The 57,671-nt window shown below is 40.9% G+C and carries 52 protein-coding genes (1 of these 52 running past the window's edge); 40 read left to right on the top strand and 12 right to left on the bottom strand.

Features of this window, described 5'->3' with window-relative positions; translation table 11 throughout:
* The 7 genes from pseC to galU form a co-directional block, all read left to right on the top strand.
* Positions 1-847, top strand: partial view of a UDP-4-amino-4,6-dideoxy-N-acetyl-beta-L-altrosamine transaminase gene (pseC, locus tag HRT96_RS09710; protein WP_293155602.1) — the 3' portion only. 383 nt of this gene lie to the left of the window's left edge; 847 of the gene's 1,230 nt are visible here — the last part of the coding sequence; its start codon lies off the left edge, out of view; it ends in the stop codon at positions 845-847.
* Between the two features lie 9 nt (positions 848-856).
* Positions 857-1,543 (top strand): pseudaminic acid cytidylyltransferase, encoded by a 687-nt coding sequence (gene pseF, locus HRT96_RS09705; RefSeq protein WP_293155599.1) that lies wholly within the window; start codon positions 857-859, stop codon positions 1,541-1,543.
* Between the two features lies 1 nt (position 1,544).
* Complete coding sequence (gene pseG, locus HRT96_RS09700) at positions 1,545-3,128, top strand: UDP-2,4-diacetamido-2,4,6-trideoxy-beta-L-altropyranose hydrolase (RefSeq protein WP_293155596.1); 1,584 nt, start codon at positions 1,545-1,547, stop codon at positions 3,126-3,128.
* A gap of 41 nt (positions 3,129-3,169) precedes the next feature.
* Positions 3,170-4,222: a pseudaminic acid synthase gene (gene pseI / locus HRT96_RS09695; RefSeq protein ID WP_293155593.1), complete on the top strand. Its 1,053-nt coding sequence runs from the start codon at positions 3,170-3,172 to the stop codon at positions 4,220-4,222.
* 118 nt (positions 4,223-4,340) lie between these two features.
* Positions 4,341-5,507: a nucleotide sugar dehydrogenase gene (locus HRT96_RS09690; protein ID WP_293155590.1), complete on the top strand. Its 1,167-nt coding sequence runs from the start codon at positions 4,341-4,343 to the stop codon at positions 5,505-5,507.
* A gap of 56 nt (positions 5,508-5,563) precedes the next feature.
* Complete coding sequence (locus HRT96_RS09685; RefSeq protein WP_293155587.1) at positions 5,564-6,571, top strand: NAD-dependent epimerase; 1,008 nt, start codon at positions 5,564-5,566, stop codon at positions 6,569-6,571.
* A 40-nt stretch (positions 6,572-6,611) separates the two neighbouring features.
* Entirely contained in the window at positions 6,612-7,499 is an 888-nt protein-coding gene (galU, locus tag HRT96_RS09680; RefSeq protein WP_293155584.1) for a UTP--glucose-1-phosphate uridylyltransferase GalU, read from the top strand.
* Positions 7,500-7,572: 73 nt separating this feature from the next.
* Here galU and torD read toward each other — a convergent pair whose 3' ends face one another.
* Entirely contained in the window at positions 7,573-8,226 is a 654-nt protein-coding gene (gene torD, locus HRT96_RS09675) for a molecular chaperone TorD (protein ID WP_293155581.1), read from the bottom strand.
* Between the two features lie 234 nt (positions 8,227-8,460).
* On the opposite strand from torD, the gene glyA reads away from it, so the two are divergent.
* The 11 genes from glyA to HRT96_RS09620 all read left to right on the top strand — a co-directional run bounded on the left by glyA (position 8,461) and on the right by HRT96_RS09620 (position 18,569).
* The gene (glyA, locus tag HRT96_RS09670; protein WP_293155578.1) at positions 8,461-9,714 is read left to right on the top strand and encodes a serine hydroxymethyltransferase; all 1,254 of its coding nucleotides are present in this window, start codon (positions 8,461-8,463) and stop codon (positions 9,712-9,714) included.
* A gap of 288 nt (positions 9,715-10,002) precedes the next feature.
* Positions 10,003-10,296, top strand: coding sequence for a hypothetical protein (locus HRT96_RS09665; RefSeq protein WP_293155575.1), 294 nt, complete (start codon positions 10,003-10,005; stop codon positions 10,294-10,296).
* A 192-nt stretch (positions 10,297-10,488) separates the two neighbouring features.
* Positions 10,489-11,961, top strand: a complete 1,473-nt coding sequence (locus HRT96_RS09660; RefSeq protein ID WP_293155572.1) for a DUF4124 domain-containing protein — start codon at positions 10,489-10,491, stop codon at positions 11,959-11,961.
* A gap of 174 nt (positions 11,962-12,135) precedes the next feature.
* Positions 12,136-12,585 carry a transcriptional regulator NrdR gene (gene nrdR, locus HRT96_RS09655; protein ID WP_293155569.1) on the top strand — a complete coding sequence of 150 codons (450 nt, stop codon included), beginning with the start codon at positions 12,136-12,138 and terminating at the stop codon, positions 12,583-12,585.
* Positions 12,557-13,921, top strand: a complete 1,365-nt coding sequence (ribD, locus tag HRT96_RS09650) for a bifunctional diaminohydroxyphosphoribosylaminopyrimidine deaminase/5-amino-6-(5-phosphoribosylamino)uracil reductase RibD (protein ID WP_293155566.1) — start codon at positions 12,557-12,559, stop codon at positions 13,919-13,921. Before nrdR ends, ribD begins: the two co-directional genes overlap by 29 nt.
* Positions 13,921-14,586 carry a riboflavin synthase gene (locus HRT96_RS09645; protein ID WP_075471982.1) on the top strand — a complete coding sequence of 222 codons (666 nt, stop codon included), beginning with the start codon at positions 13,921-13,923 and terminating at the stop codon, positions 14,584-14,586. Before ribD ends, HRT96_RS09645 begins: the two co-directional genes overlap by 1 nt.
* Positions 14,587-14,634: 48 nt before the next feature.
* Entirely contained in the window at positions 14,635-15,744 is a 1,110-nt protein-coding gene (gene ribBA / locus HRT96_RS09640) for a bifunctional 3,4-dihydroxy-2-butanone-4-phosphate synthase/GTP cyclohydrolase II (protein ID WP_293155556.1), read from the top strand.
* 132 nt (positions 15,745-15,876) lie between these two features.
* Positions 15,877-16,362, top strand: coding sequence for a 6,7-dimethyl-8-ribityllumazine synthase (ribE, locus tag HRT96_RS09635; RefSeq protein ID WP_293155553.1), 486 nt, complete (start codon positions 15,877-15,879; stop codon positions 16,360-16,362).
* Positions 16,359-16,781, top strand: coding sequence for a transcription antitermination factor NusB (gene nusB / locus HRT96_RS09630; RefSeq protein WP_293136909.1), 423 nt, complete (start codon positions 16,359-16,361; stop codon positions 16,779-16,781). The genes ribE and nusB overlap by 4 nt, the downstream gene beginning before the upstream one ends.
* 229 nt (positions 16,782-17,010) lie before the next feature.
* Complete coding sequence (thiL, locus tag HRT96_RS09625; RefSeq protein ID WP_293155550.1) at positions 17,011-18,069, top strand: thiamine-phosphate kinase; 1,059 nt, start codon at positions 17,011-17,013, stop codon at positions 18,067-18,069.
* A complete protein-coding gene (locus HRT96_RS09620) occupies positions 18,066-18,569 on the top strand; it encodes a phosphatidylglycerophosphatase A (protein ID WP_293155548.1) in 504 nt (167 codons plus the stop codon). Before thiL ends, HRT96_RS09620 begins: the two co-directional genes overlap by 4 nt.
* A 230-nt stretch (positions 18,570-18,799) precedes the next feature.
* On the opposite strand, the gene HRT96_RS09615 is transcribed toward HRT96_RS09620, so the two are convergent.
* The 4 genes from HRT96_RS09615 to HRT96_RS09600 form a co-directional block, all read right to left on the bottom strand.
* A complete protein-coding gene (locus HRT96_RS09615; RefSeq protein WP_293155546.1) occupies positions 18,800-20,020 on the bottom strand; it encodes a methyl-accepting chemotaxis protein in 1,221 nt (406 codons plus the stop codon).
* A 164-nt stretch (positions 20,021-20,184) separates the two neighbouring features.
* Positions 20,185-22,050 (bottom strand): 1-deoxy-D-xylulose-5-phosphate synthase, encoded by a 1,866-nt coding sequence (gene dxs / locus HRT96_RS09610; RefSeq protein WP_293155543.1) that lies wholly within the window; start codon positions 22,048-22,050, stop codon positions 20,185-20,187.
* Between the two features lie 33 nt (positions 22,051-22,083).
* Positions 22,084-22,974, bottom strand: a complete 891-nt coding sequence (ispA, locus tag HRT96_RS09605; RefSeq protein WP_293155540.1) for a (2E,6E)-farnesyl diphosphate synthase — start codon at positions 22,972-22,974, stop codon at positions 22,084-22,086.
* Positions 22,975-22,977: 3 nt separating this feature from the next.
* Entirely contained in the window at positions 22,978-23,223 is a 246-nt protein-coding gene (locus tag HRT96_RS09600; RefSeq protein ID WP_293155537.1) for an exodeoxyribonuclease VII small subunit, read from the bottom strand.
* Positions 23,224-23,395: 172 nt separating this feature from the next.
* Between HRT96_RS09600 and pomA the strand changes: the two genes are divergently transcribed.
* Positions 23,396-24,160 (top strand): flagellar motor protein PomA, encoded by a 765-nt coding sequence (pomA, locus tag HRT96_RS09595; protein WP_293155534.1) that lies wholly within the window; start codon positions 23,396-23,398, stop codon positions 24,158-24,160.
* A 27-nt stretch (positions 24,161-24,187) separates the two neighbouring features.
* Positions 24,188-25,105 carry a flagellar motor protein MotB gene (locus HRT96_RS09590; RefSeq protein WP_293155532.1) on the top strand — a complete coding sequence of 306 codons (918 nt, stop codon included), beginning with the start codon at positions 24,188-24,190 and terminating at the stop codon, positions 25,103-25,105.
* A 96-nt stretch (positions 25,106-25,201) separates the two neighbouring features.
* Here HRT96_RS09590 and HRT96_RS09585 read toward each other — a convergent pair whose 3' ends face one another.
* Positions 25,202-26,164, bottom strand: a complete 963-nt coding sequence (locus HRT96_RS09585; RefSeq protein WP_293155530.1) for a lipase secretion chaperone — start codon at positions 26,162-26,164, stop codon at positions 25,202-25,204.
* 67 nt (positions 26,165-26,231) lie between these two features.
* Positions 26,232-27,293: an alpha/beta fold hydrolase gene (locus HRT96_RS09580; protein WP_293155527.1), complete on the bottom strand. Its 1,062-nt coding sequence runs from the start codon at positions 27,291-27,293 to the stop codon at positions 26,232-26,234.
* 455 nt (positions 27,294-27,748) lie between these two features.
* On the opposite strand from HRT96_RS09580, the gene HRT96_RS09575 reads away from it, so the two are divergent.
* From HRT96_RS09575 to aphA, 8 genes are all read left to right on the top strand, one after another.
* Entirely contained in the window at positions 27,749-29,413 is a 1,665-nt protein-coding gene (locus tag HRT96_RS09575) for an ABC transporter substrate-binding protein (protein WP_293155524.1), read from the top strand.
* A gap of 84 nt (positions 29,414-29,497) precedes the next feature.
* Positions 29,498-30,418 (top strand): oligopeptide ABC transporter permease OppB, encoded by a 921-nt coding sequence (gene oppB, locus HRT96_RS09570; RefSeq protein ID WP_293155520.1) that lies wholly within the window; start codon positions 29,498-29,500, stop codon positions 30,416-30,418.
* 10 nt (positions 30,419-30,428) lie between these two features.
* The gene (gene oppC / locus HRT96_RS09565; protein ID WP_293155517.1) at positions 30,429-31,331 is read left to right on the top strand and encodes an oligopeptide ABC transporter permease OppC; all 903 of its coding nucleotides are present in this window, start codon (positions 30,429-30,431) and stop codon (positions 31,329-31,331) included.
* Positions 31,332-31,386: 55 nt separating this feature from the next.
* The gene (oppD, locus tag HRT96_RS09560; RefSeq protein WP_293155514.1) at positions 31,387-32,352 is read left to right on the top strand and encodes an oligopeptide ABC transporter ATP-binding protein OppD; all 966 of its coding nucleotides are present in this window, start codon (positions 31,387-31,389) and stop codon (positions 32,350-32,352) included.
* Positions 32,352-33,395, top strand: coding sequence for a murein tripeptide/oligopeptide ABC transporter ATP binding protein OppF (gene oppF, locus HRT96_RS09555; RefSeq protein WP_293155511.1), 1,044 nt, complete (start codon positions 32,352-32,354; stop codon positions 33,393-33,395). Before oppD ends, oppF begins: the two co-directional genes overlap by 1 nt.
* A gap of 479 nt (positions 33,396-33,874) precedes the next feature.
* Positions 33,875-34,897: a porin gene (locus tag HRT96_RS09550; RefSeq protein WP_293155508.1), complete on the top strand. Its 1,023-nt coding sequence runs from the start codon at positions 33,875-33,877 to the stop codon at positions 34,895-34,897.
* 97 nt (positions 34,898-34,994) lie between these two features.
* A complete protein-coding gene (ushA, locus tag HRT96_RS09545; protein ID WP_293155505.1) occupies positions 34,995-36,644 on the top strand; it encodes a bifunctional UDP-sugar hydrolase/5'-nucleotidase UshA in 1,650 nt (549 codons plus the stop codon).
* 333 nt (positions 36,645-36,977) lie between these two features.
* Complete coding sequence (aphA, locus tag HRT96_RS09540; protein ID WP_293155502.1) at positions 36,978-37,688, top strand: acid phosphatase AphA; 711 nt, start codon at positions 36,978-36,980, stop codon at positions 37,686-37,688.
* Positions 37,689-38,010: 322 nt separating this feature from the next.
* On the opposite strand, the gene HRT96_RS09535 is transcribed toward aphA, so the two are convergent.
* Positions 38,011-41,079: an ExeM/NucH family extracellular endonuclease gene (locus HRT96_RS09535; RefSeq protein WP_293155499.1), complete on the bottom strand. Its 3,069-nt coding sequence runs from the start codon at positions 41,077-41,079 to the stop codon at positions 38,011-38,013.
* Between the two features lie 818 nt (positions 41,080-41,897).
* On the opposite strand from HRT96_RS09535, the gene HRT96_RS09530 reads away from it, so the two are divergent.
* Together HRT96_RS09530 and HRT96_RS09525 are read left to right on the top strand one after the other, a co-directional pair.
* Positions 41,898-42,797: an outer membrane protein OmpK gene (locus HRT96_RS09530; protein ID WP_293155496.1), complete on the top strand. Its 900-nt coding sequence runs from the start codon at positions 41,898-41,900 to the stop codon at positions 42,795-42,797.
* A 308-nt stretch (positions 42,798-43,105) separates the two neighbouring features.
* Positions 43,106-43,966 carry an outer membrane protein OmpK gene (locus HRT96_RS09525; RefSeq protein WP_293155493.1) on the top strand — a complete coding sequence of 287 codons (861 nt, stop codon included), beginning with the start codon at positions 43,106-43,108 and terminating at the stop codon, positions 43,964-43,966.
* Between the two features lie 354 nt (positions 43,967-44,320).
* On the opposite strand, the gene HRT96_RS09520 is transcribed toward HRT96_RS09525, so the two are convergent.
* Complete coding sequence (locus HRT96_RS09520) at positions 44,321-44,785, bottom strand: DUF1097 domain-containing protein (RefSeq protein ID WP_293155490.1); 465 nt, start codon at positions 44,783-44,785, stop codon at positions 44,321-44,323.
* Between the two features lie 476 nt (positions 44,786-45,261).
* Here HRT96_RS09520 and rbsD point away from each other — a divergent pair, with 476 nt between their 5' ends.
* The 8 genes from rbsD (at position 45,262) to HRT96_RS09480 (ending at position 52,983) form a co-directional block, all read left to right on the top strand.
* Positions 45,262-45,681, top strand: coding sequence for a D-ribose pyranase (gene rbsD, locus HRT96_RS09515; RefSeq protein ID WP_006031660.1), 420 nt, complete (start codon positions 45,262-45,264; stop codon positions 45,679-45,681).
* Positions 45,682-45,760: 79 nt separating this feature from the next.
* Positions 45,761-47,266 (top strand): ribose ABC transporter ATP-binding protein RbsA, encoded by a 1,506-nt coding sequence (gene rbsA / locus HRT96_RS09510; RefSeq protein ID WP_293155486.1) that lies wholly within the window; start codon positions 45,761-45,763, stop codon positions 47,264-47,266.
* Between the two features lie 77 nt (positions 47,267-47,343).
* Positions 47,344-48,303 (top strand): ribose ABC transporter permease, encoded by a 960-nt coding sequence (rbsC, locus tag HRT96_RS09505; protein ID WP_293155484.1) that lies wholly within the window; start codon positions 47,344-47,346, stop codon positions 48,301-48,303.
* Between the two features lie 122 nt (positions 48,304-48,425).
* On the top strand, positions 48,426-49,307 hold the full coding sequence (rbsB, locus tag HRT96_RS09500) for a ribose ABC transporter substrate-binding protein RbsB (RefSeq protein ID WP_293155481.1): 882 nt from the start codon (positions 48,426-48,428) through the stop codon (positions 49,305-49,307).
* A gap of 132 nt (positions 49,308-49,439) precedes the next feature.
* Positions 49,440-50,360, top strand: coding sequence for a ribokinase (gene rbsK, locus HRT96_RS09495; protein WP_293155478.1), 921 nt, complete (start codon positions 49,440-49,442; stop codon positions 50,358-50,360).
* Between the two features lie 45 nt (positions 50,361-50,405).
* A complete protein-coding gene (locus HRT96_RS09490; RefSeq protein ID WP_293131464.1) occupies positions 50,406-51,410 on the top strand; it encodes a substrate-binding domain-containing protein in 1,005 nt (334 codons plus the stop codon).
* Positions 51,411-51,581: 171 nt separating this feature from the next.
* Positions 51,582-51,884, top strand: a complete 303-nt coding sequence (locus tag HRT96_RS09485) for a hypothetical protein (protein ID WP_293155475.1) — start codon at positions 51,582-51,584, stop codon at positions 51,882-51,884.
* 154 nt (positions 51,885-52,038) lie between these two features.
* Positions 52,039-52,983, top strand: coding sequence for a porin (locus tag HRT96_RS09480; protein WP_293155473.1), 945 nt, complete (start codon positions 52,039-52,041; stop codon positions 52,981-52,983).
* 815 nt (positions 52,984-53,798) lie between these two features.
* Here the strand turns inward: HRT96_RS09480 and HRT96_RS09475 are convergent.
* Positions 53,799-54,092 carry a hypothetical protein gene (locus HRT96_RS09475; RefSeq protein ID WP_293155471.1) on the bottom strand — a complete coding sequence of 98 codons (294 nt, stop codon included), beginning with the start codon at positions 54,090-54,092 and terminating at the stop codon, positions 53,799-53,801.
* 507 nt (positions 54,093-54,599) lie between these two features.
* Between HRT96_RS09475 and HRT96_RS09470 the strand changes: the two genes are divergently transcribed.
* Complete coding sequence (locus HRT96_RS09470; RefSeq protein WP_293155468.1) at positions 54,600-54,932, top strand: hypothetical protein; 333 nt, start codon at positions 54,600-54,602, stop codon at positions 54,930-54,932.
* 298 nt (positions 54,933-55,230) lie between these two features.
* On the opposite strand, the gene HRT96_RS09465 is transcribed toward HRT96_RS09470, so the two are convergent.
* A complete protein-coding gene (locus HRT96_RS09465) occupies positions 55,231-55,875 on the bottom strand; it encodes a hypothetical protein (protein ID WP_293155465.1) in 645 nt (214 codons plus the stop codon).
* 59 nt (positions 55,876-55,934) lie between these two features.
* Positions 55,935-56,669 carry a tyrosine-type recombinase/integrase gene (locus HRT96_RS09460; protein WP_293155462.1) on the bottom strand — a complete coding sequence of 245 codons (735 nt, stop codon included), beginning with the start codon at positions 56,667-56,669 and terminating at the stop codon, positions 55,935-55,937.
* On the opposite strand from HRT96_RS09460, the gene HRT96_RS09455 reads away from it, so the two are divergent.
* Positions 56,663-57,013 (top strand): hypothetical protein, encoded by a 351-nt coding sequence (locus HRT96_RS09455; RefSeq protein WP_293155459.1) that lies wholly within the window; start codon positions 56,663-56,665, stop codon positions 57,011-57,013. The genes HRT96_RS09460 and HRT96_RS09455 overlap by 7 nt on opposite strands.
* Positions 57,014-57,671 lie beyond the last annotated feature (658 nt).

Here is a 57,671-nt window from a genome sequence, read left to right as displayed (position 1 = left end):
TATTCCTGTGCACTTGTGCGGTCAGTCTTGTGACATGGCTGCTATCTACGCATTATCATTGCAATACGGTTTTAAGATCATTGAAGACGCGGCGCATGCCATTGGTGGGACTTATCAAGATAAACCCATAGGTTGCGGTGAATATGCTGATATTACAGTATTCAGCTTTCACCCGGTGAAAATTGTTACCACAGCAGAAGGTGGTGCGGCATTAACCAACCAACAAGCGTTAGCGGATAAGATGGCGTTATTACGCAGTCATGGTATTACTCGTGATAAAAGCTTAATGACGCCTGTCACTGGACTGCCAATTGAAGTGCAGGGTGATTGGTATTATCAGCAAGTTGAACTTGGTTTTAATTATCGGATGACGGAGTTACAAGCGGCATTAGGGGTGAGTCAAATGCAGCGATTGACGCAGTTTGTGAGTGAACGCCAGCGCCTCGCTTTACGTTATAATCAGTTATTAGCCGATTTACCACTAACCTTACCTAAGCAGTTAGCACAAACTAATTCGGCTTGGCATTTGTATGTTGTCGGGCTGCAGTTAGATAATACGACGTTATCTAAAAAACAGGTATCTCAAAAATACTTGTCTCAGAAACACTTATCTAAGAATGAAGTGTTCAGGCAATTACGCGAGCTGGGTGTTGGTGTTAACGTACACTACATCCCTGTACATACTCAGCCTTATTATCAGGTGATGGGCTTTAACTATGGTGATTTTCCTGCTGCAGAGCATTATTATCAACAGGCACTTTCATTACCACTATTCCACGGCATGACGCATGCACAGCAAGATGAAGTGGTAGCTGCACTTCGTACCGCCTTACTTATCGATGGTTAAACAATTCATATGAAAATAGCGATCATTCCTGCCCGCGGTGGCAGTAAACGTATTCCGGGTAAAAATATCAAGTTATTTCATGGCAAGCCCATGATCGCTTATTCAATTGAAGCGGCGCAAGAATCTGGCTGCTTTGATAAAATAATCGTGTCGACAGATGATCATGAAATTGCCGATATTGCCAGGAGATATGGGGCTGAAGTGCCGTTTATGCGTCCTGCCGATATTGCCGATGACCATGCCACAACCATGGATGTCATGCAACATGCGATAGGCTGGTGTGAGTCGCAAAGTATGACCGTCGATTTACTTTGTTGTATTTATGCAACTGCGCCGTTTATATCACCAAACGACTTATCTAAGGGATTAGCACTTGTATCTGCAGGTGATATTGATTATGCATTCAGTGCTACGTCTTTTGCTTTTCCCATTCAACGGGCTATTTCATTAAACGACAATGGCTCTGTACAAATGTTGCAGCCAGAGCATGTAAATACCCGCTCGCAAGACTTACAAGAAGCGTTCCACGATGCTGGTCAATTCTATTGGGGTAAGGTAGCTGCATTTAAAACCGGGAAACCCTTTTTCTCACTTTGTTCAAAAGCTATCTTGATACCGCGTAAAAGAGTGCAAGATGTAGATACTTTGGAAGATTGGGAATTTGCCGAAGCGTTATATGCGGTCATGAAGGTTTAAGGTGAATATTGTTATTCGTACCGATGCGTCGGTACATATCGGCAGTGGTCATGTGATGCGTTGCTTGGTATTAGCACAAGGATTAACAACGCAAGGACACCGGGTGAGCTTTGTTTGTCGTCCACAAGTGGGCGATTTAATTGCTTTCATTGAAAATAAAGGTTTCTGCGTTTATCAATTAGCGTCACCAAAAACTGAACTGACTCCTGCAACTAGCGCTGATTATGTAGCTTGGTTACAGGTGCCTTGGCAGCAAGATGCGCAAGATTTTTTATCGGCGGTAGACACCGCTGAGCTCGTCATAGTTGATCATTATGCGTTGAATGCAAACTGGCAGCAGCGTATACAGCAAGCATTACATTGTAAGATCATGGTCATTGATGATTTAGTACGTAGTCACCATGCCGATTTGATCTTAGATCAAACCTTATTACGCCGCAGTAATGAATATCAACGAACTTATGACGATACTAAGGTATTAACTGGCTGTGAGTTTGCATTATTAAACCCGCAGTTTAACTATTATCGTGAGCAAGTATTAACAAATGATGAACTCTCCCTCAGACCCACATTATTATTAAGCATGGGCGGCATTGATCAACCTAACGCGACCTTACAGGTTTTAACTGTGCTTGCTGCAATGCCTGTGTTAGCACGACCTTTGGTTACTGTGTTATTGGGGCCTCGTGCACCGCATTACCAACAAGTACAGGCATTCTGTCAGCGGCATAGTGATTGGATCTCCCATTTAGACTTTGTCGATAATATGGCTGAAATAATGCTGCAACATCAAGTGGCTATTGGCGCGCCTGGGACTACCGCTTGGGAACGTGCCTGTTTGGGGTTACCGAGTATTATCATTCCATTGGCAGAAAATCAGCAGACCATAAGTCGTAATCTAGTTGCTGTGGACGCAGCGTACAAAGTTGAACTCGACGATATTAACCAGCAGTTGATGCTAACTTATCAGCGGTTATTGCAGAATTGGTCAGCGTTGAGACAGAATAACCTTAAGTTATGTGATGGGCTGGGATTGAACCGGGTATTACAGGCGGTTGAAAATTTAGATAGTACTGTTCATTTAGATAGTTCTGCACATGTCGATGACACGTTATGTCTACAGTTACGCCGTGCTGTACTGACGGACATTAAACCGGTATTTGATTGGCAATGTCATCCGAACACGCGGCTATATGCGTTAAATAAACAAGTACCGAGCTGGTCTGAACATCAAACTTGGATGGCGAATAAGCTCAGTCAGCAGCAAGATTTTTTTTATATTATTACCATACCAGATACATTTTCTGCATCAAGTCATAAGCAAGTTCGCCATGGTATCAGCGTCGGTGTGGTGCGTTTAGATAGAATGAGTACAGCTGAATACTTGCTGTCTATTTTTATTGATCCTGCTTATTATGGTCAGGGTATTGCCAAGCGAGCACTAGCATACTTGGATGAGCTACACCCACATATCACTATTCATGCTAAAGTGTTAATGGTTAATACCGCTTCACAACGGCTGTTCACTCAGTCTCGTTTCCAACGCTTGGCCATGGAAACCTTTATCCGCTATCCACAGGCTTAAATAGCTATGCCTCCCTTTATCGAAGAGTATTCATTAACATCATGATTGAGCAAACTATTACTATCGATGGTCGTAAAATTGGTCCTAATTATCGCCCTTATATTATCGCCGAGTTATCTGCAAACCATAATGGCGATATCAATCGTGCTTTTGCGATAATGGCAGCGGCGAAAGAAGCGGGTGCTGATGCAATAAAATTACAAACTTATACTCAAGATACCATTACCATGGACTGCGATAGTGACGAATTTCAGATCAAAGGTGGTTTGTGGCATGGACAAAGTTTATACGAGTTGTATAAGGGCGCACATATGCCGTGGGAGTGGCACCAACCTTTATTCGCGAAAGCGAAAGAATTAGGCATTACTATTTTTAGTTCACCGTTTGATTTTTCAGCCGTTGATTTATTAGAAGAGTTGGATGCGCCAGCATACAAAATCGCCTCGTTCGAAGTTATTGATCTGCCTTTAATCAAGCGGGTGGCACAAACCGGTAAACCGATGATTATTTCAACGGGAATGGCGAATAAGGCCGAGATCCAAGACGCGATCACAACAGCAAGAGAAAATGGCTGTGAAGAATTAGTCGTTTTACATTGCGTCAGTAGTTATCCGGCCCCTGCAGAGCAATATAACCTGCGTACTATTGAAGACATCAGTCAACGCTTTGATGTACTTTCTGGTTTATCAGATCATACTATTGATAATGCCACCGCGGTTGTGTCGGTTGCTTTCGGCGCTTGTGTGATTGAAAAACATGTCACTTTAGATCGTAATGGTGGCGGTGCAGATGACAGCTTTTCGCTTGAACCGACGGAACTTGCTCAACTCTGCCGAGATACTCATACTGCTTGGCAAGCGATGGGTAAGGTAAATTATGAACGCACACCAGCAGAGCAAGGTAATGTTCAATTTCGCCGTTCGTTATATGTGGTTAAAGATATCGCTGCGGGTGAGTTATTAACGGCGGAAAATGTCCGCAGTATTCGGCCTGGTTTTGGTTTAGCACCGAAACATTATGACGCCGTATTAGGCAAGGTTGCTAAGGGTATAATTTATCGTGGGGCCGCACTTAGTTTTGACCTCATTGAGTAAGGCGTAAAATAAAAAACGCCGCTCATATAGACTATTTAAATACTAGCATTAACTTGTAGTTATAATTTAATGCTAGAATATCTCTCAAGTTATTTCCACCCATCATCAGGTCAACACCATGAACATTACCATTGCTGGTACAGGTTACGTTGGATTATCAAATGCAGTGTTATTAGCGCAGCATAATAGCGTAATTGCATTAGACATTATCGCTGAAAAAGTCGAACTTATTAACAATAAAAAATCGCCTATCTCTGATAATGAGATTGAAGATTTCCTCGCTAATAAAGCACTTGATCTTATTGCAACCACTGACAAGCAACTTGCTTATGCCAATGCTGATTATGTGATCATCGCGACACCGACTGATTATGATGTGGTGCATAATTATTTTAATACCAAATCAGTAGAAGCGGTGATTAAAGATGTGATGGCGATTAACCCGAGTGCGGTGATGGTGATTAAATCGACGGTACCTGTTGGTTATACTAAAGAAGTCAAACAACGTCTTGGCTGTGATAATATCTTATTTTCACCTGAGTTTTTACGTGAGGGTAGTGCCTTATACGATAACTTACATCCATCACGTATTATAGTCGGTGAGCAGTCTAAGCGTGCCGAAGTCTTTGCTGGCTTGTTAATGCAAGGTGCGATTAAAACTGATATTGAGGTATTGTTTACCGATTCTACCGAAGCTGAAGCGGTTAAACTATTCTCTAATACGTATCTAGCGATGCGGGTGGCTTATTTCAACGAGTTAGATAGCTACGCGGAAACTCATGGTTTAAATACTCGTCAGATCATTCAAGGGGTAGGTTTAGACCCGCGCATTGGCAGTCATTATAATAATCCATCATTTGGTTATGGCGGTTATTGCTTACCGAAAGATACCAAACAATTACGCGCCAACTATGAAAATGTACCTAACAGCTTAATCAGTGCCATTGTTGATGCTAACTCGACACGTAAAGATCATATCGCTGACACTATTATTGCGCGAAACCCGCAGGTTGTCGGTATTTATCGTTTAATTATGAAGTCTGGCTCAGATAATTTCCGAGCCTCATCAATTCAAGGCATCATGAAACGCATTAAAGCCAAAGGCATTAAAGTTGTGGTGTATGAACCGGTATTGACTGAGCGCGAGTTTTTTAAATCTCCGGTGCTTACCGACCTCAATGAATTTAAAGCCCTTGCTGATGTCATAGTATCGAACCGTTTAGCGGACGAACTGCTTGACGTCGCTGATAAAGTTTATACTCGCGACTTATTTGGTAATGATTAGGTTCATACTATATTAATAAAGTGAAAGTATAATTTATAAATATAAGTGAAAGATACATGAAATATTTAATTACTGGCGCAGCAGGCTTCATTGGCTCGCGCTGTGCAGAGTTATTATGCCAACAAGGTCATCAGATTATCGGTGTTGATAATTTAAATGATTATTACGATGTGAATTTAAAACATGCACGTTTAGCGAATACAACAAAATCCGCGCTATTTACGTTTGTTGAACTCGATCTCGCCGATCGTGACGGTGTCGCGACGTTATTTGCAGAACATCAATTTGATCGCGTGATTCATCTTGCTGCTCAAGCGGGTGTGCGTTATTCCATTGATAATCCAATGGCGTATGCTGATAGCAACTTAACTGGCTTCTTAACCGTGTTAGAAGGTTGCCGTAATAATCAGGTTAAGCACTTAGTGTATGCCTCATCTAGCTCGGTTTATGGTTTAAATAACAAAACCCCATTTAGTACCAGTGACAGTGTTGACCACCCGATTTCGTTATATGCAGCATCAAAAAAATCCAATGAATTGATGGCGCATACTTATTCACATTTATATGGTGTACCGACCACCGGTCTACGCTTCTTTACTGTGTATGGCCCTTGGGGTCGTCCGGACATGGCATTATTTAAGTTTACCAAGGCTATCATTGCGGGTGACACCATTGATGTTTATAACAACGGGGACATGTTACGCGACTTTACTTATATCGATGATATCGTGGCTGGGGTATTGCAAATTCAAGATGTAATACCAACACCAGATGCGGATTGGAAAGTTGAAACGGGTAGTCCTGCAACTAGTAGCGCGCCTTATCGCGTGTATAATATCGGTCACGGTAGTCCGGTTAAATTAATGGACTACATTGAAGCATTAGAAGACTCGTTAGGCATTAAAGCCAAGAAAAACTTTATGCCAATGCAGCCGGGTGATGTCTACGCAACCTATGCTGATACCCAAGATTTATTTGCAGTCACTGGTTACACTTCAAAAGTGAAGGTTAAAGAAGGCGTTAAAGCCTTTGTTGATTGGTACCGTGACTTTTATAGCGTATAAATCGTAAATCGTAAAACGGAAAGAATAAAAGGATAAAATCTTGAAGATAACTAAAGCGGTAATTCCAGTAGCTGGTCTCGGTACACGTATGTTACCTGCAACTAAAGCGATCCCGAAAGAGATGTTACCAGTGGCTGATAAGCCGCTTATTCAATATATCGTTAATGAATGTGCAGCAGCAGGTATTACCGAGATCGTACTGGTTACGCATGCCTCTAAAAATGCCATTGAGAACCATTTTGATACCTCATTTGAATTAGAATCAACACTAGAAAAACGCGTTAAGCGCCAGTTATTAGCGGAAGTACAGGCGATTGCACCAAAAGGTGTAACTATCATGCATATCCGTCAAGGTGTCGCCAAAGGTTTGGGCCATGCAGTATTGTGCGCAAAACCAATTATTGGTGATGAACCGTTTGCGGTGGTATTACCTGATGTTCTGATGGATGAAGTCAGTGCCGATCTGAAAACTGAAAACTTAGCCAGCATGATGCGCCGTTTTGATGAAACTGGTTTTAGCCAGATCATGGTTGAACCTGTGCCAATGAATTTAGTGTCTGGTTATGGTGTGGCTGATTGTGGTGGCGTTGAACTTAGCGCGGGCGAATCTACACCTATGACGGCCGTTATTGAAAAACCAACACAAGATAAAGCACCATCAAATCTTGCGGTTGCCGGACGTTATGTTTTACCTGCAGCAATTTGGGACTTACTCGCACGTACAGCACCAGGTGCGGGTGATGAAATTCAGTTAACGGATGCTATTGATGATCTAATGAAGTTAGAAACAGTTGAAGCTTTCCATATTAGCGGCAAGTTACATGACTGTGGTTCGAAATTGGGTTACATGAAAGCATTCATTGAGTATGGCTTGCGTCACCCTGAAGTAGGCGCTGATTTACAAAAATTTATTAGTGGCTTGAAATAACACTTGAGTTTGACGTTATAATGTTATGAAACAAAGGGCAGTTTACTGCCCTTTGTTGTATCTAATATAGATATTAATCCAACTCAGTTTCTAACCAATCCGAATCTAATTGCGCGAATGCTAATAGCAGTGCTACTACCGCCGCATAAAAGCCAAATTTATCACAGGCTTTTACTTTCATTTCAAAATCACCTAACCAGTTAAGTAAGTGCGTTTGTAAGAAGTCGTGCTGTAGTGCAAAGTGAGCGCGGATCGCCTCTTCTGATTCAGAATCTAATGTTTTTAAGATCAAGTTACCCATGAAATCTAACTGGATAGCTATGTGATCAGCTGGCTCGCTGTATTTGTCATTGATATTGATGTTGTGCTCATCTAACAACGCGGTCATCTGCTGATATGCTTCTTGCATCAAGTGACCATTTTCGCTGGTGAATACTGACTCATACGGTGGCGCTGATGATTTACTGTTACCTAAGAATACTTGGGCATAATCGGCACATAATTCTAAACGCGCATCGTTACGTAAATTTGCAGCGGCTAATGAACTGATCAACTTCTCAACTGGCGCTGTTAAGGCTGGTGTTGCGGCTAACCCTTGTAAGAAAGCTTGGATCTCAGCGGACTGGTATTTACCTAGTTGTTCATCAGATAACTCTGTTGCTAATGTTGTTGAAAGCCACCAGTAGATCTCTGAGCGGGTCTGGCATAATTGAGTTAGTTCATCCATTGTGTTCTCCAAAGGGTGAGGGGCTAGTGTAAATGCTATAATTGTGGCGCATTATAGCGAATAAATTGAACCTAGGAGTCAGTTTTGATCAAAGTTAATTTAAAATGCAGTCTTTTCACGCAAAATTGAAATTTTCTCAAGTCTTTCTTATAGGAAGTTACTAACACTCGCGTTACAATATGGCCGAAATTTAGTTTCAAACCAACTTGTATTATCTCAATCAGGAGAAAACGGATGTTTACACGTGATATGAATATAGCTGACTATGATGCAGAATTATGGGCAGCAATGACACAAGAAGTAACTCGTCAGGAAGATCATATCGAGCTTATTGCTTCAGAGAACTATACAAGCCCACGCGTAATGGAAGCTCAAGGCTCTCAGCTTACTAATAAGTATGCTGAAGGCTATCCGGGCAAACGCTACTATGGCGGTTGTGAGTATGTTGATATTGCTGAGTCTTTAGCAATCGAACGTGCTAAGCAATTGTTTGGTGCTGATTATGCGAATGTACAACCACACTCTGGTTCACAAGCCAATGCTGCTGTTTATATGGCATTAGTTAAACCAGGTGATACTGTACTAGGCATGAGCCTTGCTCATGGTGGTCATTTAACACACGGTGCAAGCGTAAGCTTCTCGGGTAAAATCTACAATTCTGTTCAGTACGGCATCAACCCTGAAACGGGTGAACTTGATTACGCTGAAGTTGAAGCGTTAGCAATTGAACATCAACCAAAAATGATTGTTGCTGGTTTTTCTGCATACTCTGGTGTTGTTGATTGGGCTAAATTCCGCGAAATTGCTGATAAAGTAGGTGCTTACCTATTCGTTGATATGGCACACGTTGCAGGCCTAGTTGCTGTTGGTCTATATCCAAACCCAATGAAACATGCACACGTTGTTACAACAACGACGCATAAAACATTAGGTGGTCCACGTGGTGGTCTTATCCTTGCGCAAGCAGACGAAGTGATTGAGAAAAAATTAAACTCAGCAATCTTCCCTGGTGGTCAAGGCGGTCCTTTAATGCACGTTATCGCTGCTAAAGCGGTTGCATTTAAAGAAGCGATGGAACCAGAATTTGCGGTTTACCAACAAAATGTACTTGATTGTGCGAAAAGCATGGTTGCAGTATTACAAGAACGTGGTTTCAAAATCGTGTCTAACGGTACTGAAAACCACCTGTTCTTAGTTGATCTGATTGGCAAAGAATACTCAGGTAAAGACGCCGATGCGGCACTGGGTAATGCACATATCACAGTAAACAAAAACTCTGTACCTAACGATCCGCGTTCACCATTTGTTACATCAGGTCTACGTATCGGTACACCAGCACTGGCTCGCCGTGGTATCCCAGCTGATAAAGCGGGTGAGCTTGCAGGTTGGATGTGTGACGTATTAGATAACATCGGTAATGAAGATGTAGCGGCAACGGTACGTGCTAACGTACAAGCGCTATGTGCCGACTATCCTGTTTATAAATAGCCGGTTTATAAACAGGCTATATACAGGTAATTAAATGTGTAGACCTCAAGGTCTATGAACTTTGATTACAGTATGAACCGTAAATGCTACTTAGCTTGAAGTAAAGTTTTAAGTTGGTCATTTACGGTTTTTTTATGCCTAAAAATCAAGGCATTTACCATGCATAATACCACCTCATACCCAAAATCATGCTATTTTCATGCTTTTTTATTGCCTCAGGATCATATGATCAGCCGTTAGTTTCATGAACAGCTATTAATCTAGTTTCATAGACCAAGGATGGGAAATATGATGAATAAATTGCTACTGATAAATGTATTAAAAGCTATACCCCAGCAACTAGGTAAAAGGATGTGCATTGCAGTATTTACTGTTGTGGTAAGTGGTTGTAGCTCAGTTGACGTATTAACTAAAACTGAAAATGGTGCTTCTTATGAATATCAGCTTGGTCAGTTTGAAACGATAGAAGTAGTTGATATGGCAAAGGAACATTGTGGTAAATATGGTAAAAATGCAGAACTAACTAATCGTTATTCTGATGCTAATCGTGTATATAGTACACTTATATTTAACTGTTCTTAACATTTTTGTAATCTCGAATTCGGATAAATAACTGTGAAGTCCGCAGGGTTAATATAATGTGATAGTTTTAAATAACCCCTGTTGGTGTTAACATGTGTGTAACATTTTGTTCTGTTTTGCGGTTAGGACAATAAATAAATACTTGGGAATGAATGCTCAAGTTTAAGCAATGGATAGGGTGAGGTATAAGGGATGATGCTGAATTCAAAAGGTAATTATAAGCGTTTATTATTAGCGTTAATATGCGGCTCGGTGAGCTTTTCAACAGTTGCTAAAGTATATAGTTGGCGAGATGCCGATGGTGCGATGCATTATAGCCAGTTCCCACGTCAAATAGTGGAAAAAAATGCGGCGCAAAGTCGAGCTAGTCGTAAATACGCTGATATGAATGACGTCGTCAACAATTTATCTCCAGCCAAAAAAGTAAATAATTTACTGGATGGTCTTGATGATATAATTGCCAATGCCAACGTTGAGCGTCAAATTGACAAGGTACTCACGCGTCGAAATCCTCAGCTGGTGTTAATTGAACAACAACTCGCCCGTCAGCAAGCGCAGCAGCAAGCATTACGTGTAGCTAAATACGAAGCGTTTAAAGTACAGCAAGCGCTTGTCGCAGCTGCTAATATTGTTGAAGAAAATAACAAAGTAAAACAAATATTCGCTAAAAATAGCTTTATGGCTGGGATCCACAGGCGTGTTTACGGCAATATCGATACTAAAAGCAATGATGTAGCTCAACCTATCTTGCCTACGCAGTTAGCGTTAACATCATCCCAAGCGTTAAACAGCATTGCAAATGTGGAAATAAAGCAACCGCGTAAAGTGACAAATACATTTTTAGCGGCTATCCAAAACAAGTTAAAGCGTAAGCATTCTTTGGGGCGTAGTGTGGAAGCAATCCAACCTGCAAAGAAACTGCAATCAGCCCCTACTTATATTGTTGAACCTGTTGAAGCTATCACAGTGACTGCATCTATGGTTGCCGTTAAAACGCCATTGATTGAGCAAACTGACGTATTAAAACTTAGAGAGCTAAAATCTGAAGGGCTAAAACCAGTCGTTGCATCGCGATCGATAGCGAAGGTGTCGCGTAAGGCACAATCAAAACCCCACAACGCTTTCCTAGCGGGTATTAAAAAGAAATTAAATCGTAACAATGAAACACATGTTATTGCTGAACCCGTGCTCCTTGCGCGTCAAAATAAATCGTTGGTTGAGAGACAACCTTCTGCTGACAAGTTGAACGTGACACCTGAGCAAGTTCAGAATAAATTCTTGGTCGAAATAAATAAAAAGCTCTTCCGAACGCATTTAGCCATGGATAAGAGTGGGACTGGTATCACTCCAGTAGCTGAATTAGTTAAATCTAATACTGATATTAATGCTAAGCGTCATCGTACCACGACAGTGAAAAATAAAGAGTTAACACAGGGGGCTGATCAGATTAAAGCGATTGAAAATGCAATTAGCAGCCGTAGTGAATCAAACAAAGTAACAACGCCATCAGTAAAGCAAGTTAATTCGGCGTTAATGCTAAGTAGATTAAGCTATAATCACAAGGCGCGTTTACCGCTGTCGGGTGCGGGAACCAACCAACTTGCTCGGCAAGATATTGTAGCCTCAAGTCAGTTTGTCAATGAAGTGAACCGTAACGCTGAGTAAGCGTGAAGTAAATTTAGGTTGGTTTTTATCTCATTAAAGTAGAGATTAAAAACCGACTGATTATTCAACAATTTGTTAACTTATTTATTAATTCCACTAAATTACCTGCACTTTTCTGTACCCGCCAGCTGTTTAACGATAGACTCAGAATAATATTATTCAATAGGATTGTTTATGTTCTGTCCATTTTGTTCAGCGACTGAAACTAAAGTTATCGACTCTCGTCTTGTGGCTGAAGGCCATCAGGTGCGTCGTCGCCGTGAGTGTTCGAAATGTCATGAACGTTATACTACCTTTGAAACTGCAGAGTTAGTGATGCCTCGCATCATTAAAACGGATGATACACGTGAACCTTTTAACGAAGATAAACTCGTTAGTGGTATTTATCGTGCGTTAGAAAAACGTCCGGTTGCCGCAGAGCAGATTGAACTTGGTATTAATCAGATCAAATCGAGTTTAAGAGCCACTGGTGAGCGTGAAATCGAATCAAGTTTTGTGGGTGAATTGGTGATGAACGTATTGAAAAAGCTCGATAAAGTGGCTTATGTTCGGTTCGCTTCTGTTTATCGTTCTTTTGAAGATGTAAAAGAATTTAATGAAGAAATCGCCAAACTCGACAAATAATCTGTTATCTGAGCCCTCATTGATTATGCCAAACAAATCACGTGCTGAGTTAGACCTGCTATTGGAAGAGATAGTTTCAATTAGTCAGTTCAATGATACTGACCATTTACATATGCAACGTGCGATCGCACTTGCACAAAAAGGCCGTTTTACCACGGCACCGAATCCAAATGTTGGTTGTGTGCTCGTTAAAGCTGATAACGTCATCGGAGAAGGTTTTCATTTACGCGCAGGTGAAGCGCATGCAGAAATTCATGCTTTAAATGCCGCAGGTGATGATGCCCAAGGTGCTAGTTGTTATGTGACACTCGAACCATGTAGCCACTATGGGCGTACACCGCCTTGCGCAGCAGCCTTGGTTAATGCGAACGTCAATGAAGTCGTTATTGCCATGGTCGATCCGAATCCGCAAGTGGCGGGTAAGGGCATTGCCATATTAATTGCCGCGGGTATTAAGGTTCGAGTGGGGCTGTTATCAGCGCAATCCCATGCCTTGAATCCTGGATTTATCTTACGAATGCGCGAACAACGTCCTTTTGTACGTCTAAAAATGGCGGCAAGCTTAGACGGGCGTACAGCATTGAAAAACGGTGAGAGCAAATGGATCACCGGTCCTGCTGCACGGTCTGATGTACAAGTATACCGTGCTCAAGCCAGTGCAATTTTATCCACCGCCAGTACGGTTATTATCGACGATGCGTCACTCAATGTCCGTTATAGCGAATTAGGTGCAAGCCAAGCAGACTATCCGTTAGACCATGCAGATAAGCCGTTAGACCATGTAGAGAAGCCATTAATTCAAGCTGCGTGTGCATTAACTCAGTCTCTCCAGTCACAACTTCGTCAGCCAATTCGCGTAGTATTAGATAATCATCGTCGACTAGATACGTATCTTGCTAAAGCTGGTGGTGAATTGAAGCTATTTTCACAGCCTGGTAAGATACTATTAGTTAATGGCGTTAAAGATAGAGTTAATGGCGCGACTAAGCATGCTTCTACAGAACAGTTATTGGTGAATGAATCGGTATCACGAATTGAAATTGAGCAAGATAGTCACCATAACATAGATCTAAACCAGTTAATGACGACGCTAGCCCAGCTGAATATTAATGATCTGTGGGTTGAAGCGGGTGCAACACTCGCTGGTGCGTTACTTGAAAATAAGCTGGTGGATGAAATAATTATTTATCTGGCCCCTAAGCTGATGGGTGATAGTGCCAGAGGACTAGCAGTATTAAGCGAGCTAACTGACATGGCGCAAGTGCCTACATTTAGCTTTACCGATATCACGCAGATTGGTGACGATCTTCGCATTACAGTAAAACCGGAATACTAATGTTTACAGGAATTATAGAAACCGTGGGTACGCTCACAGGTTTAACCCCTAAAGGGGCTGATGTGAGCATCACTGTTGATAGTGGTGATCTTGATTTAAGTGATGTTAAACTTGGCGACAGTATCGCGACCAATGGCGTATGCCTGACTGTTGTTGAATTACTCGGCAATGGTTACCGCGCGGATGTGTCATTAGAAACGATCAAACGCTCTGGTTTTGCGCATTACCGTATTGGTGATAAGGTTAACTTAGAAAAAGCGTTAACCTTAAGCACGCGTTTAGGTGGTCACTTAGTCAGTGGCCATGTCGATGGCGTAGCCGAGATTGTTAAGATCAGTAAACTTGGTCGTGCGACTGAGTATTGGTTACAAGCACCGAATGAACTAGCCCGTTATATTGCCGAAAAAGGCTCAATTACTATTGATGGTATCAGCTTAACTATTAATGAAATTGACGGCGCTAAATTCAAATTGACGATCGTACCGCATACTGCATTAGAAACAACGATAGAAAGTTATGTAGTCGGTCGTAAAGTTAACTTAGAAGTAGATGTGATTGCCCGTTATTTAGAACGGATCATGCTAGGTGATAAAGCGGCTGAATCAAGCCGCCCTGAACAAGGTATCACTATGGATTTTCTTGCGAGTAATGGATTTTTAAAGTAAAACATCTATTCACGATCAGTTTTTAATTGTTATAAAAGGGCTATGAGCATGGCACTAAGTCGTATTGAAGATATTATTGAAGACATCCGCCTAGGTAAAATGGTTATCTTGATGGATGATGAAGATCGCGAGAATGAAGGCGATCTGATCATGGCGGCTGACAAAGTAACGCCAGAAGCGATTAACTTTATGGCGACGCACGGTCGTGGGTTGATTTGTCTGACCTTAACCAAAGACCGTGTAGCGAAACTGCAACTGCCTTTGATGGTTCAAGACAATACGGCGCAATTCTCAACTAACTTCACCGTTTCGATTGAAGCGGCTGAAGGCGTTACCACCGGTATTTCTGCAACCGACCGTGCGGTGACAATTTTATCTGCCGTTGCAGGTGATGCAAAACCTGCTGATATTGTGATGCCGGGGCATATTTTCCCACTGGCAGCGCAAGACGGTGGTGTACTAACACGCGCTGGTCATACTGAAGCGGGTTGCGATCTTGCTCGTCTAGCGGGTTGTGAACCAGCTGGTGTGATTGTTGAGATCTTAAAAGATGACGGTGAAATGGCGCGTCGTCCAGATCTGGAAATCTTTGCTGAAAAACACGGTCTCAAATTAGGCACCGTGGCTGATTTAATTGAATACCGTAATGGCAATGAAACTACCATTGAGCGTGTCGCTGAATGTAAATTACCGACAGAATACGGTGATTTTGATTTGGTGACTTACCGCGATACCATTGATAACCAAGTTCACTATGCCTTACGCAAAGGTGAGGTTGTTGCTGAGCAGCCAACATTGGTACGTGTGCATGTACAAAATACCATGACCGATATTTTGCATACCGACCGAGCGAGCAAGATCTCATGGACATTGGCTGATGCAATGGCGCGTATCGGTGAAGATGGTGGCGTAATGGTTATCTTAGGCAATGAAGAAAACTCCCTTGATATCATTGAAAAAGTGAAACAATTTGCCAAAGAAGATAAAGGCGAAACACAGCCAAAAGCAAAATGGCAGGGTACGTCACGCCGTGTTGGTGTGGGTTCACAAATTTTAGCTGATATGGGCGTGTCTAAGATGAAGCTATTAAGCTCAGACAAACGTTACCATTCACTATCTGGCTTTGGTCTAGAAGTTGTCGAATATATCTCTAAATAAGTTTTAGCGATAGTCGTAGAATAAGTTTGCTTGCTGGCGAAAGCTTGGTACAATCCGAGCCCTTTCGTCAGCCGATTCATAATAATTAAAATTGGCCGTAAAATTACGCGCCGTGATATAGGATTTGTACACATGAAAGTTATCGAAGGAAATATTCCTGCTCCAGAAGCAAAAATTGCAATTGTAATCTCTCGTTTTAACAGCTTCATCAATGAAAGTTTGTTAGCGGGTGCTATCGATTCATTAAAACGTTTTGGCCAAGTTAGCGAAGACAACATCACTATTGTGCGAGTTCCTGGTGCTGTAGAATTACCGCTTATCACTAAGCGTGTAGCTGCGACAAAACAGTTTGATGCAATTATTGCTTTAGGTACGGTAATTCGTGGTGGTACACCACATTTTGAATTCGTAGCTGGCGAATGTAATAAAGGTCTTGCTCAAGTTGCAATGGACTATGATATTCCTGTCGCATTTGGTGTGTTAACTACTGACACCATTGAGCAAGCAATTGAGCGTGCTGGTACCAAGGCTGGTAATAAAGGGTCGGAGGCTGCTCTAAGTGCACTTGAAATGGTCAATGTTTTGCATCAAGTTGATGTATTATTGGAGAAAAAATGAAACCTTCGGAACGTAGTAAGGCACGTCAGTTTGCCACACAAGCAATTTATCAATGGCAAATGACACAAGAAACTGTCGCAAATATTGAACACCAATTTGTAACAGATCAAGATTTTAGTGGCACAGATGCAACTTATTTCCGTGAGTTGATATTAGGCGTAAGCTTACATTCTGCTGAACTTGATGAGTTAATGAGCCCATTCCTATCTCGTCCTTTGAATGATTTAGACTTGGTTGAGAAAGCGATTTTACGTCTTTCTACATTTGAGCTGCTAAAGCGTCAAGATGTACCTTATAAAGTTGTGATCAATGAATCTATCGAATTAGCGAAAGACTTTGGTGCTGAAGATAGCCACAAATTCGTTAACGGCGTATTAGATAAAATTGTAAGTAAATTGCAATTACGTTTGAAAAAATAATTTAATTATTTTCTTCAATACAAAAAAGCTAGCACAGGTTGCTGGCTTTTTTTATGCCTAAAATTCACTCTCTAGGCATTAATTAACAATACAATAAGGTCTTAATTAAACATACAATTAGACCTTAATTAAAAGTACAATAGCCACATTAATGGCAACCTATACCCAAGTTACTTCAAGATGCTATATCAGAGACTAGTTTGGATATAATAATGGAAACAGCAGTACTATGGCGACAGGCGAGTTTGATTTAATTGGACAATATTTTACGGATAGATCGGTTCCTCGTGACGATGTCATAACGGGGATCGGTGATGACTGTGCCATTCTGTCAGTGCCTGCTGGTAAGCAATTAGTGGTGACCACAGATACTATGGTCAGTGGTATTCACTTTCTTAGCGATGCCAACCCTGCGGATATCGCCCATAAGCTGGTAGCCGTGAACATCAGTGATATAGCCGCTATGGGCGGTCAACCCGCTTGGGCCTCATTAGCATTAACCTTACCGAGTTTTGATAGTGCATGGCTAAGCGCATTCAGTGATAGCTTACATCGGCAATTACATCGTTATGGTGTCAGCCTTATCGGCGGAGATACCACTAAAGGTAACATGACCTTGACGCTAACCTTACAAGGCTTTGTTGAGCACGGTAAAGCGCTGCCAAGGCACGGTGCCAAAACCGGTGATTTGATTTACTGCAGTGGCAGTATTGGTGACGCTAATGCAGGATTAAAACTATTAATTGATGCCAATAACCGTACAGACCTTCATCCAGAGAATAGCGATGAAGCATTATTAACGAAGAACGACAAAGATTATTTAATTGCTCGTCATCAACGTCCAACGGCAAGAGTCAGCACCGGCCAAGCCTTGGTTGGTATTGCGAACAGCTGCATCGACCTCTCTGATGGATTGGCGTCAGATTTAAAACATATACTTAACGCATCAAGTCGTGTGTGTGGTGTTGCGCTATCGGCAAATATTGAACTCTCTGCATTACCGCTATCAACCGCATTGCAAACGTATGTAAGTAAAGCGCTATGGCCACAGTATGCACTTGCTGGTGGTGATGATTATGAATTACTATTTACCGTATCGCCAGAACATAAAACACAACTGGAAGAAGTAATGGCTGCGCATTATTTACCTTATACGCATATTGGTGAGATAGTCAGTGCTGGACAATCGGAACAAATAGAAGTAGAAAAAATAGAACAACAAATTAATTATTTTAATGATAAGCAATTAACGACGCTCGCTTTACAAGGATGGGACCACTTCCAATGAAAAAAGATTTTTTATCGCCAGAACTACAAAAATTAAACTACGCTAATCCAGTGCATCTAGCGGCCGTTGGCTTTGGTAGTGGTTTGTTACCGAAAGCGCCTGGCACGATGGGCACGCTTGCGGCTATCCCGCTATATCTACTCATGACCAGTGTATTCGAGTTAGGCTTATGGCAATACATTGCTATTGTTGCGTTAGCATCTGTTATTGGGGTATATATTTGCGCAAGTGCCAGTAAAGCCATGGGCGTGCATGATCACGGTGCCATTGTTTGGGATGAAATAGCCGGTTATGGCATTACTATGATTGCGGCGCCGCAAGGTTGGATGTGGGTTATCCTTGGTTTTGCACTGTTTCGATTTTTTGATATTGTAAAACCGGGCCCGATTGGTTGGTTAGATAAAAATACCCACGGTGGTTTTGGTATCATGATTGATGATGTACTGGCTGGTATCTTTGCTTTGTTAGGTGTTCAGTTGTTAGCGTGCTTAATTCTGTAAAGTATTTTTTGCAGATTTTTTAGCTGTAATTGCGCCAGTGTTGAGTGTTATAACGATTCATTTAAATGATTAAGTGGATATGATGAAGTAATACCCTGAATATTCAGGGTATTACTTCCGTTGTTTTTCAAAAGTTAGAACTGTAAGCCTGTTGTATTTTCGGGCTATTTCTGTAGTCGTTGGTAATCAGCGACTATTTTTGAATTAATAACTTATTTGATAATCATGTACTAACTCTCAAATTGAGAGATAAGTCGTTCCAAATGGAGTGATGATTGTTGTAATCGCTCACAAGCAGCTGCAGTAGTTTGACTATCTTGGGCTGTTTTATCACTAATATCATTAATATCGATGACATTTTGGTTTATCTCACCGATGACAACGGATTGTTCTTCAGTCGCCGTCGCTACTAACGTACTTAAATCAGAAATAGTCGTCATATTTTCAGTGATAAGGTTAAGATGTTCACCCGTATCAGAAATGGATTTAATACTGTCATCACTGCGTTTACTGCCACGGTCGATGGCATTTACAGCTTCTGCTGAATTATTCTGCAGTTGAGTGATCATTTTTTGAATTTCATTCGTCGATTCATTCGTACGTTGTGCCAGCGTGCGTACTTCATCTGCGACAACTGCAAATCCGCGCCCCTGTTCTCCGGCGCGTGCAGCTTCGATTGCTGCATTTAAGGCCAGCAAATTGGTCTGCTCAGAAATACCCTTAATTACTTCAAGGATTGATCCTATTTCCTTGCTACTTTGCGCTAAGCTATTAATCACACTACTGGCATCTTCAATTTCGACAGCAAGTTGCTGCATCGTATTGATGCTGTTGTGAACGACTTGTTGGCCTTGCTGAGTTTCTTGATAGCCCGCCGCGGTCGATGTTGAAACATCATTAGCATTGCTTGCTATCTCTGTAATTGTTACCGTTATTTGTTCGATAGCGGTAACAACTTGTAGTGTGCGTGTGCGTTGTTCTTCTACATTTTTAGCACTGTTTTGGCTTAAGGTTTTAACGGTGTCAATATCGATATGTAATTCACTACTCGACTTTGCTACGTCATTAATAAGACTTTGTATTTTATGAATGAACTTGTTGAATGCTATGGCTAATTCGCCTGCTTCATCGTAATCATTCTCTTCTAAACGTAGTGACAGATTACCGTTACCTTGGGTAAATTGTAGTAATGAATCAGTGACTTGTTGAATTGGACTTAAGAATACACCAACAAAGTACCAAGCAATAATAAGGAGGCAAATAGCCACTGCGATTGTGATTAAGAGTATCTTGGTTAGCATGTCATTGAGTTGGTCTATTTGAGCTGTATTATGACCTATAATATCAGTTGTCATCTGATAACTGAGTGACATGGTAATTATGGCGGTGAGGGCGATGGCAATAATAGTGCCAAGCATTATTCTATATTTAATTTTCGTACGTATGCGCATCTTTATAACTCCATAACTCTAAATTGGTATTTATATGGATTATATTATCAGCTGAAAAACAAATAAAGTAATTACTCTATTTTAGGAAGTGTGGACTACACGAGTTTATTTACATGCATAGCCCACCCTTTATACAAGACTTAGGGTGAGATATGATGTGGGTGTTATAATGTAATGAAAGTTCTTATACTCGCTTCAATACCGACATCATCTAAACCTAATTCAGCATAGATCTCATCTTGGGTACCTTGGTGAATAAACTTATCTGGCAGACCTAAGTTTAATGTTGGTGTCATTAACTTATTTGCCATCAAGTATTCGTTCACACCAGAACCGGCACCGCCCATGATCGCACCATCTTCGATAGTGACTAAGATATCATGGCTATTCGCCATCTTAGTTAACAATGCTTCATCTAATGGTTTGGCAAAGCGCATATCAACAACCGTTGCATTTAAACGTTCAGCGGCTGGCATCGCATTATGCATTAAGGTACCGAAACATAAGATTGCTACTTTCTCACCTTGACGACGAACGATACCTTTACCGATTTCAAATTCTGTAAATGCTTGCTCAACGTCAATACCAGTGCCACTACCACGTGGATAACGTACTGCGGCAGGGCCATTGTACTGGTAACCTGTATGCAGCATTTGACGACATTCATTTTCGTCACTTGGTGTCATTATCACCATTTTAGGAATACAGCGCATAAAGCTAATATCAAACGCACCCTGGTGAGTTTGACCATCTGCACCCACGAGACCTGCACGGTCAATGGCAAATAATACCGGAATGTCCTGAATGGCCACATCGTGGATCAGCTGATCATAACCGCGTTGTAAAAACGTCGAGTAGATAGCAACCACAGGTTTATGACCACCAATGGCAAGACCTGCGGCGAACGTTACACAGTGCTGTTCAGCAATGGCCACATCAAAATATTGTTTTGGATAAGTTTCAGAAAACTTGATCATACCCGAGCCCGCGCCCATTGCTGGTGTGACTGCAGCAAGTTTCTTATCGGTTGCCGCTACATCACATAACCAATTACCAAATATCTTGGAAAAGGTTGGTTTTGATGGGGCCGCTACCGGCAATGTATCTTCTGCTGGGTTAAATTTAGGTACTGCGTGATAGCCAAGCTGATCTTGCTCGGCAGGCGCATAACCTTTGCCTTTTTTGGTGATCACATGTAAGAACTGTGGGCCTTTAAGGTTGCGCATATTACGCAGTGTTTCAACCAAGCCATTGACATCATGGCCGTCAATTGGACCGATATAGTTAAAACCAAACTCTTCAAATAATGTGCTCGGTACGACCATGCCTTTTAAATGTTCTTCGGCGCGACGCGCAAGTTCCTTAATTGGCGGAATACCGGAGAGTACTTTTTTACCGTTTTCACGGAAACTTGAGTAAGCAACACCCGACAATAATTTTGCTAAGTGTTTATTTACCGCGCCGACATTTTCAGAAATAGACATATCGTTATCATTTAAAATAACCAGTACGTCTTTGTCGATATGGCCAGCATGGTTTAACGCTTCAAATGCCATGCCACCCGTGATCGCACCATCACCAATAATAGCGACCGTTTTACGGTTTTTATCTTCTTGGTCGGCTGCAACAGCAAGACCAAGTGCCGCGCTGATTGAGGTTGATGAGTGACCGACATTGAGGTGGTCATATTCACTTTCATCTCGCCAAGGGAACGGGTGTAAACCGCCTTTCTGGCGGATCGTAGACATACGATCACGACGACCGGTTAAAATTTTGTGTGGGTAGGCTTGATGACCCACATCCCATAACAATTTGTCGTATGGGGTATTGTAGACATAATGCAGGGCAACTGTTAGTTCTACAACGCCTAAACCAGAAGCAAAGTGACCGCCACTTTTACCTACCGTGTGTAGTAAATAACTACGCAGTTCATCACATAAGTCATCGAGACGATCTGCTGGTAATTGACGCAACTCTTCTGGGATGTCTGCTAATGCCAATGTAGGGTAATTCGAAATATCTAAGCTCATAATTTTTATAATTTTATACTTTGTTAGAATCAGTTATTTATTTCGCTCGATGATGTACTGCGTAAATAAAGCGAGAACGGTCGTATCATGCGGAATTGTTTCTAAGGCGAATATCGCTTGTTGATACAGGGCTTGGGCTTTTTCTTGCGCCCCAGCTAAACCGAGTAATGCCGGGTATGTTGATTTATTTAATTCAACATCTGAACCTTGAGGTTTACCGAGCGTTTCAGTATCACTGATTATATCGAGAATGTCATCTTGTACTTGGAATGCTAAACCAATGGCATTTGACCATTTATCCAGAGAGGCTAATAATTCAACCGAACAAAGGGGGGATGCGAGGCAACCCAGTCTAGCTGCACAATTGATTAATGCACCGGTTTTATTATTATGGATAGCTTCAAGTTGGGTCAGCGAGATCTGTTTATCGGTCGCGGCTAAATCCATTGCTTGACCCCCACACATACCACTATAGCCACTGGCTTGGGTGAGTGATTTTAACATGGCTAAACGATTTTTTTCTGCTTCTGGGGCAAGCGTGCAATCGAGTAATATTTCAAATGCAAAAGGTTGCAGCGCATCACCGGCTAAGATCGCGGTAGCATGATCGAATTTAATATGACACGTCGGTTGACCACGGCGTAAATCATCATCGTCCATTGCGGGTAAATCATCATGAATTAATGAATACGCATGAATAGATTCGATTGCGGCAGCTGGACCATCCAGATCAGCTAGATCAACCCCCAACATTGCCCCGATAGCATAGACAATTACAGGGCGAACGCGTTTACCACCTTGTAGCAGCCCATACTCCATTGCTGCTGCAAGTTGGGTGTCATGTGTTGGTAGTAAGTTTATTTGCTGTTGCAAATAGTCGTTGATACGACCCTGATAAAGGGCCATCGAGTTAGAAAGCTGCACTATTTAATTACTACTGTCAGAATTGAAGGGGGCAAGTATTTGCTGGTCACCGTTGGCGAGTAATATGGCTACTTGCTGTTCAGCATGCTGAAGCTTTTGTGAGCTAGCGCGTGTTAAGCTAATGCCGCGTTCAAATTGCTTTAACGCATTATCAAGTTCACAATCACCTTGCTCTAAACTGTTCACTATTGCTTCTAGCTCTGTAATAGATGCCTCGAATGTCATGTTTTCTGGTTTTTTTACCGCCATCGGGTGTCCCTCTGATAATATACTCGGTTATTATACCCAAGTTAATAAGGTATATACAGCTTAACTGTGAGATGACGGTAATAAGCAAGGTAAGATTGCTTAAGAATTTTGTTTGCGTGCCGATATATCTGGGAATATGATAGCTAGATAATAACTTGAGATGGGGAATGTTGTGGATTTAGCAACTTTAATAGGATTGGTTGGCTCGTTTGCGTTTATTTTTATGGCGATGCTCATGGGTGGCGAGCTCAGCATGTTTATGGATACGCAATCGGTATTGATTGTATTTGTTGGCTCACTGTTTGTGGTATTGATGCATTTTAATTTTGGTCAGTTTTTAGCAGCGTCTAAAATTGCAGTTAAAGCATTTATGTTCAAAATCGACAGACCGGAAGATTTAATCGAACAAGCTGTAGAAATGGCGGATGCAGCGCGTAAAGGTGGTTTTTTAGCGCTTGAAGAAGCAGACGTAAGTAACGCATTTATGCAAAAAGGCATCGATTTATTAGTGGATGGTCATGATGCTACTGTCGTTAGCCAAACTTTGCAAAAAGATATTAAGCTCACTACTGCACGTCATAAAGCCGGTATTCATATCTTTAGTATGATTGGTGAAGTAGCCCCTGCGATGGGGATGATTGGTACCTTGATTGGTCTGGTGGCGATGTTATCAAACATGGATGACCCGAAATCGATTGGTCCGGCAATGGCGGTTGCCTTGTTAACGACGTTATACGGCGCTGTGTTTGCCAATATGATTGCGATCCCAATTGCGGGTAAATTGAAATTGCGTTCTGAAGAAGAGATGCTGAACAATACCCTGATTATGGATGCAATTTTAGGTATACAAGAAGGTCGAAATCCAAGAGTCATCGAAAGCTTATTAAAGAATTACCTTAATTCATCCAAACGTGCGATAGCAGATACTGACGTTTAGTTAGCTGAATAAGTAGAGAGATAACCTATGTCAGATGAATGTGATTGCCCACCCCCGGGGCTCCCCGCGTGGATGGGAACATTTGCCGATTTAATGAGCCTGTTAATGTGCTTTTTTGTATTACTGTTGTCATTTTCAGAAATGGATGTGGTTAAGTTTAAGCAAATTGCGGGTTCGATGCAGTATGCTTTTGGTGTACAAAATCAGATTGAGGTAAAAAATATACCGAAAGGCACCACCGTCATAGCCCAGGAATTTCGTCCTGGTCGCCCGGACCCAACGCCGATTGAAACGATTATGCAGCACACCATTGATAGTAGCGAAGCTGAGTTAGATTTTAAAGATGGTGAAGATCAAAATGCGGGGGGGAAGAATAAACTCGCCGAGGACAGTAATGGCGGTAAATCACCAGAAACCTCTACCCGTGATAATACCCCAACACAAAATGTAGAAGTGACGGAAGATACCAGTGAATTAGTCAAAGTACTGGCTGAGGCGCTCAAAGAAGAAATCGACAGTGGTGGTGTCGAGGTGGAAAATTTGGGCCAGCAAATCATTATTCGTATTAATGAAAAGGGCTCCTTCCCTTCGGGATCAGCATTTTTACAACCGCGTTTTCGTCCTGTGATCCAAAAAATAGCACAGCTATTAGCGACGATCCCGGGCATTATTACCATTGCCGGACATACGGGTAAAGAGCAATTATACTCTGAACTCTATCGGTCGAAATGGGACCTGTCGAGTCAGCGTGCCGTTTCGGTTGCCCATGAGATGTTAAAGGTTGAAGAATTCACTGAGAATCGCTTAATTGTACAAGGCATGGCAGATACCCAACCGTTAACCGATGACGAAAATGAATTACGCCGTAACCGCCGTGTTGAAATCAGCATCATGCAGGGTAAAGCTAAATTATCAGCGCCGATAAGTGTAATGGCTGATAACTAGTTCACGTATACCCAAGCTAGTCTCTGATAGAGCATCTTAACTAGTTTGGGTATATAACGTCATGTGGTGAGCCTTTTACCAGTTCAATCATCTGACTCAGCTATTTGCTTCATTGCGCGCCAGCCTTTTCCGGGCTAAATCGCATAATGCGCTAATTTGCTGGGTGCTGAAATATTGGTTATTTCCTTGGCATTCACCATTACCGTCAATGCTAAAATTAGGCGGCGAATTTCGCAATATAAACGTTTTCTTACGCGCTTTTCGCTGCGCTTCGGTGAGGTACTGCTCGGCTGTTTGTGCTATTTGTTGTTGACGTTCTGTCGGTGATAAGTCGGCATCGAGTTTTGCTATTGTTAGCATATATCGATCATAATTAATTTCCGGACCAAACATGGCATTCGTTTCTGTTATCGAGAATATTTTTTCTCGCATGTCCTGACGATCTTGCATTAATGTTTCAACGGTTTGTAAGGTATCACTCCTATCTGTATTACTGTCATTATAGTTCAGGGTATCCAGCTCGGGTAAATCTTGCAGTGTCGCGTTCTGCGCATGAAAATCTCTCATCTGTTGCTTATAATCTACGTACTTAGCTAATAACACTAACGCTTGCTGCGCCGCGGGTTGTGGGTAAGCCTGCTGAATATATTGCTGCATGCTGATAAGCAGTTCTTCAGGGCTTAAGTCACCATCAGAACTAAAAAAATAATCAAATAATACTTTGATATCATGATTTAAGAGCAGCTGGTTATCATCATCAGTGTGGATCAAGCTACTTGGGTCAGTATTATGCAGTGATTTTGGCATGTTAATGTTAGCCAAAGGCACTATATCTGTGACTGTAGTATTGGTTTTTTTGCGTAATATAATTGACGATGTGAAGCTTGCTTGCTGCTCTGTATCGATAATATGGTCGGTTATATGGTGTGTTGATTTACCGCTCGATGAATTGTCGCCAGACAATTTGTTATCAGCCTCTTTATTATCAGACAAGTAGATCCCGCTGGCACTGATAATAAAGAGGCTGATAATAGCCGCCGATTTTTTGATGTTATGCATTATTACACCCTGATAAAAGACCAAAACAGCGCTCATTTAAGCTTTGGCCTGTGAAAATAAATAGCCGTTACAAACCTTGCTGTGCAAGCATATTGGCATGTTTGGTGTAAATGGCTGGAATGTTTAATTTCCAACTGCCTAATCCCATTAACTGATTGATCGCATCAAAATGATTAGCGTTATAATCAAGTTTGATGACTTTACCAATCGCTTGACCACAAACGGGTACTAAACCATCCCATTTAAAACCACCTTCTTCTTTGTAATCAGGTACAAACAGCCCAAATATGGGTACTAACATTGAATCAAGCGGATCTAGGACATTAGTGCTGTATTGGTTACCACCCCAAGAGAAAAATTTAATGCCATTTGATTCCGTCTGGCCATAGAATGCCGGGTCTACTTCGCCCTGTTCACCGTTATTAATGGTCATACAGTCCTGAGTCGGCATCACCGCCATGTCGGTATAATCGGCAGCGTATTGCGCTACTTTCTCACGATTTGTCGCTTGGGCAAGGCGTAATAAATCCTGCTGACCACGTGCAGAACTATCATAATCACCGTCAGCTGCATCTTCTTTAGCAGACAATAATTCGAGGGTGTTAAATACAAAATTAATGACTGGTACGCCGAGTTTTTCGATGGTACTGCCTTCTTCAACCGTATCTCTGAACCCTTCAGAAAAGTGCGTGCCTTTATTCATTGCATGAGAGGTTGATACTGATGCAATACGATCGGTAAGGCGCTCGTCATTGGCGGCAAAACGTGAGGCGAGGGCACCTTGACTGTGGGCGATAAGATTGACTTTGTCAGCGCCAGTTAATGCTAATATTTGCTCGATATCATAAACCAACTCTTCACCACGTACTTCGTTAAGCTCGGCACTCGACAGGTTTGTCACATATACCTCGGCACCTTGTTCGCGTAGCGCATCGGTAATGCCGTACCAATAATCAATGCCCATGGCACTATCAAATGCAAACGCGCCACCCACCATCACAATCGGATATTGGGTTTTTGCAAAGGTAGGCTCAGGTTTATCAAACCAACCCGCATTCGCTTGTGTGGTCATTAACATCGTGCTTGAGATAGCGGTTGCAAGCGCTAATTTTTTGAAGTTCCATTTCATTTTTTTATCCTTTGTAAACCAATAGGACAGGTTGTCTCGATTGGTTTGTTGAGCATATAAGTTCATTTTGGAGGTTGTCAATAGTTGTTGACTTTCGTTTCTGAAACAAACCGAAAGCGTGAATCCTCTCACATTAACGTCTGTTTTAGCCATTGATTCAGCAGGTTAGTACTCAGCCATAAGTATTAATACCGTCATATAATTGAGCATATGTTCCAATGGGGGGAGATTAAGTCCATTAGCGTCACATTTAGATACTAAATCTTATGTATTGACGTATTCTAGGTTTTAACGGTTGTCGATTGATGATAGTTTAGAATATATAGCAATTAAATGAATTAATTGTTACTGTGAAGACTACTCCTTTAGAGATGTTTGATATTTTAATGCAACAAAAATTGAAATATAAAACAAATTTAAAGGTTATGGATGTAATTGTCGTACTGGAGTTGTACATGTTAAAAAATAAAATCACCCGCACCTTATTGGTTGCCACTAGTCTATCTCTTACCTTAGCTGCTTGTAGCGATAAGCCCGAAGAAAAAACCGTGGTGAAAAAATCACCGGATGCATCTGCTAGCACTGAAATTAAATTAGCGAAAGTTCAAGAGCTAGTGCGTGGCAATGGTGCCGAAGTATCCTCTTTGGACCCGCATAAATCTGAGGGTGTACCTGAATCACATGTTATTCGTGATCTATTAGAAGGTTTGGTGAACCAAGATCGTGATGGCAATACCATTCCCGGTGTTGCTGAAAGTTGGGAAACCAAAGATAACAAAACATTTACCTTCCATCTGCGTCAAGATGCAAAATGGTCCAATGGTGATCCGGTAACGGCGGATGATTTTGTATATAGCTTCCAGCGCGCTGTTGATCCAAATACGGCATCGCCTTATTCATGGTATCTTGAAATGACAACCATGAAAAATGCGGCAGATATTATTGCGGGCAAGAAAGACAAATCGACTCTGGGCGTGAAAGCGTTAGATACACATACCTTAGAAATTAATCTTGAAAGCCAAATCCCATATTTTGTGATGATGATGGGCCATACCACGATGAAGCCTGTACACAGAGCTACGATTGAAAAATTCGGTGAGAAATGGACTAAACCAGGTAATTTTGTTGGTAATGGTGCATTTGTAGTAAGCAACTGGGTGGTGAATGAGCGTATTGAACTGGTTCGCAATGAACAGTATTGGGATAATGCCAATACCAAGCTAACAAAAGTAACTTTCCTACCGATTGAAAGCCAAATAGCAGAAATGAATCGTTTCCTTTCTGGTGAAATTGATATAACAGATGAACTTCCCAATGAGCATTTCCCTAATCTAAAAAAAGAGCATCCTGAATCTCTGGCAATTAAAGGTAATCTTTGTACTTATTATTATAATTTTAATACCCATAAGCCGCCATTTAATGATGTTCGCGTACGTAAAGCGATTTCATACAGCATTGACCGTGATATCATCGTCAACGCTATTATTGGTCAAGGTCAAAAACCAGCTTATTTCTTGACGCCTGAAATTGTGGCTAACTTTAGTCCTGAACTGCCTGCCTACGGTAAAATGACTCAAGATGAGCGTAATACCAAAGCTAAAGCATTGCTGGAAGACGCGGGTTATAATGCCGAAAACCCATTGAAGTTCAGCCTGCTTTATAATACCGATGATAATCACAAGAAGATTGCTGTGGCAATATCTTCAATGTGGAAGAAGAACTTAGGTGTTGAAGTAACGCTTGAAAACCAAGAATGGAAAACTTACCTAGAATCGAAAAAACAAGGTGACTTTGAAGCCGCTCGTGCAGGTTGGTGTGGTGATTATAATGAAGCGTCGACCTTTACATCGCTGATGGAAGGAAAAAATACCACTGGTGGCATCCACTATAAGAGTGCTGAATACGACAAACTCACAGCAGATGCCCTTCGCGCTACGTCTGAAGAGCAACGTCAGGCACTTTACTACGCACAAGAAGCCCTTCTCGCAAAAGATATGCCAATCGCTCCAATCTATCAGTATGTTAAAGCCCGTCTAGTTAACCCACATGTTGGTGGCTACGCGAAGAACAACGCTGAAGACAAACTTTATTCTAAAGATATGTACATCATCGCAGAATAAATACCTCTTGTAAGATCGTACTGCATGCAGACAGTTGCATGCAGTATTTTGTTACATTGAAATTATCATAGATTGAGTGAGATTATGCTTAAATTCATTTTAAAACGTATTTTGGAAGCAATACCGACTATGTTGGTATTGATCACCATTTCTTTTTTCCTGATGCGTTTCGCCCCTGGGAGTCCATTTTCAAGTGAAAGAACGCTGCCGCCACAAGTCATGGCAAATATTAACGCTAAGTACGGTCTTGATAAACCTGTGCTTGAGCAATACCTGACTTACCTTACCAATGTGATTCAAGGTGACTTGGGTCCTTCTTTTAAATACAAAGATTTTACCGTTAATGAACTGGTTGCTTCGGCATTACCGGTATCAGCAAAAATCGGCGCGTTCGCTTTTATATTCGCACTGATATTCGGTGTTTTCGTTGGTACGATGGCCGCATTGCGGCAAAATACGTGGTTAGACTACAGTATTATGTCAACCGCGATGATCGGGGTGGTACTGCCTTCCTTTGTACTCGCGCCTGGCCTTATTTATCTTTTCTCTATTGATCTTGGCTGGTTCCCTGCTGGTGGTTGGTTAGATGGCTCGCTGAAATATATGGTGTTACCTGTATTGGGTATGTCGATGTTATATGTTGCTACTTTCGCGCGTATTACCCGCGGTAGCATGATTGAAACCATGAACAGTAATTTTATTCGTACTGCGCGTTCTAAGGGGCTAAGTTACCCGCATATCGTGATGAGACATGCATTAAAACCAGCCATGTTACCGGTTGTGTCATATATGGGCCCGGCATTTGTGGGCATTATCACCGGCTCGGTGGTGATTGAAACCATTTTTGGTTTACCAGGTATTGGTAAGTTGTTTGTTAACGCGGCGTTTAACCGTGATTATTCCTTAGTGATGGGCGTGACCATTTTGATTGGTTTCTTATTCATCTTATTTAATGCAATCGTTGATATTTTACTTGCTTATATCGATCCAAAAATTCGCTACTAAGGGACTAGGTATGTTATCTAAAACAGAAAAAATAGAAGCGTTAACCAACTTCTCGACAAATTTGGAAATTGAAGGCCGCAGTTTGTGGCAAGACGCCCGCATTCGTTTTATGCGTAACAAAGCCGCCATGGTGAGTTTATGTATTTTATGCTTAATCACCTTGTCGGTTATTTTTGTACCTATGCTTAGCCAGCATGCTTTTGATTATACCAACTGGTATGCGCTACACCAACCACCTTCCTGGGAGCACCTATTTGGTACCGACAGTCTTGGTCGTGACCTGTTTGTGCGTACCTTTATCGGTGGTCGAATTTCGATGATGGTAGGTGTGATGGGCGCATTAGTCGCGGTCGTCATCGGTACCCTATATGGCGCTGCATCCGGTTTTATCGGCGGTAAAACCGACCGTGTGATGATGCGTATTCTTGAGATCCTGTACGCCATTCCATTTATGTTCCTAGTGATTGTATTAGTGACCTTCTTTGGTCGTAACATTGTCTTAATTTTTGTGGCGATTGGTGCCATTGCCTGGTTAGACATGGCGCGTATTGTTCGTGGTCAAACCTTAAGTTTACGCAATAAAGAGTTTATCGAAGCGGCGCGAGTGTGTGGTGTGAGCCAATGGGGCATTATTACCCGTCATATTGTGCCTAACGTATTAGGTATTGTAGCGGTGTATTCAACGCTGTTGATCCCAAGTATGATCTTAACGGAATCATTTTTAAGTTTCCTCGGTCTTGGCGTGCAAGAGCCAATGACCAGTTGGGGAGCCTTATTACAAGAAGGGGCACAAACCATGGGAATTGCAATTTGGCAATTAGCGTTCCCAGCTGCATTTATGGTGTTAACACTGTTTTGCTTTAACTATGTTGGCGACGGTCTACGTGATGCGTTGGACCCAAAAGATAGATAAATTAAAAAATAGATAGCCCACCAGAAGGCAGATAAATAAAGATTAAGGAAGTCGTATGAGCTTATTAAATGTTACCGATCTACGCGTTGAGTTTAGTACCCCGGATGGTACAGTCACAGCAGTTAATGATTTAAATTTTTCACTGGAACCGGGTGAGACCCTGGGTATTGTCGGCGAGTCAGGTTCAGGTAAATCACAAACCGTATTTGCGATCATGGGATTGTTAGCTAAAAACGGTATTATTTCGGGCAGTGCTAAATTCGAAGGTAAAGAGATCTTAAATTTACCTGAAAAAGAACTTAACCATGTTCGAGCAGAACAGATTGCGATGATATTCCAAGATCCGATGACCTCATTGAACCCTTATATGAAGGTCAGTGAACAGATGATGGAAGTACTAACGCATCATAAAGGTATGTCACGCAAAGAGGCCTTTGAAGAATCGGTATTTATGCTAGAAGCGGTGAAGATCCCTGATGCTCGCGTTCGCATTAATATGTATCCCCATGAATTTTCGGGGGGTATGCGTCAGCGTGTGATGATCGCAATGGCATTGTTATGTCGTCCTAAACTGCTGATTGCAGATGAACCGACAACTGCATTAGACGTAACTATTCAAGCACAGATCATGCAGCTGTTGAATGAATTAAAAGAGAAGTTTAATACTGCGATTATTATGATCACGCATGATTTAGGTGTCGTGGCGGGCAGTTGTGACAAGGTATTGGTGATGTATGCTGGTCGTACCATGGAGTATGGCAAGGTAAATGACATATTCTATACCCCAAGCCACCCTTATACTGAAGGGCTGCTGAAGTCTATTCCACGTTTAGATACCGAACATGATGTTTTACCGACCATACCGGGTAATCCACCTAACTTGTTAGCATTGCCAAAAGGTTGTGCATATCAAGATCGTTGTCATCGTGTGCAAGAACACTGTCAACAAGAACAACCGCAATTAATCCCGTTTGCTGGCGACCGTTTACGTGCCTGCTTCTCAGACCAGGGGACATGGTAATGACTGATGTAGTAAAGCAAGAAGCTGTGGCTGTAAAAACGGCAAAGAAAAATAGAGTCGCCGAAAGAAAACTACTATTAGAAGTGAATGACCTTAAGGTGCAGTTTGATATTCCGTCGAAGTCGTTATGGCCTTGGGCGAAGCCGAGCAAGCTTAAAGCCGTGGACGGTGTCAGTATCAAGTTATACGAAGGTGAAACGCTAGGTATAGTCGGGGAATCGGGTTGTGGTAAATCGACGTTTGCCCGCGCCTTAATTGGGCTGGTGCCAGCCGCTGCTGGTAATGTGGTTTGGTTAGGTCAAGATCTAACGCGGTTACCGTACAAGGAAATGCGTGAAAAGCGTAAAGAAATTCAAATGATTTTTCAAGATCCGCTAGCGTCACTCAATCCACGTATGACAGTGGGTGATATTATTGCCGAGCCGCTACGCACTTTCTTTCCACAGTTGTCTAAAGTGGAAGTGAAAGAGCAGGTGAAGGACATGATGACCAAGGTAGGTTTACTGCCGAACGTGATCAACCGTTACCCGCATGAGTTCTCGGGTGGTCAGTGTCAACGTATTGGTATTGCCCGTGCACTTATTTTAAAACCTAAGATGATTGTCTGTGATGAACCGGTATCGGCATTGGATGTATCGATTCAAGCACAGGTGGTGAACTTATTACAATCACTGCAGAAAGAACTGGGTTTAAGCCTGATTTTTATTGCCCATGATTTATCGATTGTGAAACACATTTCAGATCGTGTTTTAGTGATGTATCTGGGTCATGCTGTCGAAGTGGGTGAGTCAAAAGCCTTGTTTGCAGAGCCAAAACATCCGTACACCAAAGCACTGATGTCGGCCGTACCTATTCCTGATCCGATACTTGAGCGTCAGAAAAAAATTGAAATGCTCGAAGGTGACTTACCGTCACCGTTAAATCCGCCATCAGGCTGTGTATTCCGTACTCGTTGCCCTGTGGCTAAAGCGAGTTGTGCCGAGACCAAACCTACGTTAACAGGCGATGAAGCACATTCAGTGTCTTGCTTGCTGGTGGCTTAATGTCTTTGCTATAAAGGTCTAAGTACAAAATAAAATAGTCATAACACCTAATACCTGTCAGCGAAGAGTTGATAGGTATTTTTTGTAAGTAATTTTTAATACTTTGCCCATAGTATTATTTATATCTTTAAGTGCTGGATGTGTGGTTCAACGTAATGTTTCCCTACCCATAAGATTCACAAGTAGGCTGTATTTAAGTTATGCCCACAATAAAAGTGACACCTAGTCTTGTCTTGGCTTGAAAATTAAAAATCAAATGATACCTTAATTAATAGGTTAAAACTCTATACAAATCACAATATTACAATTTATTTATTAATATCAAGGTAAGATTGTGGAATATGATGCTGCCATAAAATATCAATAACTTACAGCTTGTATCAAAGACTATATTTATATATTTTCATATAGAAATTACATTAATTTTAAATGAAACGCATTTAAAAAAATAATAAATAATAAATATTAGGACGTTAACAATGAAATATTCAACTCTAGCTCTAACTCTGGCATCAATTTTATCCGTAGGGGCTGCAAGCGCAACAACTATTTACAAACATGATAATGGTGATAACCTTAAAATTTACGGTGGCGCAGAGATTGGTGGCACAATCGTTTCAGATACAGATAAAAGTCCTTTTGGTGCAATTCAACATGATGCCGATGGTAATACGTCTTATGATGGTGTAAATGACAAACGTTTTGTTAATGACTCATTTCTTACTCTTGGTATTAAAGGTCAGACGGATGACTTTTACGCGAAATTTGAATTAGATGCTGAACATCAAGATTGGACTGAAACAAACAGTATGCGTGTTGTAATTGATAAAGCGTATGTTGGTTACAAATTACCGATGAAGGGGCATACCATTGAATTTGGCCGTACGGATACTGCGTATGATCATTATGACGCATTTGGTGATTTCGCTAATGAACTATCAGCAGAAGTTTCTGAAGCGGGCGACCAAGATGAAACATTAAAATACCGCGGTCAATTCGACCAGATTAAATTCGGTCTATCTCACTCTTTAGAAGGTTGGGATGTAGAACATAAAGGAAAAACTGACTACGTAACAGATTCTCGTGAAGGTGCTGTAACCAATGGTTATGTAGGGTATTTTGATAACGAATTCACTGTTATTGCCGCAGCTGAAACGGTTGATGATCGAGGTGAAATTTTCTCTGTTCATGCTAAAGTCAATTTAGGTGATCTTGCTGTGGGTGGTTTTGTATCTTACTCAGACCGAGAAGCTGATAACAAAGATTCTTATATCTATGTGGCTTCAGCTAAATACTCATTAACAGATAAGCTGGCATTACTTGTTACAGGTAATATGGTTGATGCTGACAATGATAAGAACGATGCAGAATGGATTGTTGTAGGTGGCGAATATAAATATGCTAAAAATATTAAACTTGCAGCAGAAATTTCAATCGGTGACGTTCTTAAAAATGGTGAAAGTGGTGCGCTAGGTTACGTTAAAGCTTACTACTGGTTCTAAGTCTATTTATCTAATTTAATGGTCTTATCTAAAATAAAGCCTCTTATTTTTAATAGAGGTTTTATTTTTCTCACATCCCTGATTAATTGGAAACTCTATGAAACTTAAAAATATAGCGCTCTCTGCTTTAACAATTGCCATTGCAACAGGTTGCGGTACAACGGACCAACAACCTCAGCATGAGTGGAAGCAAGACAAAGAATATAGCATCACCATCTTACACACCAATGATAACCATGGTAATTTCTGGCAGAATAAATACGGTGAACGCGGTATGGCTGCACGTGCCACACTGATTAATAACATCCGTGCAGAGGTTAAAGCCGAAGGCGGTTCTGTACTATTGTTATCTGGCGGTGATATTAATACCGGCGTACCTGAATCAGATCTGCAAGATGCTGAACCTGATTTTATCGGTATGAACATGATTGGTTACGATGCGATGACATTAGGTAATCATGAATTTGATAACCCGCTTGACGTACTCGCGAAACAAGAAGGTTGGGCAAACTTCCCATTCATCTCTGCCAATATCTATAAAGATGGCAAGCGCATGTTTGATGCTTACAAGATCTTTAACAAAGATGGCATCAAGATTGCCGTTATAGGCCTAACGACGGAAGATACCGCCAAAATTGGTAATCCTGAATTTATCAGCGAATTAGAATTTAGAGATCCAAAAGTTGAAGCCAAAGCGCTAATAGCGGAATTGAAAGAAACTGAAAATCCAGATGTGATTATTGCTGCTACGCACATGGGGCATTACCTTAACGGTGATAATGGCTCAAATGCACCGGGTGATGTGCAATTGGCGCGCTACTTGAACGAAGGTGATCTAGACATGATTGTTGGTGGTCACTCACAAGAGCCTTTGTGTATGGAAGGCGCAGAATACGCGGAATTCAAACCTGGTCAAGACTGTGTACCTGACGTGCAAAATGGAACTGATATCGTACAAGCACATGAATGGGGTAAATACGTAGGCCGTGCTGATTACACCTTTATAAACGGTGAGTTTACACTGCAGTCATACAAGCTTATACCAGTTAACTTAAAGAAAAAAATCAAAGTCGATGGTAAGAAAAAACGTGTATTAATCCAAGATGAGATCGCGCAAGACCCAGCTGTATTCGCAAAACTCCAACCGTTCCAAGAAAAAGGTCAAGCAGCATTAAACATCAAAATTGGTCAGTCTGATGGCCTATTACAAGGTGAGCGTAATGTTGTACGTAACAACCAAACTAACCTTGGTCGTTTAATCGCAACAGCACACATGCAACGTGCAAAAGCAGACTTCGGTGTGATGAATTCAGGTGGTGTACGTGCGTCAATTGAGGCAGGTGTAATCACATATAAAGACGTATTAACCGTACAGCCATTTGGCAACATAGTAACTTATGTAGATATGTCAGGTGCTGAAGTGATGGATTACTTAAATGTAGTCGCCACTAAGACGAAAGACTCAGGTGCGTTCGCACAATTCGCTGGTATTTCGATGACAGTTGCAAACGGCCAAGTGTCTAATGTTGTTATTGCGAATAATGCTATTGACCTGAAGAAAACCTATCGCTTCACTATTCCATCGTTTAATGCGGCAGGCGGTGACGGTTATCCAAAAATTACTACGCACTCTGCGTTTGTCAACACTGGCTATGTGGATGCGGAAGTACTGAAAGAGTATATCGAAGCAAACTCTCCGATAAATGTCGCTGATTTTGAACCAAAAAGTGAAATGGTTTACAACTAAGATTCGTATGCAGCATTGCTACATAGCAAGGTTTATACAAAGATGTAAAAGTAAAAGCCATGGCAATAAGTTGTCATGGCTTTTTTATTACTCACAGATAGTGTTAGCTGAACGCCGCTAATAAACGCCTCGGTGTTCATCTTTAAAGTGTATATCCTACGGGTATACATATCTGGAATGACGAAATATATATAGAAGGCATTTCACGAATTCCTGTCATAACATTTGAACCAAATCACATTTACAGTGTAAATATTTATATATAATCCATCTACTTATTAATGAGTATGCATTTGTTCACAATAAATCCGCTATCTAACTGGAACGTATTCTATGAAAAAATCAGCTATCGCTGCATCTATTCTTCTATCTTTTTTAGTTGCTACATCGGCAAGCGCAGACCCTAAAACACCGGGCACACACCAAGGCTATTCAACCATTAGTATGCTTAAATCGGGCATTCCTTCTGAACTAAATATGGTTTCTGTCGCTGAACTAGCTAAAGAACTGGAGGGTAAACCACCAATGGCAGTAGGCTTCGACATTGATGATACTTCATTATTTAGCTCTCCTGTATTCTTCCGTGGTCAGCAGGAATTTTCACCTGGCGGTTACTCATACCTGAAAAATCAACAGTTCTGGGATAAAGCTAACTGTGGATGGGATGCTTTCAGCATGCCGAAAGAAACCACGGCTAAGATTATTGCGATGCATCAGAAACGCGGTGATTCAATTTATTTCATCACTGGCCGAACGGGTTCTGATTGTAGCTTCACCACTCAATATCTACAGAAAACATTTAATATTAAAAATATGAATAATGTCATCTTTGCTGGTTCGGATAAGGCTGAATACCTGAAGACAAAGCACATCAAAGCTAATAACATCAAGATGTACTACGGTGATGCAGATGGCGACATCATCTCAGCACGTAATGCTGGTGCAGAAGGTATTCGTATTATGCGAGCTGCTAATTCAAGCTATAAGCCTGTACCTAAGAATGGCATTTATGGCGAACGTATTGTGATGGACTCTCAATATTAATCCATCCACCGGATACACAAAGCTTAGGCAATGAGCTTAATACCACTCGTTTAATAGCGAGTGGTTCTCTCTTTGATAATTCTATCTCATGTTTAATCCTTTTAGCACTCTGTTCTCATATTAAATAGATCTATTTGTCTTATTGACGTACTGATGGGATATATAAAATTATCGCTGTTAATCAATACGTCTAAAAGTTAGATCACTGATTGTCAATTGGTTATATCGTTAGTGATAGCGGGGATTGGTGGAGCATTTGTATGCATAGATTAGATCTGATTTTAGCTTATGCGCTAATGGATAACGCATAAGCTAGATGTCGTTATTTAGCTTTACGACGTAAGAATCCCAACCCTAGCAATGACATGATACCGAAGATACCAAATGAACCAGCTGTATTTTCTTCTGTAGGTAAAACAGATTGCACCACCGTAATATCCATACTGACGTCTGAGTTTGCTATCGCAACTTCTTTGTCTTCTTCAACCCGAAGTAACTGCATCTTAATTGTGAAATCGCCAGTCTGAATGTCTTTGAGCTTCATTGGGATGATACTTTGATCCTTATCCTCTAATACAAAGCGTAGATTTTGAATTTTTGTCGCTGTTTTAGATGTGATTTTAACTGTTAAAATATCACCTTTTTTCGTTTCTATACCATTAGGAACCGCATATGTTAGGTTAATCGTATTATCAATAATAGGTAATACCACCGCTTGACCTACATCGGTTTCACCATACTTATAGCTAAGTGACATGAACGCAGGATCGTGATCTGATGAACGGAATGGTGTTGCTTCTCCACCATTATATGCATCATATGCAGTATCACTGATTACAGGGCCATATTTACCCTCTTTATTATATTGGAAATAAGTAGACTCGGTACTGTTGATGTGCCAATCACCCGCATCAATGACACGCGCTTCAAGTGACGCATTAACTAGCATATGATCCAGTGAGCCAATTTCATCATTGTATGAGTAGCTCCAACCTGTTTTACCCTTCACTTTATCCATTTTATCTACAATATTGACGTAGTTAAATGATTTATCAACTGTAAATGGTGTTCCTTCAGGATTGAATTGTGGTGTGCCCAGAGTGTTTTTATTGCCGCCGATATAGGTATTTCGTGCAGTTGTAAGTACTTTGTTTGTAAGGTTTTGAGTTAATACTAATAGTGGGTCTTCAGAACCGTAAGCGTTTAAGTCACCTAGAATGACGCTGTCACCTTTAAGTTTACCGAATTCAGTGCCAAGTTGATAAGCGGCGGCTACACGGAAATTTTCGCAGGAACCTTGTAAATCATTATCGACTTTTTTGCCACTTTTAACATCTTCCCAACACGTTGAGCCTTTTGATTTAAAGTGATTTACAGCAATATTTAGTTTTTTACCTGTTTGATTAACAATAAATGTTGCAGCGAGAGTGTCACGTTGATAATTATCGCCACTTTCAATTTTTTTGCCATCTTCATTAACGACTGCTGGTGCGTGTTGCTGTGGCATTTGGATGATACCAGAGCTATTTAAAGTGACTTTGCTGGGGCGGTACAGCAGTCCTGTTGTAATCGCATCAGTACCAATGGTATCTTCGTTATTTAATTTCCCATCGTTATTGCTGTCTATACCAACGAAAACATAATGATTCTTAGTATCGGCAATATCACTATTAATGCTTTCGACTAAGGCTGTCAGCGCACCATTATCACCAAAGCCATTATTTTCAATTTCCATTAAACCGACAATATCGGTATCTAATGCCAGTATTGCTGTCGTGATTTTAGCTAATTGACGCTCAAATTCAGGCTGTGTTAAGGCGCCACGGTTTTGCCCTGTTGGGTTTTCATCTCCTCCGACAGCCGTGGTAAATAAATTCAGTACATTTTGAGTTGCAATGGTAATAGGGAAACTACCATCAACGGTGTCAGTTTTTAATGATGGCTTGTCTGTTCTTTCGGTGTTATGTACAAAAGTGTCTACAGTTGCTTCATTGGTCACGGTAAGGCTAAAGTTACCATAACTGTGGCCTAATACACCTTCAATACCGACTACACTGTCATTCACTAGAATGTAATTAGTACTGGTGTCGTCGAGGAGAGTAGGGTAATAAGGTATACTCCCATTATTTTCTACTTTTTCGTTACTTTCCAATATCATTCGGTAGTTTTTATTTTCTGCAGTCTGAGCTTTTGCTTCATCACTGCCTGCTACATGTTCTTGGTTCGGTTGCATGTTAGGGCGTTTATAAGCAAGAGATATATTGTCTCTTCTTGCTCCATAATCACGAGAGAAAGTACGTGATACGCGCATGGTTTGCTCGCCATCTACGTTTGCATCCATGTCGGCTGGTAGGCGAACTAACATGCCTTCATAACGCTCAAGTGTTTTCTGGAAATCAAATTTACCGTTCTCATCAACGTCAGTATCTCGAATTTTAATTTCAACTGCTTCCGGTACCGCTGTGTCTGCATCAATAACGTCAAAGTTACTTGTTTTCAATTTAGTAAAGCCATAATCTTCATAAACTTTACTACTTAAACAAACTGTCTTGCCGACAAGATCAGTTGTCGCCACATTCGTTTCGACAAAAATACCGTCTGAGCTGAGTGGGTCAGAGCCTGTTTGCTGAAGGTATAAACCCACTCTCGGTAGGTTAGTGACTGCCGTGACGATCGCTTCAATATAAATACTGTTTGTTGATTCGTATTTACCTTCAGCAATAAGTGGTGATTTCCAACTATCGCCTTGAATGTCTTCAATGGTCGTTTTTATATTATCTTCTGTACAGGTTAATTTAACCGGAGCAGGTGCAAGATCCGCGATAGCAAGACCTGTGTAGTCATCTTTATTTAGTTCTAACCATTCTTTAGGATCGTAAGCTACTTTTTGTACTGGCGTATTATCGCCCTCTAGCAAACGACGGCGTAGTGTGAGATCTTTCCCCCAGTTGTTACTGCTATCAACAACGCCAACTACATCAATTAATACTGGATTTTCAGGATCCGTAATATCGGCAAGAGCCAGGACATCGTTACCATTAGCAAAACTTGCTGTTGCAAGGACTGGGGTACCATCATTCGCCGTAATCGCATCTCTTATAACTTGAGAACGACTGTTTTTTTCAACTAAAATAAATGTGTTACCAGCTGTAATAATGGTACCTTCAAGATCAAATAAAGTACCCCAACCATCAGTCTTGCCATCCCCTTGTTTACTAATACCTATGTTGGCAGGAAACGCGTAGTCAGTATCTCCGAGATTAGTCAGCTCAAGCGCTTTATTGTAGCCCCCTCCTTCTACATACTCAGTAATTAAAATATCTGTTAATGCGGCTTGTACACCGCCTGAGAGAACACCGCCAATGGCAAGAGCTAATATTTTCTTTTTCATCATTTATCCTAAGTTAGTTAGACATTATTATTATGTTAAGGCTTAAATGCATGGACACTTGTATGCCTCGTTAGGGACCGCACACAATAGTGCAGCTTTGTCGTTATAATTTTTATTGATAAGTCATTTAATTTGTTGCACTGGATAAGCGGCTTTGATCGGCGAGTGGTTTGATTGACGTTTGTTCATCGTTAGTATGTTTAACTTTATCATTACCGATGTTCCAACTAATCTGATTGTTATCAATGCTTAATGTAGGGAAACAAACTATACATCAATGTTCAAAATAGATAGGTTCGTAACAGGTAAAATCCTTAAACTGTGATTTAGAGCTATTGCTTCATCATTTTGAGTAAAGAAAATGAAACATTCATCAAACATTTTTAATGCATGATAAATCTGTGTGTGACTTTTATTTTTTAATGTTCAGATTGGAGTATTGTTAGGCTTGTGTTTTTATAAATATTTGATTTTTTAGTTGGTTATTTTTCGTACATGATGAAAATAGACAGTTAGTTTGGATTTAAATTAATAAAAGCAATATAAATCAGTTGCTTAATTAGCATTTATTTATATGGATAAAATCCATATTTAAAAAGCCTTTTATCAACAATAACTTACTTAATACCAACCTATATGTAGTCTAAACGTTTAGCTGTTGTGATTAATCTAGTTAATTATGCTGCTGATCACACTTCGTAACATTTAGTACTGTGTTTGTTACAGATTTATTGAACTTTTTATAAATCGCGATACACTCGCGATATAAAAATAGCGCTGGCTCATACAGAGTTGTGCACCATAAAATGGAAGTAATGATGAAAAACATTAAAAATATAGCATTAGCTGCAACAACGCTTGCTGCTATTTCTTGTAATGCATTCGCGGCTGATTATTCTGATGATATCCACAAGAATGATTACAAATGGGCACAGTTCAACTTAATGTATGCAGAAGGTGAAAAACCAAGCACGCAAGATGGCAAAGGACATGATTACTTAGAACTTGAGTTTGGTGGTCGTTCGGGTGTTATTGACCTATATGGTTATGTTGATGTATTTAATCTTACAAATCGTGACACCGGTGATAAAATTGATGGGGCAAGTAAAATATTTATGAAACTTGCTCCTCGTTTCTCTATCGATGGCATGACTGGTAAAGACTTATCATTTGGCCCAGTGAAAGAGTTATATGTAGCAACATTATTCAACATTGGTGGTGGTGGTATCACTGGTGAGCGTGACCATGATGCTGCATTTGATGGAGTACCAGCATATGACGGTGAAAAGGTAGCGATTACTGGCGATACAAATAACGGTAATATCGGTCTGGGTGCAGATGTAATGGTTCCTTGGTTTGGTAAAATGGGCATGAACCTTTATGCTCAATACGACCTTAATGCCAAAGAATGGAACGGTTTCCAATTTTCTACAAATTGGTTCAAACCTTTCGTGAACTTCGATAATGGTAGCTTCATTGCATACCAAGGTTATATCGATTATCAATTTGCAGCTACTCAAAATGGCAATATATATGTGCCTAAAGTTTCTTCTGGTGGTGCTATGTTTAATGGTATCTACTGGCATTCAGAGCGTTACTCTGTTGGTTACGGCTTAAAGTTGTATAAAGATATTTACGGTGTAGAAAATAATGCTGGTATTGTTGGTTTAGAATCAACAGGTATTTCACATTACTTCGCTGCATCTTACAAATTCTAAGAACCTAATCTTAGTTTGAATTTGTGGAGCCACGTTTAGCGTGGCTTCAAGTTATTCCTTTCCTCGAACTACTCTGTAAATAATCTCTCAATCGATCCTTATTATCAATTCTATGTTTTCCTACTTCACTGTTATATAACAGTAACCTTCTTTCTGTCGTATCAGTTTTTAACCCGCTTAGAGCCATTTACATCACTTGCTCTATAATTATGTGTTTATTGCATTTAGCTCAATAAGCTTAGGTTGAAGTGGTCAACTAATTTTATTGAGACTAAACATTTAGACACCATAATGACAGGGTTTGGTTGATGAATAATATCTATAAATTATTACTCTCGAGTGCAGCGTTAGCGACTTTTTCGAGTTTTACTGTTGCGGCTGATTATAGCGATGGTTTGCATAAGAATGACTACAAGTGGATGCCGTTTAATATGATGTATTCAATTAATGAAAAACCAAGCATTGTAGATAATTTGGAGCATGATTATTTAGAACTGGAGTTTGGTGGTAGCTCTGGCATTGTGGATTTGTACGGTTATGTTGACGTATTTAATTTAGCCAATACAGATTCCAGTGACTCGGATAAAACCGATGGGGCGAGTAAGATATTCATGAAACTCTCGCCGCGTTTTTCACTGGATGCCATGACCGGAAAAGACTTATCGTTTGGCCCTGTGCAAGAAGTTTATATCGCAACGTTATTTAATTGGGGTGGTGGAGGTATTACCGGGCTTGATGGCGATGGTAATTCAATTAGTGGTGATGTAAATAATTCATTCTGGGGCTTAGGCAGTGATGTCATGGTGCCTTGGTTTGGTAAGGTCGGAATGAACTTGTATGGCTTGTATGATCTGAATATCAAAGACTGGAATGGTTATCAATTCTCAATGAATTGGTTTAAACCGTTTGTGACTTTCGATGATAACAGTTTTATTGCTTATCAGGGTTATGTTGATTATCAGTTTGCTGCCGATGCCGTTATATTTGTGCCAACGACGGCACATGGAGGGGTGATGTTTAACGGAATTTACTGGCACTCAGACCGCTACTCGCTTGGTTATGGAATGAAGATTTATAACGATGTATATACTGTCAAAGATGGCGCTGGTGTACTCGGGTTAGAGTCTACCGGTTTTTCCCATTATTTTGCTGCGATATATAAGTTCTAGGTTTGCGTTTGGATATATACCCAAGCTACTTCAAGATGCACAATCAGCAAACCGAAAGAAGAGTATATTCAAGGCATGAAGTCGAAGATTTAGTTATTCTAAATTAAGACTTCATAACGCCGAAGATGCCTTCATTCGGATTGCCTTGCGGGAGGCTAGCAGGAATAACAGCACAGCGTTACAATACTTGAAAATGGAATAACCATTATCTACATATTGTGCCTTGCTCTGATATCCCTGCTAGTCTCTGATATAGCATCTTGAAGTAACTTGGGTATACCTAAAGAGCTAGGGATCATCTAGCTCTCATTATAGTTTTGGAGATGAAGTAAATCGCTTGCTGGACGGTCGCGTTCAGGCGTGTTGCGGGGTGGTTTTAAAACTAACCAACCAAGCTGTTAACTGTGTCATCGCGTAACCGAGCAGGGCACCCAGTAGCAGCGGCAGCATAATAGGTATCACATCACCAGCCATGGCAAAGGTAATGCAACAGCCGATGAAGGCACCGGGGATAAACGCCAGTTTGGCATAGCTGGCTTGCAAGCACATGGCGCTGGTCACAATGCCTGTGAGTAAGTAACCTAGTAACGGCGTATCGACAAAACCACTGCCGGTGATAGCTAACCAGGCCCAGAACACCCCAGACAGCGTCGTGAACCAAGTCATTAATACGCCCTGAAATCCAGATTTTGGTTGTGCAAAATAAGTGCTGCAACCTAAAAAACCTATCCAGGTAACCAGATGAAACGTATCGGCTATACCACACCACAGTGCAGCAAGTAGACCTGCGGAAATTGCTACTTGGTAACGATCTTTCATGTTTTACTCTAATAAATACTAATAATTTTAGTGATTAAATTACAGTATAAGTAAGAATAAAACCATGAAGCCTGTCGTAAATGCGATATTAAAATCTGCATTATAGTAAAATACTCAGTGGAATATCATGTACTGTGATTTATAAATACTGCTGCCAGTGCTTTAAATTTGAGCATTTATTGTCAAAGTAGAGCGTACAATTTTTTAACGCTATTTTATTTTATTCTTCATTTAACCAGCTCTATTACTTTTGGTATAAGCGTTTTTCTTCGTAAAAATAACCTCACTATTTCAAATGAAAGAAATTTCACTCATTCTTAGATCTAACACGCATTTTTATACTTCAATACTAGAATTATCCTTATTTTTAGCTATATTCAAGCCATCGAAACGTTTGCGCAAACGTTTCGATGGCGTTAACATGAATTATATTGAAGACTCAGATTTAGTTATTTTCACCTTGTAAGGCGTGAACAATGAAGAAAAATGCACTTATCAACGCAGACTTATCCTATTTAGTTGCAACACTTGGGCATACCAACGAGATCACCATTTGTGATGCTGGTTTACCGGTTCCAGATTCAACGCAGCGTATCGATCTTGCGCTTATTCCGGGTGTACCAACATTCATCGCCACGGTTAAAGCGATTCTTGGCGAGATGCAAATTGAAGGCATCGTATTAGCGGAAGAGTTTGCTTCGGTTAGCCCTGAGTTACATACCGCCTTACTTGATGTGATCGCCAATGAAGAACAACTAACAAGTAAAACCATTGCAATCACCTATATTAGCCATGAAGATTTTAAGCAAAGAACACAGCAGAGCAAAGCCGTTGTGCGCACGGGTGAATGTACACCTTATGCCAACGTGATTTTCCAATCTGGCGTGGTGTTTTAATCGACTATTTAAGTCAACACGGTATTGATTGACCGAAACGTAATAGCAGCTATTTATGCGGAATAAAGTAGGAACTGACATGACGCAAGCAATTTTAAAACTCACTGGTATCGAAAAATCATTTCCTGGTGTGAAAGCATTGGATAATGCTTGTTTGAATGTATACCCAGGTAAAGTAATGGCATTACTGGGCGAAAATGGTGCAGGTAAGTCGACGCTGATGAAGGTACTTACCGGTATCTATCACATGGACAAAGGTAATATTAACTATCAAGGTAGTGATGTTAGTTTTGATGGTCCGCGTCATTCGCAAGAGATGGGCATTAGTATTATTCATCAAGAACTAAACTTGATCCCTGAGTTAACGATTGCTGAAAATATCTATTTAGGCCGTGAAAAAACCAATGCGTTTGGCGGTATTAAATGGGCTGAGATGTATCGTGATGCGGATGTATTGCTACAGCGTTTAAATGTAAAGCACAGTTCGCGTCAGTTACTGGGTGAGCTCAGTTTAGGTGAACAGCAAATGGTTGAAATTGCCAAAGCGCTGTCATTTAAGTCACAAGTGATTGTGATGGATGAACCAACGGATGCATTGACAGAAAGTGAAACTAAATCATTATTTAACGTGATTAACGAACTGCGCAATGATGGTTGCGGTATCGTTTATATCTCGCACCGTTTAAAAGAGATCTTCGAGATTTGTGATGATATTACCGTACTACGTGATGGCCAATTTATTGCCGAAATAGCGGTGACGGACATCGATGAAGATGGCCTGATTGAGAAAATGGTGGGTCGTCGTTTAGATGAAATTTACCCACGTATTGATGCGAAGCATGGCACGACCTGCATGGAAGTTGAAAATATTGTGGCACCGGGTGTGCATGATGTCAGTTTCACATTAGACCATGGTGAAATATTAGGTATCTCGGGCTTAATGGGCGCTGGCCGTACTGAATTAATGAAAGCTATTTATGGGGCATTACCCCATGAATCGGGTGATGTGATTTTAGACGGTAAAGTGGTTAGTCCAGTAACCCCTCGCGACGGATTGGCCAATGGTATTGCCTACATCTCTGAAGATCGTAAAGGTGATGGGCTAGTGCTTGGTTTGTCGGTAAAAGAAAATATGTCGTTGTGCGCATTAGATTATCTGTCTAAAGGACTGCAATTAGATCACGCGAAAGAAGCAACAGCAGTCGAAGATTTTATGCGCCAGTTTAATATTAAAACCCCAAGTCGCGATCAGATTATTGGTAACTTATCTGGTGGTAACCAGCAGAAAGTAGCGATTGCCAAAGGTTTAATGACCCGCCCTAAAGTCCTTATTTTAGATGAGCCGACCCGTGGTGTTGATGTTGGTGCTAAAAAAGAAATCTACCAGTTAATCAATCAATTTAAAGCCGAAGGTATGAGTATCATCCTAGTGTCGTCAGAAATGCCAGAAGTACTGGGCATGAGTGATCGCATTTTAGTGATGCACGAAGGCCGGATTAGCGGTGAGTTTATGGCTGAACATGCGAACCAAGAAAAACTGATGGCGTGTGCCGTTGGCAAAAAAATCAATGAGGCAGGGCTATGAGCCAGAACCAGACAGTTAATCAAAATTCCAGTAACCATTCGAACAATAATTTGAACAATAATGTGACCGGTGATGTTATGACTAAAACTTTAACCCAAAAATATTTCACGAAAGAATGGTTGTTTGAACAAAAATCATTAATTGCCTTAATTTTGCTGATCGTGGTGGTGTCTTTCTTAAACCCGCACTTTTTCACTATGGGTAATATTTTAAACATATTACGTCAAACATCGGTTAGCGCGATCATTGCAGTAGGCATGACCTTAGTGATCTTAACCGGTGGTATTGATTTAGGTGTTGGCTCGGTATTAGCCCTCTGTGGTGCCTTTGCTGCGTCCTTAATATCAATGGAAGTGTCAGTGATGATAGCCGTACCCGTGGCATTATTTGCGGGGGCAGCACTAGGTGCAATGAGCGGTATGATTATTGCCATCGGTAAGGTTCAAGCCTTTATTGCGACGCTGGTGACCATGACATTATTGCGTGGTGTGACCATGGTATATACCGACGGTCGTCCAATTTCAACCGGTTTTACGGATGTTGCCGATAGTTTCTCATGGATCGGTACGGGTTATTTATTCGGTGTGCCAGTACCAGTCTGGCTAATGGTTATTGTTTTTGCTTCGGTATGGTACTTACTTAATCATACGCGTTTTGGTCGTTATGTTTATGCCCTGGGTGGTAACGAAGCGGCGACACGTTTATCGGGTATTAACGTCGATAAAGTGAAGATTGGTGTTTATGCAATCTGTGGATTATTGGCTGCACTCGCCGGTCTGATTGTTACCTCGCGTCTCTCATCTGCGCAACCTACCGCGGGTATGGGTTATGAGCTAGATGCGATTGCAGCAGTCGTCGTCGGCGGTACCAGTCTTGCGGGTGGTAAAGGTCGAATTATGGGTACGCTGATCGGTGCATTAATTATCGGCTTCCTCAACAACGCATTAAATCTATTGGATGTATCTTCATATTTCCAAATGATTGCTAAAGCTGTGGTGATATTACTGGCAGTATTAGTTGAAACGAAAAAGAAATAAAGACGTAAAGAAAGAGAAGAATAACAACAATAAAACTATCGATAAATAGTCGCAATAAACAACCTGTGAACCTCAATACCCTATCTGAGGCAGCAAAATTAACGTAAAAGAAGGTATATGTAATGAAAAAATTAGCAACCTTGATCTCTGTCGCTGTCGTTTCAGCATCTTTCAGTGCAACCGTTATGGCGCAAGATACGATTGCAATGGTGGTGTCGACGCTAAACAACCCTTTCTTTGTCACCATGAAGGAAGGTGCAGAATCGAAAGCGAAAACCTTAGGTTATAAGTTAATTGTGCTGGATTCACAAAACGATCCAAGTAAAGAATTAGCGAACATTGAAGATCTGACAGTTCGTGGCGTAAAAGCAATCTTAATAAACCCAACGGATTCCGATGCAGTATCTAATGCGATCCGTATGGCTAACCGCGCTAATATTCCAGTGATCACATTAGACCGGGGTGCTAGTCGCGGTAAGGTTGTGAGCCACATTGCGTCTGATAACGTTGCTGGTGGCGAAATGGCAGGAAAATATATTAGTGACATAATTGGCGCTAATGCAAAAGTTATCCAACTGGAAGGCATAGCGGGTACATCTGCGGCACGTGAACGTGGTAAAGGCTTCATGCAAGCGGTTGCTAGCAATAAAATGAATTTACTTGCGAGTCAACCCGCTGATTTTGATCGTACTAAAGGTCTTAACGTAATGGAAAACATGCTGGCTGCTAATCCAGACGTTCAAGCTGTATTCGCGCAAAATGATGAAATGGCATTAGGTGCATTACGTGCCGTGCAAGCATCAGGTAAAGACGTATTAATCGTTGGCTTCGATGGTACTAAAGACGGTATTGCTGCTGTTAATCGTGGTATTTTAGGTGCGACAATTGCACAGCAACCCGCGCTAATTGGTGCTCTTGGTGTTGAAACTGCTGACAAAGTACTTAAAGGTCAGTCTGTAGAGAAAAGCATCTCGGTACCACTAAAAGTGATCACTAAGTCATAATGTTCGGAAGGGAATAGCGTGACAGTTATTCCCTATTCCTGATTAAAACCTGACTTAATCGCATTTAGTCAATATACAGTGCCATTAAGTCATGTTTTATTCTCTCCAGTTACAAAGTATTAAGGCTTCTTTATGAATAAATTAGTTGTGTTAGGTAGCGTTAACGCTGATCATGTTTTACAAGTCGCTTCTTTTCCGCGTCCAGGCGAAACCTTACTCGGGCATAGTTATGCTGTGATCCCTGGCGGTAAAGGGGCTAATCAGGCTGTCGCCGCAGCGCGCTTAGGCGCAGATATCGCGTTTATCGCTTGTGTGGGTGATGACAGTTTTGGTGCTAATATGCTCACCGAGTTTGGTCGTGATGGTATCAATACCCAAGCCGTGATGGTGGAACAAGATACCCCGACTGGGATCGCGATGATCCAAGTGGCGGCAACCGGTGAAAACAGCATTTGTATTTCGGCAGAAGCCAATGCCTGCTTAACGCCAGAGCGACTTATTCCACATAGTGATTTAATTGAACAAGCTGATACACTGTTAATGCAATTAGAAACGCCGATTACAACGATTACTCAAGCGGCTAAAATAGCGAATCAAGCGGGTACGCGTGTGGTATTAAATCCGGCGCCTGCACAACCACTAAGTGATGAGCTACTCGCAGTTGTTGATTTGATTACCCCCAATGAAACCGAAGCAGAATTATTAACGGGCATTAAAGTGACTGACATGGCGTCAGCGCAAGTAGCGGCTAATGCATTACATGCTAAAGGTATTAGTGAGGTGATGATCACGTTAGGTAGCCAAGGTGTATGGAGCAGCAAGGCTGGCACTGGTAAGCAAGTAAAAGGTTTCCGTGTTGACGCGGTTGATACGACAGCTGCAGGTGATACCTTCAATGGTGGTTTACTCGCTGGTTTACAAGCAGGATTAGTACTCGATGATGCTATCCGTTTTGCCCATGCTGCCGCGGCCATTTCAGTAACACGTGTCGGTGCCCAAACATCGATTCCAACGAAAGTGGAAGTGGATGAATTTTTAGCGTTACAAAATTAACAATACCTTATTTTCACAATAAACGATGATGGACAAGATTAGCTGATGGCAACAATTAAAGACGTAGCAAAACATGCAGGTGTATCAACGTCAACGGTGAGTCATGTATTAAACAAGACACGATATGTGAGTGACGATGTGTCTGCGCGCGTAAAAGCGGCTGTTGACGAGTTACGTTACGCACCGTCGGCATTAGCACGTAGCCTTAAAGTCCAGAGTACCAAAACCTTTGGTATGCTGGTAACGACCTCGACTAATCCGTTTTTCGCTGAAGTATTAAAAGGCGTTGAACGTCGTTGCTATGAATATGGTTATAATTTAATTTTGTGTAATACCGAAGGTGATGTTGCCCGTATGCATGCTAATCTCGATATCTTATTACAAAAGCGTGTTGATGGTTTAATGTTGATGTGTAGTGAAGTTGAAAGCCAAGGCTTTAATCTATTTGAACGTCATAAACCGGTACCGACAGTAGTGATGGATTGGGGGCCTACCAATTTTCCTTGCGATAAAATCAAAGATAACTCTCATCGAGGTGGTTATATCGCCACACAGCATTTAATTGCGAAAGGTCATACCGAGATTGGTTGTATTACCGGTGTATTAGATAAGCTAACCGCACAACAACGTTTTGCTGGTTTTACCCAAGCAATGGCAGAAGCAGGTTTAGATATTAATCCGAAGTGGGTGACCGCGGGCAACTTTGAATGTGAAGGTGGCGAAACAGCCTTTGCTGAGATGGTCGCTAACGGCCCATTACCATCCGCCTTATTTGTCTGTAACGACATGATGGCAATGAGCGTGATCAACAGCGCCAGTAAAAAGGGTATCTCAGTACCAGAAGACCTGTCTATTATCGGTTACGATGACATTAAACTGGCAAAATATATTACCCCGTCATTAACCACTATTCACCAGCCTAAGCACCGTTTAGGTAAAAAGGCAGTGGACATGTTGCTTGAACAAATTAACTCGAAGACTGAAAGCAACCAGATCATCGAATTAGAACCGACCTTAGTGGAGCGCGATAGCGTGAAAGCATTGAATTAGTTCATGCTAATTACTGATTATAAATAAAGCCTATTGAGATAGATTTTCAATAGGTTTTTTTGTGTCTGTAACAAAATAATACACGACGACTTACCACTGCCATTTAACATGCTATGTATTGATTATACCCAAGTAACTTGGGTATATAGTTAGCTAACTTAAGGGGCGTTTATGCAATCAAAATATCTCAGCTTATTGTTCATCACGCTACAGTCTTTTCCATCATCATCTTACGCCAAAGCCGAGGACTTTTTCCGTCTTAGCGGTGGTGGTTTATTGATTAGTGGTATTGAAATGCAATATTCAGACGTGATGGCAATGATCAATAAAGAGAAATTGTCGCAACGGATTGGGCATAATCACTATATTTTGCATGCATCTGTTGGTGGTGAATTCGATGTGAAGTTCAAATTTAGCGGCGGGAAGTTAACCGACATTGTTGCTAAGCAGCTAGGGCGAGCTTATCAGCATTAACTAAGGCACAGGCTGTAATCAAAGTAAATTAAAGTAAAGTGAATGTACTGTTATTATATATGTTATTAATATTTATAATAACATATAGCGTAAAACTTGGTTCAATCTGCGTTTTAAATTATTTTGCTATCAACTTCACTAAATGGAATTTTTCATGAAAAACATAAATAAAGGATTATCTCTTACATTGGCGACACTCGTATCTATGCCTGTTCTTGCTGAAAATATTAACAGTGACGATTTTTCTTTTGGTGGACGTATTGAAGCAAGAGCTGCGCTTGCTGATAGCGATTTTACTGATAAATCGCGTGTTCGTTTAAATGGCCAAGGTAAGCATGAAATCAATGAAGGTATCACTGCGGTTGGTAAATTTGAATTTGAACTATCACAAGATAACGATACAGCAGATACGACAAACCAAACTAAGACGCGTTATTTATACGTTGGTGCTGAGACTGCTTACGGTACTCTAACATACGGTACTCAAGATAATGCTGTTACCTATCTTACTGACTTTACCGATATGGCAGAATACTTTAGTGGTTATACCAACGAAAAAATTACAGCAAGCGGTGACAGAGCAGAAGATACGATCCTTTATAGTGTGACTAAAGGTGATTTAACATTTAACGCATCTGCTAACCTTAAAGCTACCGAGAATGGCGGCGGTTTGATGGTTGCTTATAAATTACTGCCAAGTGTTGAATTAAGTGCTGGTTATGCGGCAACAGAAGCTGCTGAGAATGTGTCTGATTCATCAGATGTATACATGATCGGTGCGCGTTATACTAACGGTGGTATTTTAGTTTCAGGCTTAGTACAAAAAGGGTCTGTAGCTGATGCTGACTTTGATGCCGTTGATGCATTCGCATCTTATGGTTTTGGTGAAAATGTAGTAAGTGTTTCATATAACTATTTAAGTGCTGATGAGCCAAGCGTTAACGATGTTAACTTCGTAGCATTTGAATATGGTCGTTATATTGGTGACGTAGCTGCGTATGCTGGTTATAAAGTGGCACTAAGCAACGATACTTCAGCGGAGCATGGTAATAATAACAACGCTGATGAATTCATCGTTGGTGCGCGTTACTCTTTCTAATTCCGACAGATTCAATGCAATGATTCATTGAATCTGTCTACTACTGAGCAGCGCGTAACCAAGAGTTCGCGTTTGCCACTGTTGTCGGTTTCTTAGTCTTTACCGTAGCAGAACGTAATATATCCTTTATAAAAATCCCGCTTATTTACAGTAAGTGGGATTTTTTTCTCGTTCAATATAAGTATTAGGGTAAATGCCAACGAATTTAATTTAACTGCATCCTGTAGCGCCAGAATATTCCCGCCATTCATCATAAAATAATTCGCAAACGTATGACGTCACACCGGACCGAATCTGTCCTATTCGTAAACGTTAACCAGCAGTTGTTAATTTTTTGTTGTTCTTTTTAATGTTTTTTGTATATTTTAGACTACCTATAAAGTATAATTCCTAGTGTAAGCGTTTGAATGATATGATTCTTTTAGTCGCGTTATATCATTTTATAAAAAGTGAGCTATTCGAGTTTAGTATTGATGCTCAGTTGAGCATTAATCGTGCATTGGATATCTGTGATATATGAGGAAACGTTATGAGATGTTGTGAAAACGCGAGAGTGGCTAAAATAAGCCGTACATGGTATCAAAAACTGTTTTATAGCAGTATTTATAAATGTAATTGTTGTGGTAAGTTAAAAAAAATAAAAAATAAAAAATAAAAAATAAAAAATAAAAAACAGCTAAAATATTATCGTTAGTCACGAGTTTATAAATCTATTGAAATGAATGTTCAATTGACGTACACCCTCTCAAACAGAAGGGTCGTGACTTGCGAATTGGCCGTAATTCTCGTAATTCTCATATTTTTCATGTTATCACCTACATCCAATAAGAACGCGGCTTCGGCATAAAGTCGATGGTGTCCGACATATTTTTCATTTCACCGCTTGGATCTTCTAATTGTTTAACACTTTCATCAACCACATCACTTGCATCTATTTGTAGTTTATCTAAGCCATCAACGCTAATTGGTTGATCTTCTTTGGCATCTTCTATCGTCGCGAGTGCTAAAGCTTGAATTGTGCTTGTCGGTCGGTTGATTGGCAGGTTCGATTTAGTGCTACAACCTTGACTCAACAGGCAGATAAATATGATTAATGGTAAATATCTCATGATCACCCCATACCGGTATTATTTATTAAATAACGTATTGTACTAGCAACACTTTTCAGACTATCAGTGTTTATACCATCGAGGATACCGCTACAACCTTGAAGTGACAGGCACAGACAAATCATTAAAACTATCTTATTCATTACCACTCCATATATTTACGCTTAAAAAACAAGCTTTTACCTGTTTTTGTTGAATTTTGGATAAAGAAAAGCCCATTGAATCAAACCATTCAATGGGCTGCGACACTTAGGAGGGTGTCGTTCTAACTTGCGTTTGGTGGAGTCGGGGGGAGTTGAAACTCGATTGAATGCAGTTATATAGGCATATTTGAAATGCTGATTGTGCCTTTCTTATCTAATCAATTACATATCATATCTAAATGTTGTCGCCATTCTGTAGCAATGTTTATGATTGTGTGATCGCTGAAGGTGTGGTGGCTTGATTTGACGGTAATCTCTATGTTATTGTTTATTATATATAAATAATATAATTTAAGGTTGTGTTGTGCGTTATACTTTTCAGCGAAAGCTTTGCTTGATCTTTGTCGTAGTGTTATCGATATCATCGTCAGGCTGTTCATCAATACAGAGTCACTTTATTGAAGGAGAGTTTGGGCACCCATATGCGGGTACTGTGGCAGACGTGGCAGCAACACCATGTGCACTTTTATCTTCTATGGCAGCGCTTATGATGCCTGTGCCCTTATGGGCTGCAGAAGTGGTATTAACAACAGCACTTGATACAGTCTTATTACCAATTGATCTAGTTATGATGTTCTCTACAGATATGAAATATTCTGATGTGATGATGGATCCAGGAATTATGTGCCCTATGTAATAATACCGTTATTTAGCCTCCCAGTTGGAGGTTTTTTTAATCTCGCGTTAAAACCGTCAATATGCTACCTATGTTGGAATATATAAAGTTAGATAAATAATAACAGCCTGAAATGTCGCCATCCTGCCGCCATTACTTTTCCTTTTTTGTAGCTTAATGTATTGATTATTCCCCCCCCCCTTTCCCCATTAGGGGCAAAGGGTATGCCGACCCCGAAATAAAGGGGGGCGGCAACCTAGAAATGAAAAACTATGTTATTTCAGCGTATGCTCATGCGAGTTGTGTTCTGGCTATGTATTCAGTGTTTTTTTATGAGACTGTTTTTTTTCAATTCGTCAATGATGCCCTCAGTTAAGCCTTTTATCATCTTGTTATGCCCTGTGTATAACGTTCCTTGAGCCTCAATATTTATTGTTGCAAACCATACTTTCACATCGCCACTATTAATCAGCATAGCTTCTGATGAAGCATGATTAGTGCTGTTGTAAATGGGCGTTGTGGTGGTGTAGCTATTACTGTTTATATTCCACTGATTAGCAGTTCCATTAGGAGATACAAAAAAAGGATTACTGTTATTGCTAGGGCTGGTAATCGAGGCGATCGTGTTGGTATGGCTGGTTGTGCCAATCATGGTGCTGTTCTGGTTGTTCATTTGAGAGCTAACTAGTAATAAATAGGTGATATTTTTATTAAGCATTAAGCTTTTAAATTCATCCCAATTATTTACGAAAGCACTCAATTCTTTTCCGCTATAGGCCTGAACTTCTTGGCTGTTTAGTTCAGTTACAACGCTGTGCTCTAGTGACGAATTATTCGTTGCGAAAACTACAATGCTATCAATCGGTGGAATGTTGACTTCTGGATTGGTAGTTGAACTTGTTCTAATTGTTTGACAGCCTAATAGACTAAATGAAAGTATAATAGTAAATAAGTGCTTTTTCATAATCCGCCCTTGTAAGCGATTTTTATTTTTATATCATTATAACAGAACGTTATTCTATTCTATTGATCTTCAGCGTGTGAGTTCACTAACGGATTCAACCTAACAGCATCTTCCAAGTGCTCTGGCGCAAAATGTGAATATTTCATCGTATCAACAATTGATGCGTGTCCAAGTATTCGCTGCAGTACTAAAATATTACCGCCGTTCATCATAAAGTGACTGGCAAAGGTATGGCGTAATACGTGGCTCATTTGTCCTTTAGGTAAATTAATTCCGGCCCTATCTACGGCATGACGAAAGGCCTTAATACTGCTACCAAATAAGTGACCGGTCTTTTTAGGCATCCGAGCCGCCAACTCTACTGATATAGGAATACTGCGCGGCTTATTACCTTTGGTATTAACGAACGTCACCTTATTATTATTTACATGTTCACCGCGTAAATTCTCTGCTTCACCCCAACGACAGCCCGTGCTTAAACAAATTTCTGCAATCAGTTGCACGTCTTTATTGCGCCCGTTCCCCAGCTCTTTTATTAACAACGGGATTTGTGCTGGCTGTAAATACCCCATTTCAGGCGTTTTATATTTTAATGCCCGCATACCAGCAATCGGATTTTCTGCTTTCCATTCACCCAAGCGGCTTAATTCATTGAATAGAGCATTAAGGTAAGTTTGCTCATTGTTGACTGTTTTAACACTGACTGTTTCAAGGCGTAATTTTCGGTAGGTAGAGAAGTGAGAGCGGTCGAACTTCTTCGCTATCGGATTACCCATCATTTTAGATAATGCCAATAATTTGCGCTTACGCTTCAAGCCATCGTTTAACGCTTGGCCGTGTAGGTGATTCACCGAGTACCGGTACTCAACAAAGCCGTGAACAAGTTGAGTATGTTGATGACGTTTCTACTGACGAAAGCGCGGTGGTTACTGGGGCGAATACTGATATTACTAATAGTGATGATAGTAGTGCGGTTATTGATGAAACTGTTGATATTGAACCTGAGCCTTTAATCGGCTTTGATTTCTATGTCACTGGATTCACCAAACAAGTGAAATATAGCCGTGTAGGGCGTGTGTTAACGCCCGAAGATTTCTTATACCTGATTACTTTGATGTATATAAAGACGGTCACTTGATGTTTAAGACCACTAATACAGACTTAAACGACTTGGGTTATATAACGAAAACATTAACGGAATGTGTTTATAAACTCGTTATCAAAAGGCTTCGCGGATAGTAAGCTGCAAGGAAGATGATAAAGTGAATGATATAGAAGAAGAGAGGGATGATTTTACATTGGGTGAGTCGCTAGTGGTTAGGCCTCTAGCTTATATTAATAATGATACTCGGGTATAAAAATAGATAGATCAAATTTGGATTTTGATTGATCAAATTGGAGTTGTGATCATCGGGGTAATAGCGGGGTATTTAGTGGCTTTGTAGTCAATCTGAACCTGTTTAGATACAAGCCATTGCACGTTATTGGAGATAACCGCTGGCTTTATGTGGCGGAACTGGCGGAACGATCCCTCTATTAATTGTAAAAAACTAACATGTGGCACTGCTAAACCTGCTTTTGGCCTAGAGTAAGCGTCCATGCTTTGTGAGGCATGGACTCATTTTACGCGCTATAACCTACATCCAATAAGAACGCGGCTTCGGCATAAAGTCGATAGTGTCCGACATGTTTTTCATTTCACCGCTTGGATCTTCTGTATTAGGCTCTTCTAATCTTTTGCCCTTTTCATCAACAATAGCGCTTGCATCAATCGGTTGATTTTCTGTTGCGTCTTC

Origin of the sequence: Moritella sp. (assembly GCF_013215705.1) — a bacterium.
In the GTDB taxonomy this organism is placed as follows: Bacteria; Pseudomonadota; Gammaproteobacteria; order Enterobacterales; family Moritellaceae; genus Moritella.
This window is presented reverse-complemented; position numbering and strand designations above follow the sequence as displayed.

Coding starts and splice junctions, on each gene's coding strand:
- pseF (WP_293155599.1), top strand. CDS start 857: ATGAAAATAGCGATCATTCCTGCCCGCGGTGGCAGTAAACGTATTCCG.
- pseI (WP_293155593.1), top strand. CDS start 3,170: ATGATTGAGCAAACTATTACTATCGATGGTCGTAAAATTGGTCCTAAT.
- HRT96_RS09690 (WP_293155590.1), top strand. CDS start 4,341: ATGAACATTACCATTGCTGGTACAGGTTACGTTGGATTATCAAATGCA.
- HRT96_RS09685 (WP_293155587.1), top strand. CDS start 5,564: ATGAAATATTTAATTACTGGCGCAGCAGGCTTCATTGGCTCGCGCTGT.
- torD (WP_293155581.1), bottom strand. CDS start 8,226: ATGGATGAACTAACTCAATTATGCCAGACCCGCTCAGAGATCTACTGG.
- glyA (WP_293155578.1), top strand. CDS start 8,461: ATGTTTACACGTGATATGAATATAGCTGACTATGATGCAGAATTATGG.
- HRT96_RS09665 (WP_293155575.1), top strand. CDS start 10,003: ATGATGAATAAATTGCTACTGATAAATGTATTAAAAGCTATACCCCAG.
- HRT96_RS09660 (WP_293155572.1), top strand. CDS start 10,489: ATGATGCTGAATTCAAAAGGTAATTATAAGCGTTTATTATTAGCGTTA.
- nrdR (WP_293155569.1), top strand. CDS start 12,136: ATGTTCTGTCCATTTTGTTCAGCGACTGAAACTAAAGTTATCGACTCT.
- ribD (WP_293155566.1), top strand. CDS start 12,557: ATGAAGAAATCGCCAAACTCGACAAATAATCTGTTATCTGAGCCCTCA.
- HRT96_RS09645 (WP_075471982.1), top strand. CDS start 13,921: ATGTTTACAGGAATTATAGAAACCGTGGGTACGCTCACAGGTTTAACC.
- ribBA (WP_293155556.1), top strand. CDS start 14,635: ATGGCACTAAGTCGTATTGAAGATATTATTGAAGACATCCGCCTAGGT.
- ribE (WP_293155553.1), top strand. CDS start 15,877: ATGAAAGTTATCGAAGGAAATATTCCTGCTCCAGAAGCAAAAATTGCA.
- nusB (WP_293136909.1), top strand. CDS start 16,359: ATGAAACCTTCGGAACGTAGTAAGGCACGTCAGTTTGCCACACAAGCA.
- thiL (WP_293155550.1), top strand. CDS start 17,011: ATGGCGACAGGCGAGTTTGATTTAATTGGACAATATTTTACGGATAGA.
- HRT96_RS09620 (WP_293155548.1), top strand. CDS start 18,066: ATGAAAAAAGATTTTTTATCGCCAGAACTACAAAAATTAAACTACGCT.
- HRT96_RS09615 (WP_293155546.1), bottom strand. CDS start 20,020: ATGCGCATACGTACGAAAATTAAATATAGAATAATGCTTGGCACTATT.
- dxs (WP_293155543.1), bottom strand. CDS start 22,050: ATGAGCTTAGATATTTCGAATTACCCTACATTGGCATTAGCAGACATC.
- HRT96_RS09600 (WP_293155537.1), bottom strand. CDS start 23,223: ATGGCGGTAAAAAAACCAGAAAACATGACATTCGAGGCATCTATTACA.
- HRT96_RS09590 (WP_293155532.1), top strand. CDS start 24,188: ATGTCAGATGAATGTGATTGCCCACCCCCGGGGCTCCCCGCGTGGATG.
- HRT96_RS09585 (WP_293155530.1), bottom strand. CDS start 26,164: ATGCATAACATCAAAAAATCGGCGGCTATTATCAGCCTCTTTATTATC.
- HRT96_RS09580 (WP_293155527.1), bottom strand. CDS start 27,293: ATGAAATGGAACTTCAAAAAATTAGCGCTTGCAACCGCTATCTCAAGC.
- HRT96_RS09575 (WP_293155524.1), top strand. CDS start 27,749: ATGTTAAAAAATAAAATCACCCGCACCTTATTGGTTGCCACTAGTCTA.
- oppB (WP_293155520.1), top strand. CDS start 29,498: ATGCTTAAATTCATTTTAAAACGTATTTTGGAAGCAATACCGACTATG.
- oppC (WP_293155517.1), top strand. CDS start 30,429: ATGTTATCTAAAACAGAAAAAATAGAAGCGTTAACCAACTTCTCGACA.
- oppD (WP_293155514.1), top strand. CDS start 31,387: ATGAGCTTATTAAATGTTACCGATCTACGCGTTGAGTTTAGTACCCCG.
- oppF (WP_293155511.1), top strand. CDS start 32,352: ATGACTGATGTAGTAAAGCAAGAAGCTGTGGCTGTAAAAACGGCAAAG.
- HRT96_RS09550 (WP_293155508.1), top strand. CDS start 33,875: ATGAAATATTCAACTCTAGCTCTAACTCTGGCATCAATTTTATCCGTA.
- ushA (WP_293155505.1), top strand. CDS start 34,995: ATGAAACTTAAAAATATAGCGCTCTCTGCTTTAACAATTGCCATTGCA.
- aphA (WP_293155502.1), top strand. CDS start 36,978: ATGAAAAAATCAGCTATCGCTGCATCTATTCTTCTATCTTTTTTAGTT.
- HRT96_RS09535 (WP_293155499.1), bottom strand. CDS start 41,079: ATGAAAAAGAAAATATTAGCTCTTGCCATTGGCGGTGTTCTCTCAGGC.
- HRT96_RS09530 (WP_293155496.1), top strand. CDS start 41,898: ATGAAAAACATTAAAAATATAGCATTAGCTGCAACAACGCTTGCTGCT.
- HRT96_RS09525 (WP_293155493.1), top strand. CDS start 43,106: ATGAATAATATCTATAAATTATTACTCTCGAGTGCAGCGTTAGCGACT.
- HRT96_RS09520 (WP_293155490.1), bottom strand. CDS start 44,785: ATGAAAGATCGTTACCAAGTAGCAATTTCCGCAGGTCTACTTGCTGCA.
- rbsD (WP_006031660.1), top strand. CDS start 45,262: ATGAAGAAAAATGCACTTATCAACGCAGACTTATCCTATTTAGTTGCA.
- rbsA (WP_293155486.1), top strand. CDS start 45,761: ATGACGCAAGCAATTTTAAAACTCACTGGTATCGAAAAATCATTTCCT.
- rbsC (WP_293155484.1), top strand. CDS start 47,344: ATGACTAAAACTTTAACCCAAAAATATTTCACGAAAGAATGGTTGTTT.
- rbsB (WP_293155481.1), top strand. CDS start 48,426: ATGAAAAAATTAGCAACCTTGATCTCTGTCGCTGTCGTTTCAGCATCT.
- rbsK (WP_293155478.1), top strand. CDS start 49,440: ATGAATAAATTAGTTGTGTTAGGTAGCGTTAACGCTGATCATGTTTTA.
- HRT96_RS09490 (WP_293131464.1), top strand. CDS start 50,406: ATGGCAACAATTAAAGACGTAGCAAAACATGCAGGTGTATCAACGTCA.
- HRT96_RS09485 (WP_293155475.1), top strand. CDS start 51,582: ATGCAATCAAAATATCTCAGCTTATTGTTCATCACGCTACAGTCTTTT.
- HRT96_RS09480 (WP_293155473.1), top strand. CDS start 52,039: ATGAAAAACATAAATAAAGGATTATCTCTTACATTGGCGACACTCGTA.
- HRT96_RS09475 (WP_293155471.1), bottom strand. CDS start 54,092: ATGAGATATTTACCATTAATCATATTTATCTGCCTGTTGAGTCAAGGT.
- HRT96_RS09465 (WP_293155465.1), bottom strand. CDS start 55,875: ATGAAAAAGCACTTATTTACTATTATACTTTCATTTAGTCTATTAGGC.
- HRT96_RS09455 (WP_293155459.1), top strand. CDS start 56,663: ATGCCAATAATTTGCGCTTACGCTTCAAGCCATCGTTTAACGCTTGGC.